The sequence below is a fragment of the Clostridium sp. MCC353 genome (genome assembly GCF_018785315.1).
Classification (GTDB): Bacteria; Bacillota; Clostridia; order Lachnospirales; family Lachnospiraceae; genus CHH4-2.
Window position 1 is genome coordinate 1 of the sequence record NZ_WQPN01000015.1, and the last position, 46,900, is coordinate 46,900.

The following is a 46,900-nucleotide window of genomic DNA, read 5'->3' on the forward strand; positions in this document are numbered from 1 at the left end:
GCCTTAGTTTCACTTACGGTTGGAAGCTGGTTTTCATCCCCGAAGGATTCCCCTTGGCCCGCCCCCATCCAAACATCCAGTCCGTCCCCTCGTCCCGCTTTCCTGCGTAACGTTCACTAACTAAATCCCAATTTTATTCCCCATTATATTCCCGGACCGCCTCAATCATTGCCGCCAGATTTTCCGCCGGAACCCCGGGCTGGATATTATGTATGGTGTTGAAGACGAAACCGCCGTTTTTGCCGAATATTTTACAGCATTCCAAAACCTCGTCGTGAACCTGCTGCGGGGTTCCGAAGGGAAGGGTTTTCTGGGTGTCTACGCCACCGCCCCAGAATGTGATGCGGTCCCCGAATTCCTTTTTCAACTGGTTCCGGTCCATGTTTTTGGCAGTCCATTGAACTGGGTTGATGATATCGAAACCAGCTTCAATCAGGTCTGGCAGGAGGCCGTAGATGCTGCCGCAGCTATGCTTAAATGTTTTCCAGGAGGTATGTTCGTGAATCCAGTTATTCACCGCTTTGTAGTAAGGGGCATACAGGCTGCGGAATACATCATTGGAACAGAAAGGCCCGTTCTGGGTTCCGAAGTCCGTACCGCAGATGTAAGCCACTTGGATGGTCTCTCCAAGGGTGTCGTGTATTTTTTTGAGATTTTCCAGGGCATAGTTCAATTGGTAGTCGAATATTTCGTGAAGAACATCCTGGCGGATGGCGGTGGAAATGTACCATTCCGTAATGTCGCGGATTCCCTTAGGAGCCTTTAACTGTGGGCCCGGGACGAGGGCGATGTCGCCGAAAGCGGTTCCGCCCAGATTTCCCATGATCACATCGGCAGAATGTTCTTTCTCTTTTCTCTGTGCAGCAAGCCAGTCTAAATCTTCCTGTGACACAGGGCCGAATTCTTCCAGATTTTCTGAAACTTCATATTCGTCTTCGTCAAACTCAGGAGTGCGTATAATGTTGTCGAAATAGTAGCCGCCGTTTGGCATATGGCCTGACGGCGGGTAGGATGGGTCGCCGCAGGCGTAGATAAAAGTATCTCCTTTTTCATTGGAAGATGTGATAAAGTCTTTGGCAACCAATACTTCCTGACCCCATGGGGTTTTCCACTCCTTAAACTGATCTGTCTGGCGGAAACCGTACATGGTTCCGGCACTCCATAGCGGAGAGGTCTGGATATTCATGGCCTCCTTTAAATCATCGTCTACCATACCCAGCATCTGAAGCGGTTCGATTATTTTGACTATGCGTTTTTTAAGTCCGTAGTATTCCCTCATTTTTTCTACAATTGAACAATGGATGCCGGTGGTGGGCATACCGCCGATATCCAGCAGAAGCGGTCCGTCTTGATGGTTTATTGCCAGTGATAATTTTTCTTTTCCGGTCATAAGATAATCTCCTTTCAAAAGCATGAAACGATTCATGGTATGGTTTCATCATAACATGCAATTTCTATTTTGACAAGAAAAAAAGGAAATAATTTACAGAATTCTATTGACATGTTCTCCACGATTTGTTAGTATGAAAATAACTTATAAAACGTTTCATGAAGAAAGGGGATGCGAAAAAATGGACAGTGGGGAACTTTTGAGAAAGGAACTGGAAGCTGCCACGCTTCCGGTGATGCCTGTAAACAAAGATTATAGAATCGGCATCATTGGCGCAGGGTTTATAGTAAGAAACTGCCATCTTGCTGCTTACCGCAAGGCGGGATTTAACCCATATGCCATCACTTCTTTAGATTTGGAGCAGAGTAAAGAGGTGGCGGCAGTACATAATTTGGAGAAGGTTTATGAAGACTGGCATCAATTGGTGGATGATCCGGAAGTCGATATTATAGATATTGCCGTACCGCCTCATGTGCAGCTTGAGATAGTCCGATATGTCTGTACCAAGCCGCATATTAAAGGCATTTTGTGCCAGAAGCCAATTGCCATGTCTGTGGATGAGGCGAAGGAAATTGTGGAATTGGGAGAGAAAGCGGGGATTCCTATCGCGGTAAACTCCAATATGCGTTATGACCAGTCCATGAGAGCGCTCAAATGCATTTTGGATAAGGGATTGATCGGAAAACCGGTGATTGCCACCATCGATATGAGGGCCATACCGGACTGGCAGGCATTTTTAAAGGCATATAATAAGCTGGAATTATACGCCATGGGCGTTCATCATATTGATATTTTCCGATATCTGTTCGGCGATCCGGAAAAGATTACAGCTTTATGCAGAACGGACCCGAGAACGAAATTTGAGCATACGGACGGAATCACCCAGTACACCTACCAGTATTCAGACGGCCTGATGGCTACAAGCCTTGACGATGTATGGGCATGGCCGGAAGAACCCTGTGAGAAGCATAATTATATTAACTGGAGGGTGGAAGGCACGGAAGGATTTGCAGAAGGGGACTTCGGCTGGCATAAACGGGAGCCCGAGTTTGCCGGAAGCTCTTTGAGGCTGGCCTGTAAATCATATCCCCACCAGTGGATTGAGCCTAAGTGGGAGACTATGTGGTTCCCGGATGCATTTGTGGGCACCATGGCAAATCTGTTGTGTGCGGTTGAAAATAAAACGGAGCCGGAAATCAGCGCAAGGGATAACGTGAAGACCCTGGCTTGTGTGGAAGCGTGTTACCGGTCAATTAAAGAAGAACGGACAGTAAAATTAGAAGAATTTTTATAGGAGGAATGAAGTATGATTTCAGTTGGGATTTTTACAGGCTATTATCCGTATTCGATGGAAGAGACCATTAAGAGGGCGAAAGATCACGGGATGAACTGCGTGCAGTTGGATCTTGAGTTTAAAGATATTGACTTGTCAAGAGGTAACATTACAAAAGAAAAGGCCAATTATGTGAGAGACGCGTTCCGGGATGCAAACCTTCCCATCGTTGCCATTTCCGCTTATACCAATCTGGTTCATCCGGATCCGGTTCAGAGAGAGGCGAACATCAATTATGTAAAAGAGATTCTGGCTCATGCCAGGGATTTCGGAACCCCTTATGTGGTGAGCGAAACGGGCACTTATAATGTGGAGAGCGACTGGCTTTATGATCCTAAGAACGCGACGGAAGAAGCATATCAGGAGTTTAAGAGCATAGCAATTGATCTGGCAAAATTCGCTTATGACCATGATGCGGTATTTTTAATTGAAAACTATGTGAACAACATCGTGGGGGCTGTGGAGCAGACCGCCAGGCTTTTAAGAGAAGTGAATCATCCGGGAATCGGCCTTTTAATGGATCCCACCAATTACTTTGGCGAGGACAACATCGATCATGTGGATGAAACCATTGAGAAGATATTCTATGTTCTGGATGATAAAATCCGCGTGGCCCATGCAAAGGATTGTAAGAGGGCGGTGGATACCGGCGAGAAATTCGGCGGCGGTTCGGCAGAACATAACAGCTTTCGCGGGGCAGGGGCGGTTGAACTTCCGGCGGCTGGCCTGGGTGTGCTGAATTATGAACTCTACCTGGAACGTCTGATGAAGAATCATCCCAACATTCCGATTATCATCGAACATTTGGATGAAGAGGATATTCCGAGAGCGAAAAAACATGTGGATAACGCGCTGAAACACGTGGGCGCATAAGGGAACTGAAAAGGCGTTTTGGCAGATCTGTTGGATTGATCAGATTTGCCAAAGCGCTTCTTTTTTTATTAAAATATGGCATACTGTATTTCTCAGATTTTCTTACCGGCAGTCCGCCGAAATTTCCCAAATGAATCTCAGTCAAAAATAAAAGTAAAATTTAGGAGGAAACTGTACGGATACTGGCAATACAATGAAAGAGATAAGCAACCGTGAGGTGAAATCCAGCGTATTTACGGCATTATTTGGCAACCCGAAAAATGCGGCCCAACTCTATCAGGCGCTGGAAGCGGGAGAGGAGGGGGGACCGGAATTTTATGTGTTTTATAATGGGGAAGCTTCTTATGAAGCGGAAAAGAACTGAGATTATCGGACGCTTACCTTGTAAATAAAGGGGAACCTATGTTAGAATGAAAGGTGAAGGTGATCAATATTAATTTATCGGCCAACCATCCGATATTGAAACATTGCCGGCCCATATATGAATATTCCTGTTTTATCCAGAAGAGCCGGGATTACATCAGGCAGAGGAAATTAATTGACCATTAAAATGACTAAAAATGCTTACAAAAAGGAGAAGATATGCCGCCAATCAGTGTATTAATTAAACCAGCGTCTGGAAACTGCAATCTCAGATGCGAGTATTGCTTTTATTATGACACCATGTCAAAAAGGGAACAGCCGTCTTATGGGATGATGTCTGAAGAGACGTTAGAGGCTGTGATGAAACAGGTTTTTGCCTATGCGGAAGAGGAATGCACCATTGCCTATCAGGGAGGGGAACCAACCCTGACCGGCCTGCCGTTTTTTGAAAAATCCATGGAGTTGCAGGAAAAATATAATACGAAAAAGATTAAAGTTTATAATGCCTTACAGACCAATGGATATCATACGGATAAAAAGTGGGCTGAATTTTTTGTGAAGAATCATTTTTTGGTGGGGGTTTCCCTGGACGGAGGGCCTAAAGTTCATGACTTATACCGTAAAAATGCCAAGGGTGAAGGAAGCTTCTATAAAATAATGGAAAACATTGACCTGTTTAAAAAGATGGGGGTGGAGTTCAATATCCTGTCTGTGGTCAATGGTAAGACTGCGCCGCAGATTGAAAAGACCTACGCATTTTATAAGAAGAACGGGCTGGATTACCTGCAGTTCATTGCCTGCCTGGATCCGCTGGGGGAGGAACCGGGGAAACGTGATTATTCACTGACGCCGGAAGTCTATGGGGAATTTTTAATTAAACTGTTCAATCTGTGGTTTGAAGATCTTCAGCAGGGGAAACAGCCATTTATCAGGCAGTTTGAAAATTACATAGCTATGCTGTTAGGCCAGATTCCGGAATCCTGCGATATGAGGGGGATTTGCGGGATGCAGTATGTGGTGGAGGCGGACGGCGCCGTTTATCCCTGTGATTTTTATGTATTAGACCAGTATAAACTGGGAAACTTTAATAGTGATACGGTGGAAATGGTGAATGAGATGAGGCAGAAGATCGGATTCATAGAGGAATCCAAGAACCACGCTGATAAATGCCGGGAATGCCGGTATTACCCGCTCTGCCGGGGCGGCTGCCGAAGGAACCGGCAGGCCGGATCACCGTATGAGCAGTATTTTTGTAAATCGTATGAGATGTTTTTCGAAGCGTGCCTTCCCAGAATGATGGAAATAGCCCAGGTTATTAAAAAACAGGGGTAAAGGCTGGGATTCGGCAAAAGATAAAATATTGGACGGGCAAAGATAAAACAAAGGATCAAACAAGGTCAATCAAGGATGAAAAATACAAGGTCAATCAAGCATGAAAAAAGGATCAAGCAAGGATGAAAAATATTTGACAAGTCAAACAATTCATGATAGACTTACAAAGTATGAGTTAACGCCGGAACCCGGTTTTTGGACGCTCCAACCTGAAGCTTAGTTCTCGGTCAGTTTATAAGAATAAGGAGGAAATCATCATGATTTCAAAGGAAAAGAAAGCTGCTATTATTGCAGAATATGGTAGAAAACCTGGAGATACAGGTTCACCGGAAGTTCAGATTGCTATTTTAACTGCCAGAATTGCTGAATTAACAGAGCATTTACAGCAGAACAAGAAGGATCATCACTCAAGAAGAGGTCTTCTGATGATGGTTGGTCAGAGAAGAGGTCTTCTTGACTATTTAAAGAAGACAGATCTTGAAGGATACCGTACTTTAATTGAAAAGTTAGGAATCAGAAAGTAAATTTGAACATTAGGGTGGAGAGATTATCTCCACCCTATTCTTGATTCTCAGGAGAGAGGATTCTGAGGGCAGGAAAGCCGTCTAATCGGCAATTCATGTGGAAGATTTGTCCCGAGACCGCTGAAAAGGGCATGAAGATTCGTGTGTTTTTCAGTAGTTTCGGCATCTTCCGCAGAAGAAAAATTCTATTTTAAAAGGAGATTAAGCGTATGTACAAGAGTTTTACTATGGAACTTGCCGGCAGAACATTGACTGTTGATATCGGCAGAGTTGCAAAACAGGCAAATGGTGCGGCATTTATGCACTATGGTGATACGGTGGTGCTTTCCACAGCAACCGCATCTGATAAACCGAGAGAGGGAATCGATTTCTTCCCGTTAAGCGTGGAATATGAAGAAAAATTATATGCTGTAGGAAAGATTCCCGGCGGATTCAATAAGAGAGAGGGAAAGGCGTCTGAGAACGCGATCCTTACTTCCCGTGTGATCGACCGTCCTATGCGTCCTCTGTTCCCAAAGGATTACCGCAACGATGTTACGCTGAACAACCTGGTTATGTCTGTAGATCAGGACTGCAGCCCGGAATTGACTGCAATGCTGGGATCTGCAATTGCAACCGCTATTTCTGATATTCCGTTTGACGGCCCTTGTGCGACAACACAGGTTGGTTTAGTGGACGGAGAATTTGTGATCAACCCAACTCAGGCTCAGAAACAGGTTTCCGACCTGGCGCTTACCGTTGCATCTACCAGAGATAAGGTGATTATGATCGAAGCGGGCGCAAATGAAGTGGCTGAACAGACCATGATCGATGCGATCTATAAAGCTCATGAAGTAAACCAGGAAGTGATCAGATTCATCGATACCATTGTGGCTGAATGCGGAAAAGAAAAGCATACCTATACAAGCTGCGCTGTTCCGGCAGAATTGTTCGATGCCATTAAAGAGATCGTAACTCCGGAAGAGATGGAAGTTGCGGTATTTACAGATGATAAACAGACGAGAGAAGAGAATATCCGCCAGATCACAGAAAAACTGGAAGAGGCATTTGCAGAGAATGAGGAATGGCTTGCAGTTTTGGGTGAAGCCGTGTACCAGTATCAGAAAAAGACTGTGCGCAAGATGATCTTAAAAGACCATAAGCGTCCTGACGGCCGTGGAATTACGGAAATCCGTCCGCTGGCTGCAGAAATCGATATGCTGCCCCGCGTTCATGGTTCAGGCATGTTCACACGTGGACAGACACAGATTTTAAATGTATGTACGCTGGCTCCCTTATCTGAGCGTCAGAAATTAGACGGTATTGATGATATGGAAACATCAAAGAGATATATGCATCATTATAACTTCCCGTCTTACTCTGTTGGTGAGACAAAACCGTCCAGAGGACCGGGACGCCGTGAAATCGGACATGGCGCATTGGCTGAGAGGGCATTGATTCCGGTGCTTCCTTCAGAAGAGGAATTCCCATATGCGATCCGTACCGTATCCGAAACCATGGAATCCAACGGTTCCACATCACAGGCCAGCATCTGTGCTTCCACTCTGTCACTTATGGCAGCGGGTGTTCCGATTAAATCGGCGGTTGCAGGTATTTCCTGCGGTCTGGTAACAGGAGATACGGATGACGATTATCTCGTTCTGACCGATATCCAGGGCCTGGAAGATTTCTTCGGCGATATGGACTTTAAGGTAGGCGGTACTCATAAAGGAATCACCGCAATCCAGATGGATATTAAGATCCATGGACTGACAAGACCGATTATTGAAGAAGCGATAGCGAAGACGCGTGAAGCAAGACTTTATATTCTGGATGAAATCATGGCTCCTGTTATTTCGGAACCGAGAAAAGAAGTTGGAAAATACGCGCCTAAGATTGAACAGATCAGCATTGAACCCAGCAAGATCGGCGATGTTGTGGGCAAGCAGGGCAGTGTGATCAACAAGATTATTGATGAAACAGGCGTTAAGATTGATATTTCCGAAGAAGGCAATGTAGCTGTTTGCGGTACGGATAAGGCTATGATTGAAAAAGCAATCAGCATTATTAAGAGCATTGTTACAGATATTGAGGCCGGACAGATCATGACGGGTAAAGTAGTCCGTATTATGAATTTCGGAGCGTTTGTTGAACTGGCTCCTAAGAAAGACGGTATGATCCATATTTCCAAACTCTCTGATAAGAGGGTGGCTAAAGTGGAGGATGTTGTTAATATCGGCGATGTAGTTACTGTGAAGGTGGTTGAAGTTGATAAGATGGGACGGATTAACCTGAGCATGAAGCCAGGCGATCTGAAACCCGCTTCTGAAAATAAGGAAGAAGCAGCAGAATAAATCTGTCTGAAACAGCAGAAAAAGTCATGGGAAATTAAGGAAAACTTCATTTGACCATGACTTTTTTTTGTAGTAAAGTTTTCATATAACTACGTTTAGGAGTTAGCTCCGGTATGGAGGAGTAGCATGATAGAAGTGACAGACATCTGGAAACGGTATAAACATAAAAGCGTATTGGAAGGAGTGTCTTTTTCTGCGGCTCCCGGTGAATGTGTGGGAATCGCAGGTGGAAACGGCTGTGGGAAAACGACGCTTTTTTCTGTTTTATCGGGAACCGTAAGAGCGGATAAAGGCAGCATGAAGTATCAGGGGCAGGAAATTCTCGGCAGCAGAAGGATTCTTTCCGACTGCATTGCCTATGTCCCACAGGAAAATCCATTGATGGAAGAGCTGTCGGCTAAGGATAACCTGAGATTATATTACCGCGGAGATAAGAAGAAGATGGAAGAGGATCTGGATCATGGAACCGCGGCAATGCTTGGAATCGGCGACTTTCTGGGAACGGATGTGGGCCGTTTATCGGGAGGCATGAAAAAGAGGCTCAGCATCGCCTGTGCCCTGTCCAATCACGCGCCTGTTCTGATAATGGATGAGCCGGGGGCTGCCCTGGATCTGATCTGTAAAGAAGAGATCAGGAATTATCTCGTTAAGTATATGGCGGCAGGCGGCACTGTGCTTCTGGCATCCCACGAGCTGGAGGAATTGTCATTGTGCAGCAAACTGTACGTTTTGAATCACGGTAAACTGGAACAGGCGCCCACGGGACTGAGCGCCGGAGAACTGGTGAGCCGGTTTGAAAAATAGTAACAGTTCAGAACGGCCCATCTTCGTGAATGATTTTCCCGCCGTCCTGAACTATTGCGAAAAAATAAATGATAAAGGGAGAATGAGCTATGAAATGTCCGAATTGTAACATGGAAAATGATGAAAATGCGAAATTTTGCACTTCCTGCGGTAACAGGCTGATTGAAACCCGGAGTCAGGCGGAAAACGCGTCTGAAAAGGATGGAACAGCAGATCAGGCCAAGAAGGATGAGAAAACTATAATGCCGGATTTGACTGAGAGAAAAATCGACTGGGACAGCCCGGATGACAAAGGGAAAGATCAGGAAGGGGCGGCGCAGCAAAACGGAGCCGTCGAAGATGTGGCACAGGCAGACATGGTTGAGGAAGAACCAGCCGTGAAAGATGTGGCACAGGCAGACACGGTTGAGGAAGAACCAGCCGTCAAAGATGTGGCACAGGCAGACGCGGTTGAGGAAGAGCCGGCCGTGAAAGATGTGGCACAGGCAGACGCGGTTGAGGAAGAACCAGCCGTGAAAGATGTGGCACAGGCAGACGCGGTTGTGCAAGAGCCGGCCAAGAAAGATGTGGCTCAAGAGGAAACGGCCCGTGAATCCGTGAACGAAGAAGCCGCTGTTGAAAATGCTGGCGGAATGAATTCACCATCTGCCGGAGGAATACAAACAAATACGCCGGAGGCCGCAGCGCCGGGAAATACAACTCCGGTAGTACAGGCTCCGGTGATTAACAGCCAGGCGGATGTAGTGAGCGTTCCCAAGAAGAAAAAAGGCAAGGGAATCATCATTGCGGCAGCTGCCGCGGTTGCAGTTGTGGGAATCGCAGCAGCAGTATTTTTCGGTATGCAGAAAGATCCTAAGGAAGAGGTATTTAATGCGTTCAAGAGTGTGAATTCGTCGGAGCAGGTGAAGCCTGTGGAAGAGATATTCGGATTCGGCGATATTTTTGCCAATGCCCAGACGGCCAGCACGGATTACGGGTTTGGCCTGACTTTGGAAAAGGATATGGGAGGACTGGGCCTCAGCAGTTTCGAAGGCGCCGGGTTCGATATTTTTGAAAAGAATGATTTGAAGAATAACATTGGTTCCCTGGATCTTGGAATCCTTTATAAAGGCATTGATATTACAACGCTGAAAATGTACTATGATGATACATATTTTAAAGCTTCTATACCGGATCTGTTTGACCAGGTATTTGTTTTGAACTATGCGGAGGATCTTGCCGGACAGATTGAAAATTCACCTTATTTGGGCCAGTATATTGATATGAGCGGTATTGATATGGATGCGTTCCAGAGCTACATGGAATACTGCCAGAGCCTTTACGCTCCAGGTTCCACAGGTCCCATCGATGTGCTGGGGCTGAAAGAGCGGTTTAATAAGGAAACAAAGTCTTTTGATAAATTAAAGGACAGCATCAAGGTATCAAAAATTTCTAAAAAGAAGAACTTTAAAGTAGACGGTTCGGATGTTTCCTGCCGGGGCTTTGGAATGGTTGTTTCTAAAGACAATCTGCTGGATTTTGTGGATGAAACATGTCAGTTCTTCCTGGAAGACGAGACTTTAAAACAGGAACTGATCGACTACTACAGCCAGATCATGAACATGTCAAATCAGATGATGAGCTCTTCCATCTATGGGGATCCTGAGGTATATGACGGAGAAACCATGGTCAATGAGATGTGGGATGAGATGAACCAGGGAATCGAAGAGGTAATTACTGCGCTCGACAGCGCTATGGATGACGAGATTGAAATCACGGTTTATCTGGATAAGAAGGGCAGGCTGATTTCCTTAGAGGCAGAAACCGGACTGACGAATGAAGATGATTCCACCGCACTGCTTGGCCTGAATCTGGAGTTTAACGGCGGATCATATCTGACACAGAATATGAATGCTGTGTTTACTGTGGAAGCAGACGGTGAAAAGGGAGAAATTACATTTGTAAAAGAAGGAAAGTATGATGATAAAACCCTTACCTGCGATGTGGATTTAGGGTTAGAATTTGATGATGAACTGGTGGAAATCGCTTACAGCGGAAGTTATGACAGAAAGAACGGTGATTACGATCTGATGCTGGCCGGAAGCGATGACGGAAGCGAGATATTTAAAGTTTCTGTTGCCGGTGTGATTGAGGATCTGGAAAAGGGCAAGGGCTTTAGGGCTGATGCGGATACCATCTCCATTTCTTCAGAAGGAATGAAAATGCTGGAGCTTTCCGGTTATTATTCGATTGCGCCGATGGATGGTGAGATCGAAGACCTGGAGGGGACAGAATTTGACGTGCTGGGCGCGACGGAAAATGAATGGGGTATGCTCATCATGTCTGCATACGGCAGAGTTATGGGGCTTCTCAGCAAGTTCGAGTAAGAACCGGTGTGGAAACGAGGATAAAGAATGAAGATGTTTTTGGTCTATTTACAGCTTGAATTGAAAAAAGCTTGCCGTAAATTGCCATATTTTGCAGGAGGAGCAGTTGTGCTGGCGGTTGTGCTTGGCGCAATTGCTTTTTCTGCCAGTAATATGATTTATGGCGGCAGCGCGGCCGGGCGGATTGAAATTGGGGTTGTATTGCCTGAAAAGGATGAACTGGCAGAAAAAGTCATGGGTATTCTGGGAGAGATGGAAAGCGTACAGAGCATCGGCGATCTGCGGTATGTGGATATGGAACAGGGCAGACAGGAGCTGGAACAGGGGATTTTGTCGGCTCTGATTGTGGTCCCGGACCATATGATAGAAGGGATCATCGACGGTACCAATACTCCGGCCACGATTATATTTCCCAAATCCACGGGGATAGAGGCGGCTGTGTTTAAGGAACTGGCGGACGCTGGGGCCGCTATTCTCGGAATTGCCCAGGCCGCCATTTACGCGGCGGATAACCTGTGTGTGAGGTATGGGTTGACTGACCGGATTTATCCGGTAAATGCGGACTTGAATAAGATGTTTTTGAATTACAGCCTGCCGCGGAACACCTATTTTAAGGATTATCAGGTATCGGCTGTGGGGGATATCCCGGTGCTGGAGTTTTATGGAATTTCTGCATTTATACTCTTCCTTCTGTTATGCGGGATTCCTGCATCTATGATCGTTAAGAAAAAGGACCGGATTCTCAGACAGAAGCTTGAAATCATGGGAATCGGCTGCTGGAAACAGACCTTGGGGAGCGTGTTGGCCGTATCCCTGCTGCTTATGGCGGCGGCATTTTTGGCGGCAGGAACTGCCTGGGCCCTTGGTTTTACGGACTGGAATCTCCAGCTTACCGGAGTGGTTCTGCTTGTCAGTGTCTCAGCGGCGTCCATGATTGTGTTTATCTATGAGCTGGGAGGAAGCCGGATGGCCGGAGTGATGGGGATTTTCCTCTGTTCTGTGGGAATGATGTTCCTTGCAGGGGGCATTGTGCCCGCTGTGTTCCTGCCGGAAGGATTGGCAAAGCTGGCGCCCTATATGCCGGCCGGCTGGATGATGGATGCGGTTAAACTGGTGATGGCGTCTGCGTTGTCCTGGCGGGCCGTGCTGCGTCTGATTCTGGCTGCCGCAGTGTTCTATGTGGCTGCTTCCCTGGCTCAGAAGCGGATTGGAGGGCGGCTATGAGAATATGGACATGGTTTTGCCTTTCCTGCAAAAGACAGTTGAAACGTCCGGGATATTTAATCCTGCTGCTGTTTCTCCCTCTGGTTTTATATGGGGCGGCGAAAATGGAAGCTGAAGGCGGGGAAGGCGTAAAGGTCGCTCTTTATGTGGAGGGCGGCGATCTGGCTGAACGGACCGCAGGTTCTTTGGTGGAAGGGGACAGTGTTTTTGATTTCTACCAATGTGATTCTTTGGAGGAACTGGAACGGGAAGTAGCGTCCAAACAGGCGGAATGCGGTTATATATTCTATGAAGACCTGGAAGAGTGTTTGAATGAAGAGAAATACAGGCGCAGCATCGGCTTGTGCACATCTCCGTCCACTGTGATTTCGCCTCTGGCTTCCGAAGTGGTGTTTGCGGCTTTAATGGAACAGTACGGACGGGTGATTCTGGAAAATTATGCGGTAAAAGAGCAGGCATTTGAACCGCTTGACGGGAAACAGGCATGGGAAGAACTGTCGGAGCTGTTTGACATGTACCGGACAAACCACAGCACGTTTGCATTCGCTTACGATACCATTGATGGGGGAGATATGCAGGATGTTACGGTAAAAACGGGATTTCCGGTGCGGGGAGTGGCGGCGGTCATGGTGTTTATCGCCGGTATTTTCGCGTCAGTTATGCTTTTGGAGGATGAGAAAAAAGGGCTTTATATCCCTGTGCCTTATTCTCAGAAATTGTGGTGCAAGGCGGCATCCGTATCGGCCTTGGTGGTTCTGGCGGCGGTTTCCGGCCTGGTTTCGTTAAAGGTGACTGGAAATATGGGGAATATTGGATACGAGCTGGCTTGTATGGCGGTTTATGTGGTCCTGGTTTCTGTGTTCGCGTTCCTTTTAAAAAGCGTGGTGGGAAATGGGGCGGTGATCTGTTGTCTGATCCCATTTTTTATCGTAGGGAGCTTGATCCTCTGTCCTGTGTTTCTGGACGTGGGACAGTGGCTGCCGGAGATTAAAGTAGTTCAAAGGCTGTTTTTGCCCTATTATTATTTAAAAATGTTTTAGCACTGTGTTAAAAACTTCTTTCCAACGGCTGTGATGCGGTGACAGATGGCTGGAAAGGATCAGGATGAAAAGGAGGTATTTATGGCAATTGGAAGAAGCAAGGTAGTGATTGTGGGAATCGGCTCCGTGGGGGCGGCCGTGGCGTTTAACCTGGTTATGGGGCAGATTTGTGACGACCTGGTATTGATTGACTTGAATGAGGAAAAGGCCTGGGCGGAAGCCACAGACCTGCAGCATTCCATGGGGTACAGCGGAAGCAAGATGCATGTGCAGGCGGGGACTTACGCGGAGTGCAGGGACGCGGATGTGGTGGTGATTGCGGCTGCGCTTCCCTATATCAAAGGGCAGACAAGGCTTGATATGCTTGGAAAGGCGGCCGGAATTATGAACGGGGTGATCCCGGCTGTGATGGGCAGCGGGTTTGACGGAAGTATTGTGGTGATTACAAATCCGGTGGATGTGATCAGTTGGTATGTGCAGAAACTTTCGGGTCTGCCGGAATCGCGGGTGATTGGAACGGGAACGGCGCTTGACTCCGCCCGTCTCCGTTATCATTTGGCGGATGTGATGCATGTGGATCCCCAGAGCGTTTATGCCCTCTGTATGGGGGAACATGGGGATTCACAGATGATCCCGTGGAGCCAGGTGACAGTGGGAGGAAAGAAGTTTTTAGAGATCCTGCAGGACAACCGGGACAGATTGAAGGAGTTCGACATCGGGAAGGTGAAAGAGAATACGGCGCAGATCGCGTACCGGATTGTGAATGCAAAGGGGGCGACTACCTTTGGAATCGCATCCATTACCGTACAGATTGTGAATGCGATTTTAAGGGATGAGAATAAAGTGATTCCCGTATCCGCCATGCTTCACGGGGAATATGGGGAAAATGGGATCTACGCCGGCGTGCCTGCTGTGATCAACAGCCAGGGCGTGAAGGAACTTGTGGAGTATCATTTGACGGATTCCGAGCTGGAGGAGCTGGCGCGTTCTTTTGAAGTGATTAAAGAGGCACAGGCGTCTTTATGAGAGGGAAATGGGGAGAAGGATGGAGTTTCGAAAATTAGAGTATTTTGAAGCGGTGGCCCGGACGGGGAGTTTTACCAAGGCAGCGGAAGAACTCTGCGTCGCCCAGCCCACGATCACAACCGCAGTCAAGCGGATGGAAGAGGAGCTGGGGGTGGCGCTTTTGGTCCGCGATAAAAGAAGCGTGATGCTGACCTGTGAAGGGAAGATATTTCTGGAAAAGGTGGTGGACATATTAGGGCGGATTGAGGATTCTGTGAAGGAGATGCAGGAAATGTCCGCAGCCAATGACTGGATCCTGAATATCGGCGTGACCCCGATCAACGGAGCATTTGTCACACCGGCCTTGTACCGGGACTTTATGGAGAGTTATCCCATGGCGCGGCTGCAGGTGATGGAGCTGGGGAGTTATGGGATCATGGAGGCGCTGGACGCGGACGAGATCGAACTGGGTTATATGGTTTTAAGAGAAGAAGGGGAAATCCTTAGAAATTATGAGACATTTATAATAAGGCAGGGGGAAATGAAGGTCTTGGTGCATAAGGATAACCCGCTCTCTGAATACAAAACTATTGCCATTGAAGACCTGGCAGGGGTGCCATTAATCTATCTTCCCACCCATTCCTATATCAGGCAGAAGATAGACGCGGAATTTGAACGGTGCGGCCTTGTGCCCAATATTCTGTCCACTCCGGAACAGATGGTCACGACTTATAATCTGGTGGCCAACAATGTGGGGGTGTCGTTTGCGCTGGGGGATGAGTTTGCGTCGCTGATCAGGAGTGAGGGGATGGAGGCGGTTCCGCTCAGCCGCCCGGTGAGGTATAAGGCTGGGTTTGTGTGGAAGAAAGGCCGGGTGCTGAGTAAAGCGGCTAAAAAATGTATTCATTTCATCCATGAATATTTTGAATCCGGCTGATACGTTATAAAGTGCAACTGTTCAGGACGGCTTATCTTCTTGACCGAAAAAGCTGGTCAAGAAGCATCGGATGTCCATCCGATGTGAAAATTGATAAAGAAAGCCGCTTACAAGCCAGCTTGACGCTGCTTTCTTTATCAATTTTCCCGCCGTCCTGAACTGTTGCAATAAATTAAAGCTATGGACTTATAAAAAACAAGTATTTCACAGTTATTTGCAGATATGATAGAGTTTTCTCAGGTGATACGCGTAGGAACTGTAAATAAAAGTAGGAGGGGTTTTTTATGAGTCCATTAACAATTACACTGATTATATTGTTGCTGACCATCGTTGCATTTATGTCGGGAAAGGTTCCTTTTTCCCTTATATCAACTTGTATTATTCTTGCATTGATTCAAACCGGGGTACTGTCCCCGTCTGAGGCATTTTCCGGATTTACCAATACCAATGTTGTGATGTTCTGCGCCATGTTTGTGGTGGGGGCAGCCATTACGAAGACATCCATATTGGACCGTGCCCAGGTGCTGGTGACCAGTTATAAAAGCAAGCCGAGAATGCTGATTCTCATGGCCAGCATTGTGGCTGCTATTCTGGCTATTGTTACCAGCGCTACGGCAACTGCGGCAATCATGCTGCCGCTTCTGATCGGAATCGGAAATGAAATCGGGACCAGCAGGAGCAAACTCTTGTTTCCGGCCATTGTGGCGGCAAATATCGCCACGGGCATGACATTTTTAGGACAGGGCGCCAGCAACATGACATGGAGTGACGTGATGCTGAAGGCTGGAGGAAGCACGCCGTTTAATATTTGGTCTTTTACCATTGCCCGTATCCCGATTCTGATCATATCTTTGATTTATGTGGCGGTGGCCGCAGGCAGGCTGCTTCCTGATATTGACAACTCTTCTTTTGACGACAATATTAAGAAAAAGGAAAAGGGGGCGCAGTTAAATCCTACGAAAGAAAAGGCGGCCATCCTCATCATCGCGGCAACCATAACAGCGATGATATTTGCGGATGTCATTGGAATTAAAATGTACATACTGGCGTGTATGGGCGCATGTCTTCTGGTCATTTTCGGAATATTAAATGAAAAAGAGGCGCTGGGATCCATTCATCTGCCCACCGTATTCCTTTTTGCCGGTGTGCTTCCTCTTTCTGATGCCATTAAGATCACAGGGGCCGGGGATGTGGTGGCTGAGAAAATGATCATGCTTTTAGGCAATACCACAAATCCCTATATTATAATGGCTGTTTTCTTTATTGTTCCCCTCATTTTGACCCAGGTGATGTCCAATATTGCGACAATTACCATATTCGTCCCCCTTGTGAGCGCGGCGTCGGTTAAGATCGGAGTGGATCCCAGAGCAGCGGTTATGGGAGTGCTCATTGCAGGCTGCGCGTCAATCCTGACGCCCATGGCCTGTCCGGCCCAGACTATTATTATGGGGCCGGGGGGCTATAAATTAAAGGATTATTTAAAATGCGGTCTGCCGCTGGTATTGATTATAACCGCATTTTCTATCGTCTGGCTGCCGTTTATATTTCCATTCTATTAAAAAGCAGGCAGCACAGAAAAAACAGGAAACAGGCAGTGCCAAGATTTGTGACGGAGCCACGAATTTGGATCACCTCTGAGAGTTTAAAATTCTCAGAGCGTGCCTGCACAATAAAAAGCTCCGGTATGGAGGCTTGTTATGGAACAGATAAGCAGAGAAGAAATGATACAGATGGCAAAGGAAACGAGAAAGAGGGTGACTTCCGCGGTGGTAACGCAGGAGGAACTGGACGAATATCCGGTTGAAATCCAGGTGATTAAAGTGCCTGTCAGGTCGGGTGAATCCACCGTGTATTTTTCCCAGGCCTGCGGACAAAATGACGGGGCGGCCCTGGTGATCAATCTGCATGGCGGCGGATTTATCAGGGAACGGACGGCCAGCGACGATTTGTACTGCAGAAAGCTGGTCCACGCTCTCGGATGCAAAACTTTGGATGTGGATTACCGTGTGGCGCCGGAATATCCGTTTCCTACGGCCTTGTATGAATGTTATGATGTGGTTCAGTGGGCATTTGCCCATGGGAAAGAGCTGGGGATCGATACCGGACGGATTATATTGACGGGCCACAGCGCAGGAGGCAATATGGCTGCGGGGATCTGTATGATTGCCCGGAAGGAGAACACCCATAAACCTCTGCTGGCGGTACTGGATTATCCGCCCATGGACCTGTTTACGGATCCTGAGGAAAAAGAGGTGCGGGGCGGAGGCGTCCCTGCTGAACGGGCCAGGCTCTATAACCTGTATTATTGTGAGAAAGAGGAGCAGTCCAACTATCTGGCGTCGCCTGTTTTCGCAGAGGAGGAGCAGTTAAAGGATTTTCCGAAAACGCTGGTGATTACGGCCGGGCTGGATGACCTCTGTAATGAGGCGGAAACATTTGCCCTGAAACTGGCCCAGGCGGGGAATGAAGTGACGCTGAAACGTTTTCCGGGAGCTTCCCACGGCTTTACCGTCTACCGTTTGGCGGAGCATGAAAAGGCAATGGAACTGATCCTGCGGTTTATAAAGGAGAATCTGAAATGAACAGAAATTACTATGAAGAAGCGCTTATCATGCATGAAAAGAACCGTGGAAAAATCAGTGTGGTGAGTAAGGTTCCGCTGGAGAACAGGGATGATTTGAGCATCGCCTATACGCCGGGAGTGGCGGAGCCCTGTAGGAAGATCGCGGAGAATAAAGAGGATGCATACCGCTATACAGCTAAGGGAAATCTGGTTGCTGTGGTTTCCGACGGTACGGCTGTGTTAGGACTGGGAAAGATCGGGCCGGAAGCGGCCATGCCGGTGATGGAAGGAAAAGCGGCCCTTTTTAAAATATTTGGGGATGTGGATGCATTTCCAATCTGTCTGGATACTGAGGATACGGAAGAGCTGATTAAAACCATAAAGTATCTGGCCCCTTCTTTTGGAGGCATTAATCTGGAAGATATCGCGTCACCGAAATGTTTTGAAATCGAAGAACGGCTGGAAAAAGAGCTGGATATCCCGGTTTTCCATGATGACCAGCACGGGACAGCCATTGTGGTGACAGCGGCTCTCATCAATGCCTTGAAAGTAGTGGGAAAAGAGATAGGTGAGATTAAAGTTGTGCTAAACGGTCCGGGAGCAGCGGGAACCGCGATCATTAAAATGCTTTTGGCGGCCGGAGTGAAGCATATAACGGCCTGTGATGAATACGGAATCCTTTACAGAGAACGAGAGCAGGGGATCAGGGATCATAAGAAGATGCTCTGTGAAATCACCAACCCGGAAGACAGGAAAGGGAGCCTGGCGGATGCGCTGGCTGGAGCCGACGTGTTTATCGGCGTATCGGTGCCGGGGGCGCTCACGGCGGAGATGGTAAAAACCATGAAAAGGGATCCTGTTGTATTTGCCATGGCGAATCCGGTGCCGGAGATTATGTATGAGGACGCCGTCAGAGCAGGTGTTAAAGTGATGGGAACCGGCCGGTCGGATTATCCCAACCAGATCAATAACGTGCTGGCTTTCCCGGGGATTTTCAGAGGAGCTCTGGATGCCGGGGCAAGGGATATCAATTATGAGATGAAGGTGGCGGCGGCTTATGGGATTGCGGAACTGGTTGGAGAACAGGATCTTTGCCCGGAATATATCATTCCTTCTGTTTTCGATAAGAGAGCAGCCGCCCATGTGGCAAAGCGCGTGGCGGAAGCTGCGGTCCGTTCCGGCGCGGTACGGCATAAGCCAGCTTGACGCAGCTTTTTTATCAATTTTCCCGCCGTTTGAACTGTTACGCAAATGCTGAAAAAAGAAAAAACAAGGTTGACAATTTTCCATAAAATGGGTAATCTTATAATATGTTCATAAAATTTTTATTTATTTTATGAAAAATTTATTAACCAGGAGGTACTATATGAGTACGGAAAAAGTTTATTCCTCACCCCAGGAACTGGAAGGACGGCTGCCTTTAAAGACTGCGATTCCTCTGGGACTTCAGCATGTACTTGCCATGTTCGCAGGAAACCTGACGCCGATTATTCTGATTGCAGGCGCATGCGGAATTACGGCAGGAAGTGAAATGCAGGTGGCTATTCTTCAGAACGCCATGCTGGTTGCCGGTCTTGTTACGCTGGTGCAGTTGTTTACCATCGGGCCGGTTGGTGCGCGCCTTCCGGTTGTTATGGGAACCAGTTCGGGCTTTATCGGTGTATGCAGCAGTGTGGCCGGTGTGATGGGAGGCGGTATCGTGGCCTACGGGGCGATCCTCGGCGCTTCGGTTGTCGGCGGCCTGTTTGAAGGCGTGCTGGGAATGTTCTTAAAACCGCTGAGAAAGTATTTTCCATCGGTTGTTACCGGTACGGTTGTTTTGTCCATCGGTCTTTCTTTAATCGGCGTGGGAATTAATTCCTTTGGCGGCGGCAGCGGCGTGAAGGATTTCGGATCTTTGGAGAATCTGCTTCTGGGTACCATTGTGCTGGTTATCATTGTGGTATTAAAGCATAAATGCAAGGGATTTTTGAGTTCTTCGGCTATTTTGACCGGCGTTATCATCGGATATGTTGTGGCGGCTGTTATGGGGCTCATCCTGCCTCACACCTTTGAATTTACGGATGCGGCAGCCGGAACTACGGTTGAGCTGACCAAATCATGGGTGCTCAACTGGGATAAAGTGGCGTCGGCTCCCTGGATATCCATTCCAAAACTCATGCCGGTTCCGCTGGTATTTGACGCTCGGGCGATTATTCCCATCGGCATCATGTTCATCGTAACTGCGGTGGAAACGGTGGGAGATCTTTCTGGTATCACAGAAGGCGGTATGGGAAGGGAAGCGACAGACAAGGAACTTTCCGGCGGCGTGATCTGTGACGGCCTGGGATCTTCTTTTGCGGCTATTTTCGGTGTGCTTCCCAACACTTCTTTCAGCCAGAACGTAGGGCTTGTGGGCATGACTAAGGTGGTAAATCTGTTTGCAATTTCTATCGGCGGCATTTTCCTGATCGCCTGCGGATTGTTCCCGAAACTGGCGGCTCTGGTTTCCATCATGCCTCAGAGCGTGCTGGGCGGCGCGGCAGTTATGATGTTTGCATCCATCGTTGTCAGCGGTATCCAGCTGATCACCAAGGATGAGATCAATTCCAGAACCATCACCATTGTTTCCGTTGCCATCGGACTTGGATATGGACTTGGAGCCAATTCGGCGGCCCTTCAAAACCTGCCTCAGGGAGTACAGCTGATCTTCGGCGGCTCCGGAATCGTGCCGGCAGCCATTGTCGCAATCGTGCTGAATGTGCTGCTTCCCAGGGAAGAGGGGAAATAATCTGTAAAATAGTACATAATTCATTGAAATTGAATATTTTGTTTTGTCCATCCTCCTGATATACTATGTAGTATCAAATGTATATTAGGAGGATATTTTATTATGTTGAAGCTGAGTATCTTGGATAAGGACAACGCTGTAAAATTTCAGGTTGAAGACAATGAACATATAATCGCCGTATATGAAGCCGAATATGAGAATGGTGATCATATTGTTCTGGAAACAGAGGATATCAATGCTTATTATGTGGTGAGAATTGATGATACCATGGATGAGGCATTTGTTTATGTAACAAAACCACAGGTGGATTATGTCATTCCGTTCGAGGAGAAGAGGGTTTCCTATAATCCGAAATCATTTACCGGGGATAAGCATTATCTGACCTTCAGACTGGCAAAGGAATTTGAAATCAAAGCATATAAAAACCTGGCTAAGAATGTGATGGACCAGCATGGTGATACCGGATGTTTCCCACACGCATATGCCAACGTGGAAACGAGAGGGGAAGCGGTGTTCGCAGCCCGCAATGCCATTGACGGCGTGCTGGCTAACGAATCCCATGGAAAATGGCCTTATGAATCCTGGGGAATTAATAAGCAGGATGATGCGGAGATTACGCTGGATTTTGGAAGAAAGGTGGATTTCGATAAGATTCTGCTCTATACAAGGGCTGATTTTCCTCATGACAACTGGTGGGTGAAGGCGACGCTGACATTTTCCGATGGAACGAGAGAAGTTGTGGAGATGGTAAAGAGCGTGAAGCCTCATGAATTCTGCATTGAGAAAAAGGGGATTGAGTGGATTAAGGTCAGTGAACTGATTAAAGCGGATGATCCGTCGCCATTTCCGGCGCTGAGCCAGATTGAGGTGTATGGAGTGGAAGGGTAGGTTTTATTGAGAAAGTAACGCCGGGAAGAAGGGGAACCCTGGACCGGCGGGAGGAGAAAAAAGAGAGAGGGGATTCGAGTTTCGCCCCTAAGAAGTACTACGGCCCGTAAGGGCGGAAAATGGCAGGGCGGCGCCCATTCACGATGAACTCTTGATGACTTCATCGTTCAGGGGCGCCTCAGACACTGATTCGGTATTCAGTGTCTGCCTGCCATTTTTCGCCCTTACGGGCCAAGTACTTCTAAGGGGCTGCAAACGATCCCCTCTCTCTTTTTTTCCTCCCGCCGGTCCAGGGTTCCCCTTCTTCCCGGCTGTGCATTGGCTGTTCTGGGGATATAAACCTACTATATTGCACTTTGGTTAGGAGGAGGAAGAGGTGAAACGGCGGTGGTGAAGGATGGTGGGTATAGAACCTTTGGGAGGTATGGACGGATGGGCGGAAGTGTTGGGGAAATATCTAAAATAGTGAGTTTTTTACACAAATATCAAAAATGGGTTACTGCAATCAAATATTGGTAATTTACTTGGTTATTGTGTAAAGGGTATAATTTTTATATCAACACGCGTGTTTATTTGGATAAATTTATTAGTGAAAGAAACTGTTTAATTGGAAGGAGGGGATATTTTCATTGAAAAAGACGAGAAATAAGAATCAGGGCGGCCGTCAGTTGTTCAATCTGGGAAATTATGCGGCTGCCATGAAAAGGGATTTTATCAAGAACCGGTATGTTTATATCATGCTGATTCCTGTTATTGCCTATTTTGTAGCATTTCATTATATTCCGATGTTTGGCACTCAGATCGCTTTTAAGGATTTCAGCATTGCCAAGGGGATTTCGGAAAGTCCTTGGGTGGGGCTGAAGCATTTTAAGGCCTATTTTAACAGTTATTATTTCGGACGGCTGATTAAAAATACCATACTTTTGAGCGCTTATAATATTTTGTTTGGATTTCCGGCGCCGATTCTGCTGGCTATTTTGATCAATGAAGTGCAGAATACGAGATTTAAAAGGGTGGTGCAGACCGTTACCTATCTTCCCCATTTTATATCCATTGTAATCGTATGTGCGCTTTTAAGGAATTTCTTCGCTATGGATGGGGTGATCAACCAGGTTTTGGGAACGCGTATTAACTTCTTTATGAGGGAAGATATGTTCCGGCCTCTGTATGTTGGTTCCGGAATCTGGCAGGAAGTGGGATGGGGGTCCATCGTATACCTGTCCGCCATTGTGGGCATTGACCATCAATTATATGAAGCGGCGGAGATCGACGGGGCGGGACGGTTTCAGAAGATTCTATACATAACTCTTCCCTGTATCGCGTCTACCATTACGGTCATGTTCATCATGAGAGTGGGTAAAATGATGACCCTTGGAGCGGACAAAGTCCTGCTCATGTACAACGAAAGCACGTATGCAACTTCTGATATTATTTCAACTTTTGTATATAGGAAGGGACTTTTGGAGCAGAGCTACAGCTATTCGGCTGCGGTGGATCTGGTGAACTCGGTAATCAACTGCGGGCTTTTAGTAGCGGCCAATAAGCTCTGCAAGAAGATCAGCGGCAGCGGATTATGGTAAGAGGTGAAAATAGATGAAAAAAAGGCTTGGCTTATTTGAAATTGTTAACGGCATTATCCTTAGTTTATTGATGATTGTCTGTTTGTATCCTTTCCTTTATGTTATTTTCGCATCGTTCAGCGATCCGTGGGAACTGGTGAAGCATAAAGGGCTGCTGGTGGCTCCCCTGGGATTTTCATTGGAGGGGTATAAGGCGGTGTTTTCAAACAGATCCATTTTAACGGGATATATTACATCGGTGGTGAATCTGGTGGCGGGAACTTCCCTGAACCTGATTTTGACGCTGCTGGCCGCTTATGCGGTTTCCCGTAAAGATTTTCTATTAAAAAGACCCATTGTAATTCTGATTGTGTTTACAATGTTTTTTAACAGCGGCATTATTCCCAGGTTCTTGGTGGTGAAATCCATGGGGCTTTATGACAGCAGGCTTTCTATGATTCTGCCCACGGCTATCAATGTGTTTAACCTGGTTATCATGAGAACTGCCATAGAGAATCTGCCGGACAGCCTGGAGGAAGCGGCGGTTTTAGAGGGGGCAAATGACTTCGATATTCTGTTTAAGATCGTGGCCCCTCTGATAAAATCCACAATCGCGGTTTTAGTGCTCTATTACGGCGTGGCCCACTGGAACCAGTGGTATCAGGCTTTGATGTATATCCAGACCAGGGAAAAATATCCTCTTCAGCTGGTGCTGAGGGAAATTCTTATAGGTAATTCAACGGAAAGCATGGCTGCGGGCGGAGTGGATTCGTCGGGAACCAGCGCAGTTATCGGTGAAGTGATTAAATATGCAACGATTGTAGTGTCAACAGTTCCGATTCTCAGCATTTACCCGCTGCTTCAAAAGCATTTTGTGAAGGGCGTTATGGTTGGTGCTGTGAAAGGTTAAAGATTGCTTGGAGGGCAAATTTATGAGGAAAAACGGTTTAATAAAAAGAAGCGTCAGCATGGCCATGGCAGCGGCAGTGCTGGTAAGTGCGGCAGGGTGTTCCGGGCCGTCATCTTCCGCAGAGAGCGGAAAGTCCGGCAGCCAGGAAAGTTCATCCGAAGGTGGCAGCGCAGCAGCAGGCAGTGCGGCCGGCACAGAGGCGAGCGGAGCGCCTTCCCTTACATACTGGGTGAAAATGGATTCATCTAAAATCGCTCCAACCACATCCAATTACGGCACCATCCTGTGCTATCAGGAAATGATGAAAAATACGGGCGTCAATGTGGAATTCATTCATCCGCCGGTAGGCCAGGAGACGGATTCTTTCAGCCTGATGATCTCAGGAGGGGAGTATCCGGACATGATTCACTATGACTGGGGAAATGCGGTTTCCGGCGGACCGGATAAGGCCATTGAAGACGGGGTGATTTTGGAACTGACTGATCTGATTGAACAGAACTGCCCGAATCTGAAGGCATTTTTGGAAGAGTATCCGGAGATCAAAGCGGCCATGACCACAGACAGCGGAAAGATCTACTGTTTCCCCAATGTCTATCCTTATTTTCAGGAAGATCCGGCCATCATGTGCAACCGGGGAATTCAAATAAGAAAAGACTGGCTGGACGAACTGGGGCTGGAAGCGCCTGAAACGGTGGAAGAGTGGCATACGGTTCTGACTGCATTTAAGAATAAGGGGACCACGGAATCCGGTTCTGAGATCGTACCTATGATTTCCAGGAAAATATCTGAGAAAACCAGTTTGGTGAGATCATTTGCCAATGCGTGGAACGGGATGGATTATGATTTTTACCTGGACAACGGAGTTGTGAAATTCGGACCCATTGAACCGGATTTTAAAGAATTTCTGACAACCATGAACCAGTGGTATACAGAAGGATTGATCGCGCCGGAGTTTTCCACCTACAGCGGAAAAGAGCATGACGCCCTGATTACCACCGGACAGGCGGGAGCCTGGCTGTCGGGCCTTGGAGCAGGAATGGGAGTTTATATCACTGCTTTGGGCGGAGACGACACCGTGATCGACGGAATCAAGTTCCCTGTGACAGAGAAAGGGGATACGCCGAAATATACGGGCGCCGATAATTATCCTTTCATCGGTCTTGGTATCGCCATTACCACCAAGTGTGAAGATGTGGAAGCGGCGTGTAAATGGCTGGACTACCACTACAGCGAAGAAGGAAGCATGCTTTTGAACTGGGGAATCGAAGGGGTCAGCTATGAACTGGACGACAAAGGGGAGCCTCAGTTTACCGATCTGGTTATGAAGAACCCGGAAGGCCTTTCCGTAGACGTGGCGTTGGGAAAATACGCCATGGTATCCCAGTTAGAGGCATTTGCAAAGGACGACAGGGTGGAGGCCATCCGCATGTGGAATTATCCGTCCCAGGAAGAAGCGTCTAAAATATGGAACGCTACGGATTTCAGCTACCGTTATCCGCCGACCGTCAGCCTGACGCCGGAAGAGGGAGCTGAACTGGCTGCCATATTGAGCGATATCACCACCTATCGGGATGAAAATGTTGTCAGATTTATTTTAGGGTCTGAATCAATAGATAATTACGACAAATTCGTAGAAACAATTAAGAGTATGAACATTGACCGGGCGATTCAGATTAAGCAGGATGCCTATGACAGGCTGGAGGCGAGGATGAAAAACGCCCAATAAATAAACGGGGGGTTGTTTGATGAAGCGGTATTCCAGCAGGCTGATATTTATAATTTCTCATTTTACCATATTAATTCTGGCAGTCATGGTATTTGTCGGTATTTCATACAGGATCAGGAATTACGTGACCAATGAGATGGCGGATAAGCAGGCTCTCGTGATGAAACAGGCGATGAACGCCACGGACCAGGAGATTGAAAAGGTGATAAAGAAAGCCATCGATATCTCCAGGGATGAATACGTTCAGTGGTTTTATTATATCGAGGAGCCGTTTACGCCGGATGAATTGTTTTATTCGGTGAAGCTGGTGGACCGTCTCCGGAGATTTTACAGCAATGATCCGCTGATTGAAGATTATTATGTGTATTTTGGAAAAAGCGGGCGTATCGCCAATGCAAACAGCTTCTATAAAAAACAGCAGTTTTATGATCTGGTCTGGTCATATAAAGACATGACGAGAGAGCAGTGGGAAGAGCGGGTTCTCAATGAGACGGAAAGCGGAGTATTTATAGGCGGACAGGTCATGAAGCAGGACAGCACGGAAAAGGAACTGTTAACTTATATTTACCAGATGCAGAAGGCCGGTAACTATGGCCTGGGCCAGGTTGTGCTGCTTCTGGATGCGGAACAGATCATCAGCCAGCTGAAGGTGGGAATCCGCCATGGAGCCGTGAAGATCACGGATTCTGAGGGCAGGCAGCTTTTGTACTGCCAGACGGAGGACGTGATCGATGCGGAGCTTCCGGCTTATGACCGGGAAGGGTGGAAAATCATCAACTCCAAGGGAGAGAAACTTTTAGTCAACAGTGTGTATTCGGAGAAGACGGGATGGATCTATACCTCCTACCTTCCTATGAAATATGTGACTGAGAATGCGGACTGGATCAACCGGCTGATTGTGACCGGAGTTCTGCTTCTGATGATCCTCGGAACGCCTCTCTGCTACTACTGGGCCAGAAAAAGCTATATGCCCATACAGAAAATGCTGCGCATTTTTTCGGAATCCGGCTATCGGCGGGAGGAAAAGGGAAAAAGCGATATGGACTATCTGGAACAGTCCCTCTGCCTGGTGCTGGAAAAGCATAAGGATCTGGAAATGGTCTACCAGAAGGCTTTGGATGACTACAACTGCCTGGAAGAAAACCTGCAGAATAAAAGCGTGTGGAAATCTTACCGGCAGGGCTCTGTTAAGTTTTCGGCCCAGGAAAAGCATAAATTGATAAATCTGATAAAGACCAGGGATAAGCAGGGATGGAACCGGGTTCTGAATGAGATTTATACAAAAAATGATTGTGAAAACCTGTCGCTGGCCGAGGTTCACCGCCTGTTTCTGTTCGTGGTGGATATGGTTTTAATCACTATGGATGACGATGGAGTTGATATCAGCCGGAGTTTTGAAGGCCAGGCAGGCCTGATCGACCACCTTTTGGATTCATCCGGCTGGGAAGAGCTGATAAACGCCATGGATAAGATATTTGAACATATCGGCTATCTGCTCAATGAAAACAAACTGGATACCAAAGAGCGGGTGGCGGAGAAGGCCATTGACTATATGAAGGCAAATTACAGTGACAATAATTTTGGTCTTGGCGTCATGGCGGATGCCCTGGGAATCTCCCAGGAACACCTTTCAAGGGTGATTAAAGGGGTGACGGGCAAGACCTATATGGAAATATTAAACGGCATCCGGATTGAGCAGGCCAAGATTTATTTGAGAACCACGGATATGAAACTGGATGAAATCGCGGAAAAAGTGGGCTGGGGAAACGCCAGGAACTTTATCCGGATATTCAAACAGCATGAAGGAATTACGCCGGGGAAATACAGATAGACCGGCGGAAAGAGAGGGAAAATGAAAGCATTAGCGAGATATGGAAAAGAATTCGGGGGTTACCGCATGATCGACATTCCGGTGCCGGAGTGCGGACCTGAGGACATTTTAATAGAGATAAAGGCGGCGGCCATCTGCGGAGCGGACATGAAGCACTTTAAGGTGGAAAACGGTTCCGATGAATTTAACTCCGTCAGAGGCCACGAGTTCGCCGGGGAAATTGTGAAAGTGGGAGAAAAGGTAACGGACTGGAAGGTGGGGCAGCGGGTAGTATCCGACAATAGCGGACATGTGTGCGGAACCTGTCCGGCCTGTGAGATGGGAGATTTCCTCTGCTGTCCGGAAAAGGTGAATCTGGGACTGGACAATAACCGGTGGGGCGGCGGCTTTTCCAAGTACTGCCTGGTGCCGGGGGAGATATTGAGAATCCACAAACACGCCATTTGGGAAATTCCTGACAGCGTGTCTTATGAAGAGGCTGCGGTTTTAGACCCCATCTGTAATTCCTATAAGGCCATGGCGCAGCAGTCCCATTTTCTTCCGGGACAGGACGTGGTTGTGTTCGGCACCGGTCCATTAGGTCTGTTTGCCGTGCAGATCGCCAGAATTATGGGAGCCGTTAACATCGTGATGGTGGGTTTGGAAGAGGATACCAAAGTCCGCTTTGCCGTCGCCAAAGAGCTGGGAGCCACCCATGTGGTAAACGCCAGCAGGGAAGACGTGGTAAAACGCTGTGTCGAAATCTGCGGCAAGGACAATCTGGGCCTTGTAATCGAGTGTTCCGGGGCCAATATCGCGTTAAAGCAGGCCATTGAAATGCTGCGGCCCAACGGGGAAGTGGTCAGAGTTGGAATGGGATTTAAGCCATTGGAGTTTTCCATTAACGATATCACAGCCTGGAACAAGAGCATCATCGGCCATATGGCCTATGATTCCGTTTCCTGGAGAAATGCCATCCGGCTTTTGGAAAAGGGAGAGATAAAAGTGAAACCCATGATCACCCACCGGATCGGTCTGTCCCAGTGGGAAGAGGGATTCCAGGCTATGGCGGATAAAGAGGCCATCAAGGTTATCATGACCTATGATTTTGACGACTAAAGGAGGGGCGGACATGAAAAATACGGAAGCAATCCTGGTTACTCCGGGTAAAATGGAGATTTTGGAGGCCCCAATGCCCGTTCCCGGTAAAAATGAGGTTTTATTAAAGGTGGAATACGTGGGAATTTGCGGTTCCGATGTCCACGGGTTTGAGCACGGCCCATTTATTCCCCCAAAAGATCCGTCCCAGAAGATCGGGCTGGGACATGAATGCGCAGGCATCGTTACCGCGGTGGGCGAAAACGTGACCAAATTCAAGGAAGGAGACCGGGTTACCATTGAACCTGGGGTTCCCTGTGGTAAATGCAGATACTGCAAAGAGGGAAAATACAATATCTGCCCGGATGTGGATTTCATGGCAACACAGCCCAACTACCGGGGCGCTTTAACCGATTATCTGGTCCATCCTGAAGATATGACTTACCTTCTTCCTGAAAATATGGACACCATGGAAGGGGCTTTGATCGAGCCGGCCGCCGTGGGCATACACGCCGCGGCGGAGGCTGGAATCAAGCCTGGGGATAAAGTTGTGATCCTGGGTTCCGGCTGTATCGGCCTCATGACGCTGCAGGCCTGCAGGGCCATGGGAGCGTCTGAGATCGTGGTGGTGGACGTGATAGAAAAAAGGCTTAACATGGCTGGAAAACTGGGGGCCATGGCGCTGATCGACGCTAAAAAGGAAGATTCCGAAACCCGGGTGAAGGAGATTTTAGGCCCCTGGGGAGCCGATGTGGTATTCGAAACCGCAGGATCGGCTAAGACGGCGTCTCAGGCGGTGAATATGGTCATGAGAGGCGGAAAGATCATGATCGTGGGTACCATATCGGGAGATACGCCCATTAATTTCTTAAAGATCAACCGGGAAGTGAAGATACAGACCGTTTTCCGCTACGCCAATAATTATCCCATGACCATTGACGCTGTGGCCTCGGGAAAGATCGACGTGAAGTCCATGGTTACGGATATCTACGACTATGAAGACGTCCAGAGGGCGTTTGAAGAATCTCTGAGCAGAAAAGCCGAGATCGTAAAGGGCGTTATAAAAATGAAGTGATAAAAATGCAGTGATAAAAATGCAGGGATAAAAATTAAAAAATAGGGAGAAAAAATATGCTCGCAAATATAAAGTACTGGGAAGAAATGGCCCAGAAAGGACAGTATGCCATTCCTCATTTTAACGTGTGGAATGCGGAAATGTTAATGGGAGTGATCGACGCTGCGGAGGAACTGAGGGCTCCAATCATCATTTCCTTCGGCACCGGGTTTGTGGGAAATACTTCGTTTGAAGATTTCAGCCACATGATGGTTTCCATGGCAAAAAAGGCCACGGTTCCGGTGATCACCCACTGGGATCATGGAAGAAGCATGGAGATCGTGTTAAATGCTTACAACCACGGCATGAATTCCGTGATGAGAGACGCTTCTGCCTTTGATTTTGAAGAGAACATCCGGCTTACCAAAGAGGTGGTCGACTATTTCCATCCATTGGGAATCCCGGTTGAGGCAGAATTAGGCCATGTGGGCAATGAAACCGTTTATGAAGAAGCTCTGGCAAACTATAAGTATACGGACCCCAGCCAGGCGGCGGAGTTTGTGGAGAGAACCGGATGTGATTCCCTGGCTGTGGCTATCGGAAACCAGCATGGGGTGTACACATCGGAACCGAAATTAAACTTTGAAGTGGTGGAAAAGGTGAGAGATGCGGTGAGCATCCCCCTGGTACTTCACGGCGCATCGGGAATCGGGGATGAGGACATCAAAACCGCCATTTCCCTTGGAATTACAAAAATCAACATACATACGGAACTCTGTCTGGCGGCCATGGACGCGGTCCGGGAACATGCAGACGATTCCTTCCTGGAACTGGAGCGGTACGTAAGACAGGCGGTTAAAAAACGGGTGGAAGAAAAAATCATACTTTTTGGAACGGACGGAAGGGTGAAATAATGTATGATGTTTTGATTATCGGCGCAGCAATTGTAGATCTTTTGCTGCGCCCAGTGGGCAGAGAAGTATTTGATGTGGACTCCTATCCGGTGGACGGCATGCCTATGACCATCGGGGGAGATGCGGCCAATGAAGCCACGATTATCACCAGGCTGGGACACAAGGTCTGTCTGATGGGCTGTGTGGGGGAGGACCCCATAGGAAGTTATATTTTAGAACACTGCCAGGCGGACGGAATTGACACTTCCTATATAAAAAGGCGGACGGATGTGGCCACCTCCATCAACGTGGGCCTGGTGGCGGCGGATGGGGAGAGGACCTTTATTACCAACCGCCAGGGAAGTCTTTGGAAGTTTTCTTATGAGGATCTGGATCTGTCTGTGTTTAAACAGGCCAGGGTCCTGTCTTTTGCCAGTATATTTAACAACCCTCTGTTTGACGGGAAAACCCTGGTTAAGCTGTTTTCCAGGGCTAAAGAGGAGGGCATGGTCATTTTTGCCGACATGGTAAAACCGAGGCTGAAGGAGAATCTGGAAGATATCAGGGAGGCCCTTTCCTATGTGGACTATTTCTTTCCCAATCTCTCAGAGGCGGCCCACATGACGGGAAAGGAAGACCCGGAGGAGATTGCCGGCGTGTTTCTGGAGTGCGGTGTGAAACATGTGGTGATAAAAACAGGAAAAGAAGGCTGTCTCATCAAAAACAGCCGGGAGACATTACATATTCCGGCCTATGCCGGAGCGGCCTGCATTGATACTACCGGAGCGGGAGACAACTTTGCGTCTGGTTTTATCAGTGCATTTTTAAATGGATGGAGTTTAAGAGACTGCGGGCAATACGCCAATGCGGTGGCTTCCGTGTCGGTGGAACACATGGGCGCCACGGGCGGAGTGAAGGACCGGAGTACGGCGGATAAGCGGTACGGTGAATATCTGAAACAGGTGAGGGGAGAAAAAGAATGAAGAAATTGAAATTAGGAAAATCGGGAATGGAAATAACTAGAATGGGCCTGGGCACCTGGGCCATTGGCGGCGGTCCGGCCTGGGGCGGGGATAAGGAGTTAGACCAGTGCATCCGCACCATTGCAAGCTGTCCCCAGCTTGGCATCAATCTGATCGATACGGCTCCGGGCTATAATTTTGGGCAGAGCGAAAAGATTCTGGGACAGGCATTAAAACAGATGAACCGGGAAGAGGTTCATATTATCACCAAATGCGGGATCGTGTGGACCCGTCAGGGCAGTCTGTTTAACAAGGTGGGAGATGTGCAGCTCTATAAGAATCTGAGCGGAGAATCCATCCGGGAGGAAATCGATTTAAGCCTTAAACGGCTGGGGACAGATTATGTGGATGTATATATGACCCACTGGCAGTCGGTGGAGCCATTTTTTACTCCTGTTTCAGAGACCATGGAAGTGTTAAACCAGTTGAAGGAAGAGGGGAAGATCAGGGCGATAGGCGCCGCCAATGTGACCCCGGACCATATCAAAGAGTATTTGAAATACGGGGATCTGGACATTGTGCAGGCCAAATACAGTGTTTTGGACCGCCAGGTGGAAGAGGAACTGCTCCCTGTCTGCCGGGAGAACGGAATTGTCCTCCAGGCCTATTCCCCTCTTGAGCAGGGCCTTTTAAGCGGCACCTATACGAAGGAATCCAAACCTCAGGGCGCCCAGTGCAATAAAAAATGGTTCCAGCCGGGAAATATGGAGCGGGTGATCGATATGCTGGAGCAGTGGAAGCCTCTTTGTGAAAAATACCAATGCACCATCCCCAGTCTGGCCTTAGCCTGGGTGCTGGCCCAGGGTGATTTTATCACCATTCTCAGCGGGGCCTGCGAAGAACGTGAGATAAGAGAGAACGTAAAGGCGGCCGGACTGGAGCTGGAAAAAGAAGATATTCTCCTGATGAGGGAAATGGCAGAGGCGCTGGAGCGGTAATAAAAGGGGAGCTGCATCTGTTATCTGCAGCTCCCCTTTTTCTCTTTTTATGATAGGAAGGAAAGACCGTTATGCAAGGGAGATGGGGCCGCCCCTCAGTTTTCCTGCGATGCTGATTCTCTTGATTGCCACCATGTAAGCGGCCATTCTCAGGGAAACCTGTTTTTCAACGCTCAGTTGGTATACTTCATTAAAGGCGTTCAGCATGATCTTTTTCAAGTGGCTGTTGACTTCATCCAGCTCCCAGGTCAGGTTCTGGATGTTCTGCACCCATTCGAAATAGGATACCACCACGCCGCCTGCGTTGGATAAAATGTCGGGGCAGACGATCACTCCTTTTTCAGCCAGGATTTTATCCGCTTCCACAGAAGTGGGGCCGTTGGCCGCTTCCACGATGATCCGGGCTTTGATGTCTCCTGCATTTTCAGCAGTGATCTGGTTTTCTAAGGCGGCCGGGATCAGTACATCGCAGCCGCAGGACAGCAGTTCGGCATTGGAGATATGGGTGACGCCCGGGTCCAGGTACTGGTCCAGAGTGTGGTTCTTATCGGACAGGAATTCCAGGATATTTTCCACAGGAAGGCCATGTTCGCAGTAAACTCCGCCGGTGTAGTCGCTAAGGGCCACAACTTTCTGACCGTTGGCAGCGAAGATTCTGGCAGCAGTACCGCCTACATTTCCGGAACCCTGGATGGCGATTCTGGCGTTTTTATCGTCCATGCCGCAGGCTTTCATGCACTCATAGGCAATGATGGTGGTTCCCCGTCCTGTGGCTTCCACCCGGCCTACGGAGCCGCCGATTTCAATGGGTTTACCCGTTACGATGCCGGGAACGCAGTGGCCTTTGAACATGCTGTAGGTGTCCATGATCCAGGCCATCACCTCGCCGTTGGTGTTCACATCCGGAGCGGGAATATCCTGGTCCGGTCCGATGAGAGGCAGGATTCTGGTGGTGTAGCGTCTGGTGAGGCGGATCAGTTCGTCTCTGGAAAGCTGTTTGGGATCGACTTTGATTCCTCCTTTTGCGCCGCCGTAGGGAATATTCACAACCGCGCATTTAAAGGACATCCAGGCGGCCAGGGCTTTGACTTCGTCGATATTCACGTCCTGGTGGAAGCGGATTCCTCCCTTGTAGGGGCCCCGGGCGCTGGAATGCTGCACCCGGTATCCTTCGAAGATTTTTATAGTATTATCATCCATCCGGACGGGGATGGAAACTTTTAATTCCCGCTCCGGATAGCACATGGTTGCATAGTCGTTATAGGATAATCCCAGAAGGGAAGCTGCCTCTGAAAGAACGGACAGCATGTTGTCATATGGATTATAAGCCTGATTGCTCATGATAATTCTCCTCTCTTTGATATACGTTAAAATATTTCACAGCCCAGTTCGTCCAATTTCGTTTGAAGCCATGGCTTGGATAAGCCTTTGCCGCTGGCGATATCCGCTTTCTGTCCGTCTTCCATGACGGAAACTTTAGAAGCTTTTTCAATCAGTTCCGCCGCTTCTTCCGGTTTGATCACTAAAAGGCCGTCTCCGTCGCCCACTAAGATATCTCCGGGACAGATGACCTGGCCGCAGACCGATACGGGTACATTGATTTCACCGGGGCCGTTTTTGTAAGGGCCGTTGGGGGTGACGCCTTTGGCGTATACGGAAAAATCGGTAAATTCCGCGATTTCATCCTTATCCCTGATACAGCCGTCCACAACAAATCCTTTGATTCCGGCGGCCATTGCCGTGCGGCTCATGATTTCCCCGCAGAGGGAACGGTGCATGCTGCCTCCGGCGGCGATTACGAGAACATCTCCGGGCTGGGCCATTTCCAGGGCCTTGTGGAACATCAGGTTGTCCCCTTCCGGACAACGCACCGTGAATGCGGTGCCCAGCAGAGGAACCCGGTTCATAGGAAGAAGAGTGCTGTCGCAGGCTGCGATACGGTTCATGCAGTCATCGATATTAGCGACGGGAAGTCCCTTGAATCCTTCGATCAGGGAAGGGGAGGGGCGGTTGATTTTTGTATAGATTCGGCATCCGATATTTGACATGGTAAACATCCTTTCTTTTCGTTGTGAATGAAACGGTTACAGTTTTTCCAGGGCGGTTTTGATTCTTGCAGCCGCTTCCATCAGGTCTTCCATGGAGTTGGCGAAAGAGAACCGCATGCACTGGGAACCGCCTAAACCGTAGGCGTCTCCGGGAACTCCGACAACGCGGGCCTCTTCCAAAAGGTAGTCGCAGATTTCATAAGAGGTTTTTCCTGGTATGTTGAATTTTGCCCAGGCGTAAAACGCGCCTTCCGGATATTTGCAGGTCACATGGGGGATCTGGTTTAAAGCGCCGATGAAGGCCTTCCGCCTTTCGTCGTAGCAGCGGCGCATCTCTTCCATTTCCTCATGGCAGTCTAAGGCCGCAACCCCGCCGTCCTGTATAAAGCCGCTGGTGCAGGTCATCATGTGCTGCCATAAGCTGACCATCCGCTTCATGATCTGGTCGGACGCACAGGCGTATCCCAGCCTCCAGCCGGTCATGGCTGCGCATTTGGAGAAGCCGTTTATGGTGATTACGCGTTCTGCGATTTCAGGGTAGCTGGCCGGGCTGATGTGTTGGTTTCCGTCAAAAATGATCTTTTCATAGACTTCGTCGGAAAGAAGCACCACATCGGGATGGGCTGTAAGGTATTTCACCAGTTCTATGGCTTCGTCTTCATGAAGAATCCGGCCTGTGGGGTTGCATGGGTAGTTGATGATGATCATCTTTGTCTTTTCAGTTGTGGCCGCTTCCAAAAGGGCGGCGTTTAGATGGTAATCATCCTCATAGGAAAGGCCGATGGAAACAGGGGTGCCGCCGGAGGCCTGTACGATGGGGGCGTAGGAAACCCAGCAGGGTTCCGGGCAGAGCACCTGGTCTCCGGGGTTTAAAAGAGCCCTCACCGCATTGTAGATGGCCATCTTTCCGCCGGGGGTGATTAAGATGTTTCCGGGCGTGCAGGAAATGTGGTTTTCATTCTGAAGTTTTAAAGCCACTTTTTTGCACAGTTCCGGGATCCCTTTTCCCAGGGTGTAATGGGTGTTTCCCTTTACAGTCATGCCTTCATAGGCCGCGTCGCAGATCTTTTTGGGAGTGGGGAAATCCGGGTCCCCTCCGCCGAGGCCGATGACGTCAATGCCGTCCATTTTCATCAGTTTGGCTTTTTCAATATATTTGATGGACTCTGAGGGCTTTAAGTTTTCGACGGCCTCATTAAATGTTATACTCATGATTTTTCCTCCTTTGGTTGGTTTCGTATCTCATGTCTGCATTGTAGCATGGAAAGGAATTGAGGAAAAATGAATAATATCATTGTAATTTATTAACAAAATTTATATTAGGTGGTGGAATTGTATGAACTATATGGAGATCGAAACATTTTTAATGATCGTTGAGACGAAGAGCATTACGAAAACCGGCGAACAGTTATTTCTTTCCCAGCCCACGGTCAGCCATCGGTTAAAAATGCTGGAAGAGGAGCTGAATATGCAGCTTGTAACCAGGAAAAAAGGCCATAAGTCCATTGAACTGACTGCCCAGGGAGAAGAATTCATTCCCATTGCGGAAAAATGGATCAGCCTGTGGAAGGAAACCCAGATGCTCTGCATGGGGAAAGAGAAAACATTTTTAACGGTGGGCGCCATTGACACTCTGAGCACAACCGTATTTACGCCGCTGTACCGGAAACTGATCGAAAGCGATCCGTCCATAAGCATCCGCATAAAAACACACCAGTCCTATGAGCTGTACGGGCTTTTGGAAAAGCATGAAATAGATGTGGGATTTGTATATCACAATCTATACTGTAAAAACATCATTACCACGCCTGTGATGGTGGAGAACATGTATTTGGTGCAGTCGCCGGGCAGGCAGATAAGAAAAGAATCCATCCACACCGATGAACTGGATCCGTCCGGGGAACTGTTCTTTAATTGGGAGACCAACTACCATATCTGGCATGAGCAGTGGATTAACCGGAAAAATGTGCCCCGGATCCAGGTGGACAGCTATGGACTGGTAAAAAATCTGATGGCCAATCAAAATTTGTGGATGATAGCGCCTGAAACCGTAGTTTTGTGCCTGGCCCGGGAACTCCCCATCTATATCAGCAGGATTGCCAATGAGGTGAGCCCCCCGCAGAGGATTACCTATAAGATCCGGCATAAGAATGCAAATGCCTCCGTCAGAAAGGCATCCGGCATTCTGGACGACCTGATGAAGCCTTATCTGGACCGGGAAAAATTAGATCCCAGGCGTTTGATGGAGAGCCGGAAGGAATGTGAAATTAATAGAAATCGTTAATAATTAATAGTAACAGAATCAATTATTATTGCCGGAGCAGGCTGTGATATAGTTAATGCAAAGTTTGAAAGGATGGTGAACATATGGCCCCGCGGTTTTTACTCAACGGAGATTCGGCAGTTTCCGTGGAACTGGGAACGGAAATCAATATAGAAACCAGCAAAAAGGTCAGGGCTTTGATGGCGGCGCTGGAAACCTGCAAAACGGACGCAATCGTGGAGACAGTGCCCGCATATGCGTCCCTGATGATCCATTACCGGCCGGAACTCATGAATATTTATCAATTGAAAGAGCTGGTGAGCCGGTGCCTGGACAGCGGTGAGAAAAAAGAACAGGACAAGGCTGTGATAACGGAAATCCCCGTGCTATACGGAGGGGATACGGGGATGGATTTGGAGGAATGTGCCAGGATGGAAGGGATCAGCGTCCCGGAGCTGATCTCCATCCATTCCGGTTTTGACTATTATGTTTATATGCTGGGATTCGCTCCCGGCCACCCGTATTGCGCCAGAATGGAACGTCCTTTCTCCTTCAAAAGAAGGACGGAACCCAGAATTAAAGTGGGGGCGGGATCGGTGGTGGTATCTGGGGAATTATCCAATATACTGCCATTTGACCAGCCCTGCGGCTGGAATGTGATCGGAAATACCCCTGTAAAACTCTGTGATTATTCAAAGCCGGAACCATTTCTTCTGGAAGCGGGCCGCTGGATCCGGTTTATTCCGGTAAGCGAACCGGAGTATAAGGAAATTCTGAGAGAAGCAGAACTGGGGAATTATAAGTGCAGGGAACTTGAAAAGGTGGTGGAACATTGAGCATTTACATAGAAGAAGCCGGAATACTCACTACGATTCAGGACGGGGGACGGCTGGGGTATCAGAAATACGGGGTATCGCCGGCCGGCCCAATGGATCCAAGATCCTTTTACCTGGCCAATCTGCTGGCCGGGAACAAAAAGGAAGAGGGAGCGCTGGAGCTGACATATGCGGGGGTGAAAATGAGATTTGGACAGGCCAATGTGATCGCCGTAACCGGCGGGGATCTTTGTCCGCAGATAGACGGCCGTCCGGTTCCCATGTATCAGGCCGTGACAGTCCGAAAGGGAGAAACCCTGGCTTTTACGGGCTGTAAAAACGGATGCAGGTCTTATGTGGCATTTGCAGGAGGGCTGAAAATCCCCTTGTTTCTGGGAAGCAAATCCACACTGATAAGAAATGGAATCGGCGGTGCAGATGGGCGGAAATTACAAAAAGGGGATTGTCTGGAATTTGAAAATCCCAGGGAAACACTTCCCGATATGGAAAAACGGAAACTGCCCGGAGAAATATTTCCGTCGAAAACAGTCTTTTTGCGTGTGGTAAAGGGCCCACAGGACGATTTTTTTACAGAGGCGGGGCTGAAACAGTTCTTTTGGCATGGCGGCACCATTACCAGCCAGTTTGACCGCATGGGATGCCGTTTGGAGTGTGAGAAGGCAATTGAACATAAAAAGGACGGTAATATCATATCGGACGGTATTGCATTTGGTTCCATACAGGTTCCCACCAATGGCCATCCCATCATCATGATGGCGGACAGGCAGAGCACGGGAGGATACGCCAAGATTGCCACTGTGATAACGCCGGATCTTACGCTGCTTTCCCAATGCGTTCCCGGGGATAAACTGATGTTTGTGGAAGTGGGTATTGATACGGCACAGCTTGCGGCCATAAGGCAGATTAACTATTTGAATGAACTGGAACAGAGATTTTACACAGGCATATAAGGAGGATTGGGATGTTCAGAATAGACTTAAACAGTGATTTGGGGGAAAGCTTCGGCGCTTACCGGATGGAGGGGGATGAGGAGATCATCAAATACGTAACCAGCGTCAATGTGGCATGCGGATGGCATGCCGGCGACCCCATGGTCATGGACCGCACCGTTAAACTGGCTAAAAAATATGGCGCCGGTATCGGAGCCCATCCCGGATATCCGGATTTGATGGGATTTGGAAGAAGAAAAATGATACTCAGCCCGATGGAAATTAAAAATTATATGAAGTACCAGATCGGGGCCCTGGATGCGTTTGTGCGGAGCGAAGGGCTGAAGATGCAGCATGTGGCTCCCCACGGAGCCCTGGGAAATGCCTGCCAATACGACAGGGAGATATCCAGGGCCATCTGCGAGGCGGTCTGTGAAGTGGATAAGGAGCTGATGATCTATTATTGTGCGGGCGCGGTTCTGGGACAAGAAGCCCGGCGGATGGGGCTTCAAACCGCCTCGGAAATATTTGCCGACCGGGCCTATGAAGAGGATCTTTCTTTGGTTCCCCGTTCCAGGCCGGGATCCATGATTACGGACGAAGAAGAGGCCGTTTTAAGAAGCATCCGCATGATAAAAGAAGGAAAGGTAACAACCATTGGAGGAAAGGATGTGGATATAAAGGGGGATACGCTTTGTGTACATGGGGACGGGCCCAAGGCAATGGAATTTGTCAAAAAAATATGCCGGGCGCTGGCCGGGGAAGGCATTGAACTGAAAAACATTAAACAATGACGGCTTTCACTGCCGCAGGAAAGAGAGGAAGAATATGAACATTGTTGTATTAGACGGATATACCTTAAATCCGGGAGATATCACTTGGGAAGGAATGGAGCGCCTGGGGAACCTGACCGTATATGACAGAACGCCTGCCGGGCTCATTGAAGAGCGGGTGAAGGGCGCTGAAGCGGTGTATACCAATAAAACGCCGATTACCAGGGAGACTTTGGAACACTGTCCTGATTTGAAATTTATCGGTGTTCTGGCCACTGGTTATAATGTTGTGGATACGGCCGCGGCTGCGGAGAAAATGATACCGGTCTGCAATATTCCTACATATGGAACGGCTGCGGTGGCCCAGTTCGCCATGGGGCTTCTGCTGGAAATCTGCCATCATATCGGAGCCCACAGCCATGCAGTACATCAGGGGGAATGGGAAAACAATGCGGACTGGTGTTTTTGGAACTATCCCCTGATTGAGCTTGCCGGAAAGACCGCAGGAATCATCGGTTTTGGAAAAATAGGACAGGCCTTCGGGCGGATTGCCCAGGCTATGGGAATGAAAATTTTAGCATATGATGCGGTTGAAGGCAGCATACCGGAAGATTTGAATGCGGATTATGTCAGCTTAGGGGAGCTGCTGGCCCGTTCGGATGTCATCTCCCTTCACTGCCCCCTTTTCCCATCCACGGAAGGAATCATTAATAAGGACACCATATATGAAATGAAGGACGGGGTCATTCTTTTGAACACCTCCAGAGGGCCGCTGATCAAGGAGCAGGATCTTGCCGACGCCTTAAACAGCGGCAAGGTGGCGGCCGCAGGCCTGGATGTGGTTTCCACAGAGCCGGTAAAAGGGGATAATCCGCTGCTTACGGCGAAAAACTGCATCATAACGCCCCATATTGCCTGGGCGCCTAAAGAATCCAGGCAGAGGCTGATGGATATTGCGGTGGAGAATCTGGCTGGCTTTTTAAAAGGAAGCCCTGTTAACGTGGTTAATAAATGACAAAAACGGATGAAAGAAAGGAAAATCATATGATCTTATCTACTGTTACGGACGAAGTTTTGCCGGACCGGTCTGCCGGCGCGTTTCCGAGAATTTTTGAAACTGCGGGAAAAGAAGGTGTGACTAATTTTGAGATACGGATGGTGGAGGCCAAGCGGTTCCCACTGTCGGAAGCCCAGGCCTGGAACCGGATGAAGTACTTCGCGGGTCAATACGGCATCACCTTTTCCGCCGTATCGCCGGGACTCTATAAACCGGGGCTTTATAATGACTTGATGCCTCTGCACAGAGATTATCTGCTGTCCATGAGCATGGATTTGGCCGATCGAATCGGTGTAAAAACCATTATCGTATTTGGAGTGGAACGGGATCCCCGGGACCGGGAGGATGATTTTTACCGGGTGGCCGGCCTGATGAGGGAAACCGCAGAGAAAGCGGCCGCCAACGGATTCACGGTTCAGTTGGAAAACCTGCCTGGGACATGGGCCGATACCAGCGATAACTGTTTGAGGCTGCTTCAGGAGGTGGATCATCCTGCTTTTGGATGTATCTGGGATACCGGGAATTTTTATGAAGCGGAACAGACCCATTTCAGGGCCGGATATGAAAAACTGAAGCCCTATATCAGAAATGTGCATTTAAAGGATGGGCGCATCATCGGCGGCCGGATGCACTGGCAGCACCTGGGGACAGGGGTGACTGATATTAAAGGACAGATCGAAGCCCTGAAAACCGACGGATATGCGGGAACCCTCACATTGGAAGCCAAATGTGAACCCCATCTGGATGAGGATTTTACAAAATCCATACAGTATTTGAAATCGGTTTTAGAATAGAATTGTTATATGGATGAAAAAGGTACGCCGTATTCTGCTTGTCACGGCGTACCTTTTTATAGATTGTACAGTTGAAAATGATGCAGCTGTAACGTATTATTTCCCCATAGGCGCCACCGGCTTTGGCCTTGCCGGATCAAACACTTTTTCCACATCGATCAAGTCGCTGAGTTTAGGATTGCTGGGGTTTGTCTCCGGAAGGTCATAGTACATCCGGTAGCCGTCCACGTTCCGACGTCCCTGGCGCAGATGGTCTTCTCCAAACTGAATCCAGTACTGATGGGAATCCACATTGCAGAAGTAGCGGAATCCTGCTGATTTCAGATATTCAAACCGGGAGTTATCATTGGTATATGGGTGCCAGTCGCCGATATCGCTTCCGAACGGAAACAAGATGATATCCGTGGGTCCGATCAGGCTCTCCACTTCGGCTTTCCATTTATCCGTATCTTTCTTAAAATCTTCATAGCTGATGGCGCCCATGTTCCGGTGACCCCAGCTGTGGGAAGCCAGCTCCCATCCGTTGTCGCGAAGGCACTGGGCGACCTTGGCCGCTTCTTCCCGGTCCTGTTCGTAGGTGGGATTTTCGCTGTAGGAAGCCGCGGTGCGGTATCCCAGAATGCCGTTATATCCCGTGAAGGCGATGATGGCCCTGGCGCCCTTATAGGAAAAATCAGGGTGTTCCTGAATGAAATCTTCCAAAAGAGGAACCAGGTCATAAGATCCTGTGGATACGGTTCCGTCCGCCATCTTCATCTCGCAGGCCGGCTTTCCGTCCTCCCCGATGACCATTCTGGATGCGAAGCCGTCGCCTTCCATGTATTCGTAGTAACAGACATCATCCTGGGACATGACGAAGGGCTGTTTTCCTTCCGGCAGCAGGATGTCCTTTTTGACAAAACGGGGAACCCCGTCTTCTCCAATGACTTCTTCTGCGATGTCATGGATGCGGACCAGAACGAAACCGCGGTCATACATGGATTGAATGATCTTCAGAAATTCGTCTTTTGTGGTCATCATCTGGTTATAACCCTTTTCCATGGAATCCCCGTCAAATGCCTTGCTGGTATCCATGATCAGGGTATGGAAGAAAATGTGGGTGATTTTGGAATTATCCACTTTTACCAGCGTCTTTTTGGCTTCTTCGTACCGGGATATGGCCTCTGCCGCCTGAGGGTCCAAAGCAAATGCGCTGTCCTGTAAAAGGGAGACAGCTCCGTCATAGTCGTATCCCATGGCCAGTAAATCAGCCTGTTCGATCAGAAGTTCCAGCTCGGAATTTCCGATATCGATGGGTTCTTCGGAAGAAGCCGGAACCTGGTCTGATGTTTGAACCGGAACTGCCGGTTCGGATGCTGTTTTTGTTTTGCTGCTGCCAAAGAACTGTTTTTTTATCATAAGACCGCCGGTAACAAGAACGACCAGCAGCGCCATAACTGTTAAAATAATCGGCATATAATTGATGAATTTCCGCCTTCCTCTTCTCAGGCGGCGTCTTCTGTAGTCCATTTTTCCCATATGTATAAAGCCCCTTACTATCTCTTATTTTAGAGTGTGTTTAAATGTGCCTATATAGTATATCATAAAAAATTTAAATTTCCCATACATTAGTAATAGAATTTAGAATAGAGGGATGCTATGAAACGAATCGCAGCTATTTGGTGTACGTGTCTGCTGATCCTGGCTTATCCGCTTCAGGTGATCCATGCAGAAGAGCCGAGTCTGGTGGTGAGCGGCAATGTAATCTATAATCAGAACGAAAATACGCAGGAAACGGCCTCTGGACCGGAAACCCAGGCCCCATCGGCTCTTTTGATGGAAGCCTCCACCGGCCAGGTCATTTATGAGAAAAATGCGGATGAACAGAGGAGCCCTGCCAGCATTACAAAGATCATGACATTGATCCTGATCTTTGATGCCATTGATTCGGGGAAAATTAAAATGACGGATGAAGTGGTCACCAGCGCCCACGCCAAGTCCATGGGCGGATCACAGGTATTTTTGGAAGAAGGAGAGGTACAGACAGTAGAAACGCTGATAAAATGTATTGTGGTGGCATCGGGAAATGACGCTTCTGTGGCAATGGCGGAATACATAGCGGGGGATGAAGGCACCTTTGTCCAGATGATGAATGAACGGGCAAAGGGATTGGGCATGAACAACACCCATTTTGAAGACTGCTGCGGCCTTACGGATTCACCGACCCATCTGACAACGGCCAGAGATATCGCCATCATGTCCAGGGAGCTGATCAACAAATATCCCCAGATACATAATTATTCCACCATATGGATGGAGAATATCACCCATGTGACAAAGCAGGGAACCAAGGAATTCGGCCTTTCCAATACCAATAAACTTTTGAAAATGGCCACCAACTTCACCACCACAGGCTTAAAAACCGGTTCCACATCCCTGGCTAAATACTGCCTGTCCGCCACCGCGGAAAAGGACGGCGTGCGCCTGATCGCGACGATTATGGCTGCCCCGGACTTCAAGGCCAGATTTGCGGACGCCCAGACCCTGTTAAATTACGGATATGCCAACTGCAAGTTATATGAAGACAAAGAAATGCTCCCGCTGCCGGAAATGATGGTGAAAAACGGGGTGGAGGAAACAGTCCCTCTGAAATATGGCGGCACATTTTCTTACTTGAGCCTGAAAGGGGAAGATTTTAATAATATCGAGCGGGAACTGGTTCTGAGCGAACTGTTGGAAGCTCCTGTAGATCCGGGGCAGGTGGCCGGGGCGCTGAGATACAGCCTGAACGGCAAAGCGCTGGGCGAGGTGCCGGTTTTGACGGACGGTACGGTGGAGGAAGCCGGATTCAGGGATTATTTTGGGAAACTGTTTGAGAGCTGGATGATGGAGACGGCTTCTGATTGAGAATATGATGAAAATCAGTAGTCATGATTACATCGGGATGTTATACTGTTAATGGAAAAATGTTATGGATTCCGGTATTGAATTGAAATGAACAGAAATTTTGTGGCTGGAGCGGGGCATTTTACTAACATGGACGGGAACGGTGTATATCATGGCTATGAGAGGCAGACATAAGAACTGGGGATATATGGTAATTCCTCTGATATTATGCTTGTGTTTTATTACAAGCAGCGTTATATTTCTTCTGCATATGATTAAAAAGAACGAAAAAGAAAATTTGGAGTATCTGTATAATGCGGCCGGTCAGAACCGGACTACGATCTGGAAACAGATTCAGGGAGATTATGAGACGCTGGCGGCGCTGGCCGTCAGTTTGGGTGATTCCGGGGTGACGGACGCAGAACGGATTCTTCATATCTTGAAGAAGATAAATAAAGACAATTCCTTCATTCAGATGGGGTTTGCGGATACGGAAGGCAATCTGACTTTGGTGGATATGGAAGGGGAAGTGTTTCATGCTGATTTAAGGGGGAAAGAATTCTTTGAAAACGCGTTAAACGGGGCCCCTTCCATATCAGAGGCCATCGACGGCCAGGTCGGATCCGATAATTATGTAAACTATTATGGCATCCAGATGAGAAATCTGGAGGAAGAAATTATAGGCGTGCTCATAGCGGTTCATGATTCCTCGATCTACCGCAGGATTATCGACGCTCCGCTGCTCAATAATCAGGGATATTCCTGCATTTTAAATGAAGAGGGGGATATTGTCCTGTGTCCAGAATTTTTAATATCGGGAGTAGGAGAAGGCGAAAACCTGAAAGACATCCTGAGACAGATTTCGGAAGAGTTCAGTGAAAGTGTCGCTTCTATTATATTGTCAGGCGGAACAGGAGAGTTCTTTTTTAATGACCGTGCAGGTAAAAAACAGGCGGTTCTGACGCCGTTAATAGACGGACAGTGGTATTTGCTTTCTGCTGTCCCTGTAAACGCCCTCAGGGCCAGATATGTGGAAACAGCCGTCGGCATGATTGTGATTATTTCGGCTGCCTGCTGTCTGTTTGTGCTGTTCGGGCTGCAGCAGAGATATATGATGGTGAAAAACCAGAAGGTGCTGTTGAATCTGGCTTATGACGACCAGCTTACGGGACTGCGCAACTTCGATGGTTTTAAGCTGGATGCGGCGGCTGTCCTTAAAAAATACGATGTGTCGGATCTGCTCATCTGGTATGCGGATCTGAAACGGTTTAAATTCATCAACGACATGCTGGGATATGAGGAAGGCGACCGGATTCTGAAGAGAATCGCTCATTATTTCAGCTCTGTTCAAAGTGAATGTTTTATTACGGGACGGATATCTGCGGATAATTTTGTGGGAATCTGCCGTGATAAAGGCGATCATTATATTGAGCGGGGGATGGGGCTGATCCTGGAATATCTGAAACAGGGCGGTGATGAGGGACAGCCTTTTATTGAGGCTTCGGTAGGGATTTACCGGTTGAAAGCAGGAGATGAAAAGGTTTCCATCGATGTATTGACCAATTATGCGAATATGGCCAAAAAAGAGGCGAAAAAATTGGCCGGTTCCAACTGCTTCTATTATAACGAAGAGGTCCGGAAAAGAGCGCTGGAGGACAGCGCATTGGAGGCGGAAGGAAAAAATGCTTTGCAGACCGGAGAATTTAAGGTTTACATGCAGCCTAAAATTAATATTCAAAATGGGAACCGTTTGGCCGGAGCGGAGGCCCTTGTCAGATGGCAGAACGCCAGAAGGGGCATGATACCGCCTGACCGGTTCATTTCTCTTTTTGAAAAAAGTGAAATGATCATACACCTGGACCGGTATATGTTCGAACAGACGTGTAAATGGCTGAAACGCTATCTGGATCAGGGAGGAAGCCGCATCAATATCGCGGTAAATGTCTCTAAAGTGGGGCTGCTTCAGGCAGATTTCATTGAATACTATTCCAATATTAAGAATAAATACGGCATACCGGACGGCTGCATGGAGCTGGAATTTACGGAAAGCGTCTTGTCCACGGATACGGACGTATTTGAAAATGTGGTTCTGAATCTCCAAAAGAACGGTTTCATCTGTTCCCTGGATGATTTCGGATCAGGATACAGTTCCCTCAACTTATTGAAAAACCTGCCGATCAACGTATTAAAACTTGACATCATGTTTTTCCGCCAGACGAAAGACATCCACAGGGAAAGGGTGGTAATATCCAATTTCATCCACATGGCCCGGGAACTGGGAATAAAAACAATCGCAGAAGGCGTGGAGCAGACGGACAGTGTGGAGTTTTTAAGAGAAGCCGGATGCGACATAATCCAGGGATATGTTTTTGCAAAACCTATGCCGGTAGAGGAGTTTGAACGGCTGGCCTGGAAAATGGAGGGGAAGGCCTTTGAGGTGGAGGGGGAAATTGGGATTTAATTGAGGAAGTTACGCAGGAAAGCGGGACGAGGGGGCGGGCTGGATGTTTGGATGGGGGCGGGCCAAGGGGAATCCTTCGGGGATGAAAACCAGCTTCCAACCGTAAGTGAAACTAAGGC

The 46,900-nt window shown here is 48.2% G+C and carries 39 protein-coding genes; 34 read left to right on the plus strand and 5 right to left on the minus strand.

Annotated elements, in window-relative coordinates; all coding sequences use genetic code 11:
• Positions 1-133 precede the first annotated feature (133 nt).
• Complete coding sequence (locus GPL15_RS03645) at positions 134-1,390, minus strand: uroporphyrinogen decarboxylase family protein (RefSeq protein WP_215696114.1); 1,257 nt, start codon at positions 1,388-1,390, stop codon at positions 134-136.
• 181 nt (positions 1,391-1,571) lie between these two features.
• Here GPL15_RS03645 and GPL15_RS03650 point away from each other — a divergent pair, with 181 nt between their 5' ends.
• The 26 genes from GPL15_RS03650 to GPL15_RS03775 all read left to right on the plus strand — a co-directional run bounded on the left by GPL15_RS03650 (position 1,572) and on the right by GPL15_RS03775 (position 32,755).
• Positions 1,572-2,684, plus strand: a complete 1,113-nt coding sequence (locus GPL15_RS03650; RefSeq protein ID WP_215696116.1) for a Gfo/Idh/MocA family oxidoreductase — start codon at positions 1,572-1,574, stop codon at positions 2,682-2,684.
• A gap of 12 nt (positions 2,685-2,696) precedes the next feature.
• The gene (locus tag GPL15_RS03655) at positions 2,697-3,596 is read left to right on the plus strand and encodes a sugar phosphate isomerase/epimerase (protein ID WP_215696118.1); all 900 of its coding nucleotides are present in this window, start codon (positions 2,697-2,699) and stop codon (positions 3,594-3,596) included.
• Between the two features lie 193 nt (positions 3,597-3,789).
• On the plus strand, positions 3,790-3,960 hold the full coding sequence (locus tag GPL15_RS03660) for a hypothetical protein (protein WP_215696119.1): 171 nt from the start codon (positions 3,790-3,792) through the stop codon (positions 3,958-3,960).
• Between the two features lie 218 nt (positions 3,961-4,178).
• Positions 4,179-5,291: an anaerobic sulfatase maturase gene (locus tag GPL15_RS03665; protein WP_215696120.1), complete on the plus strand. Its 1,113-nt coding sequence runs from the start codon at positions 4,179-4,181 to the stop codon at positions 5,289-5,291.
• 257 nt (positions 5,292-5,548) lie between these two features.
• Positions 5,549-5,815 (plus strand): 30S ribosomal protein S15, encoded by a 267-nt coding sequence (gene rpsO, locus GPL15_RS03670; protein WP_215696121.1) that lies wholly within the window; start codon positions 5,549-5,551, stop codon positions 5,813-5,815.
• Positions 5,816-6,024: 209 nt separating this feature from the next.
• Entirely contained in the window at positions 6,025-8,148 is a 2,124-nt protein-coding gene (locus GPL15_RS03675) for a polyribonucleotide nucleotidyltransferase (protein ID WP_215696137.1), read from the plus strand.
• A 126-nt stretch (positions 8,149-8,274) separates the two neighbouring features.
• The gene (locus GPL15_RS03680) at positions 8,275-8,952 is read left to right on the plus strand and encodes an ABC transporter ATP-binding protein (protein ID WP_215696139.1); all 678 of its coding nucleotides are present in this window, start codon (positions 8,275-8,277) and stop codon (positions 8,950-8,952) included.
• Between the two features lie 89 nt (positions 8,953-9,041).
• Positions 9,042-11,318 carry a zinc ribbon domain-containing protein gene (locus tag GPL15_RS03685; protein ID WP_215696143.1) on the plus strand — a complete coding sequence of 759 codons (2,277 nt, stop codon included), beginning with the start codon at positions 9,042-9,044 and terminating at the stop codon, positions 11,316-11,318.
• A gap of 27 nt (positions 11,319-11,345) precedes the next feature.
• On the plus strand, positions 11,346-12,542 hold the full coding sequence (locus tag GPL15_RS03690; protein WP_215696145.1) for an ABC transporter permease: 1,197 nt from the start codon (positions 11,346-11,348) through the stop codon (positions 12,540-12,542).
• Positions 12,539-13,582 (plus strand): ABC transporter permease, encoded by a 1,044-nt coding sequence (locus GPL15_RS03695; protein ID WP_215696147.1) that lies wholly within the window; start codon positions 12,539-12,541, stop codon positions 13,580-13,582. The genes GPL15_RS03690 and GPL15_RS03695 overlap by 4 nt, the downstream gene beginning before the upstream one ends.
• Positions 13,583-13,663: 81 nt before the next feature.
• On the plus strand, positions 13,664-14,608 hold the full coding sequence (locus GPL15_RS03700; protein ID WP_215696149.1) for an L-lactate dehydrogenase: 945 nt from the start codon (positions 13,664-13,666) through the stop codon (positions 14,606-14,608).
• A gap of 7 nt (positions 14,609-14,615) precedes the next feature.
• A complete protein-coding gene (locus GPL15_RS03705; RefSeq protein ID WP_215696151.1) occupies positions 14,616-15,524 on the plus strand; it encodes a LysR family transcriptional regulator in 909 nt (302 codons plus the stop codon).
• A 284-nt stretch (positions 15,525-15,808) separates the two neighbouring features.
• On the plus strand, positions 15,809-17,083 hold the full coding sequence (locus GPL15_RS03710) for an SLC13 family permease (RefSeq protein WP_215696153.1): 1,275 nt from the start codon (positions 15,809-15,811) through the stop codon (positions 17,081-17,083).
• A gap of 138 nt (positions 17,084-17,221) precedes the next feature.
• Positions 17,222-18,106: an alpha/beta hydrolase gene (locus GPL15_RS03715; RefSeq protein WP_215696155.1), complete on the plus strand. Its 885-nt coding sequence runs from the start codon at positions 17,222-17,224 to the stop codon at positions 18,104-18,106.
• Positions 18,103-19,293, plus strand: coding sequence for a malic enzyme-like NAD(P)-binding protein (locus GPL15_RS03720; RefSeq protein WP_215696157.1), 1,191 nt, complete (start codon positions 18,103-18,105; stop codon positions 19,291-19,293). The genes GPL15_RS03715 and GPL15_RS03720 overlap by 4 nt, the downstream gene beginning before the upstream one ends.
• Before the next feature lie 160 nt (positions 19,294-19,453).
• Positions 19,454-20,857, plus strand: a complete 1,404-nt coding sequence (locus GPL15_RS03725; protein ID WP_215696159.1) for a nucleobase:cation symporter-2 family protein — start codon at positions 19,454-19,456, stop codon at positions 20,855-20,857.
• A 102-nt stretch (positions 20,858-20,959) separates the two neighbouring features.
• Positions 20,960-21,745, plus strand: coding sequence for a carbohydrate-binding protein (locus GPL15_RS03730; protein ID WP_252198076.1), 786 nt, complete (start codon positions 20,960-20,962; stop codon positions 21,743-21,745).
• A gap of 629 nt (positions 21,746-22,374) precedes the next feature.
• The gene (locus GPL15_RS03735) at positions 22,375-23,325 is read left to right on the plus strand and encodes an ABC transporter permease subunit (protein ID WP_252198077.1); all 951 of its coding nucleotides are present in this window, start codon (positions 22,375-22,377) and stop codon (positions 23,323-23,325) included.
• Positions 23,326-23,338: 13 nt separating this feature from the next.
• Complete coding sequence (locus tag GPL15_RS03740) at positions 23,339-24,214, plus strand: carbohydrate ABC transporter permease (RefSeq protein ID WP_215696161.1); 876 nt, start codon at positions 23,339-23,341, stop codon at positions 24,212-24,214.
• Positions 24,215-24,236: 22 nt separating this feature from the next.
• The gene (locus GPL15_RS03745) at positions 24,237-25,940 is read left to right on the plus strand and encodes an extracellular solute-binding protein (RefSeq protein ID WP_215696163.1); all 1,704 of its coding nucleotides are present in this window, start codon (positions 24,237-24,239) and stop codon (positions 25,938-25,940) included.
• Positions 25,941-25,959: 19 nt separating this feature from the next.
• Entirely contained in the window at positions 25,960-27,771 is a 1,812-nt protein-coding gene (locus tag GPL15_RS03750; RefSeq protein WP_215696165.1) for a helix-turn-helix domain-containing protein, read from the plus strand.
• A 21-nt stretch (positions 27,772-27,792) separates the two neighbouring features.
• The gene (locus tag GPL15_RS03755) at positions 27,793-28,869 is read left to right on the plus strand and encodes a zinc-binding dehydrogenase (protein ID WP_215696167.1); all 1,077 of its coding nucleotides are present in this window, start codon (positions 27,793-27,795) and stop codon (positions 28,867-28,869) included.
• 13 nt (positions 28,870-28,882) lie between these two features.
• Positions 28,883-29,923, plus strand: a complete 1,041-nt coding sequence (locus GPL15_RS03760; RefSeq protein WP_215696169.1) for an NAD(P)-dependent alcohol dehydrogenase — start codon at positions 28,883-28,885, stop codon at positions 29,921-29,923.
• Between the two features lie 56 nt (positions 29,924-29,979).
• Entirely contained in the window at positions 29,980-30,816 is an 837-nt protein-coding gene (locus tag GPL15_RS03765; RefSeq protein ID WP_215696171.1) for a ketose-bisphosphate aldolase, read from the plus strand.
• Positions 30,816-31,778 (plus strand): carbohydrate kinase family protein, encoded by a 963-nt coding sequence (locus GPL15_RS03770; RefSeq protein WP_215696173.1) that lies wholly within the window; start codon positions 30,816-30,818, stop codon positions 31,776-31,778. Before GPL15_RS03765 ends, GPL15_RS03770 begins: the two co-directional genes overlap by 1 nt.
• Entirely contained in the window at positions 31,775-32,755 is a 981-nt protein-coding gene (locus tag GPL15_RS03775; RefSeq protein ID WP_215696175.1) for an aldo/keto reductase, read from the plus strand. Before GPL15_RS03770 ends, GPL15_RS03775 begins: the two co-directional genes overlap by 4 nt.
• A 69-nt stretch (positions 32,756-32,824) precedes the next feature.
• Here GPL15_RS03775 and GPL15_RS03780 read toward each other — a convergent pair whose 3' ends face one another.
• From GPL15_RS03780 to GPL15_RS03790, 3 genes are read right to left on the minus strand one after another with little or no spacing between them, the layout of a single operon-like run.
• Positions 32,825-34,096 (minus strand): Glu/Leu/Phe/Val dehydrogenase, encoded by a 1,272-nt coding sequence (locus GPL15_RS03780; protein WP_215696177.1) that lies wholly within the window; start codon positions 34,094-34,096, stop codon positions 32,825-32,827.
• Between the two features lie 26 nt (positions 34,097-34,122).
• Complete coding sequence (locus tag GPL15_RS03785) at positions 34,123-34,803, minus strand: RraA family protein (RefSeq protein WP_215696179.1); 681 nt, start codon at positions 34,801-34,803, stop codon at positions 34,123-34,125.
• 36 nt (positions 34,804-34,839) lie between these two features.
• Complete coding sequence (locus GPL15_RS03790) at positions 34,840-36,015, minus strand: pyridoxal phosphate-dependent aminotransferase (RefSeq protein ID WP_215696181.1); 1,176 nt, start codon at positions 36,013-36,015, stop codon at positions 34,840-34,842.
• A gap of 124 nt (positions 36,016-36,139) precedes the next feature.
• Between GPL15_RS03790 and GPL15_RS03795 the strand changes: the two genes are divergently transcribed.
• The 6 genes from GPL15_RS03795 (at position 36,140) to GPL15_RS03820 (ending at position 41,455) form a co-directional block, all read left to right on the plus strand.
• A complete protein-coding gene (locus GPL15_RS03795) occupies positions 36,140-37,087 on the plus strand; it encodes a LysR family transcriptional regulator (protein WP_215696183.1) in 948 nt (315 codons plus the stop codon).
• Between the two features lie 83 nt (positions 37,088-37,170).
• Entirely contained in the window at positions 37,171-37,902 is a 732-nt protein-coding gene (gene pxpB, locus GPL15_RS03800; protein WP_215696185.1) for a 5-oxoprolinase subunit PxpB, read from the plus strand.
• Entirely contained in the window at positions 37,899-38,852 is a 954-nt protein-coding gene (locus tag GPL15_RS03805) for a biotin-dependent carboxyltransferase family protein (RefSeq protein ID WP_215696187.1), read from the plus strand. The genes pxpB and GPL15_RS03805 overlap by 4 nt, the downstream gene beginning before the upstream one ends.
• Positions 38,853-38,863: 11 nt before the next feature.
• A complete protein-coding gene (locus tag GPL15_RS03810) occupies positions 38,864-39,625 on the plus strand; it encodes a 5-oxoprolinase subunit PxpA (protein ID WP_215696189.1) in 762 nt (253 codons plus the stop codon).
• 34 nt (positions 39,626-39,659) lie between these two features.
• The gene (locus tag GPL15_RS03815; RefSeq protein WP_215696191.1) at positions 39,660-40,619 is read left to right on the plus strand and encodes a D-2-hydroxyacid dehydrogenase; all 960 of its coding nucleotides are present in this window, start codon (positions 39,660-39,662) and stop codon (positions 40,617-40,619) included.
• A gap of 29 nt (positions 40,620-40,648) precedes the next feature.
• Positions 40,649-41,455: a sugar phosphate isomerase/epimerase family protein gene (locus GPL15_RS03820; protein ID WP_215696193.1), complete on the plus strand. Its 807-nt coding sequence runs from the start codon at positions 40,649-40,651 to the stop codon at positions 41,453-41,455.
• Between the two features lie 96 nt (positions 41,456-41,551).
• Here GPL15_RS03820 and GPL15_RS03825 read toward each other — a convergent pair whose 3' ends face one another.
• The gene (locus GPL15_RS03825; RefSeq protein ID WP_215696195.1) at positions 41,552-42,973 is read right to left on the minus strand and encodes a polysaccharide deacetylase family protein; all 1,422 of its coding nucleotides are present in this window, start codon (positions 42,971-42,973) and stop codon (positions 41,552-41,554) included.
• Positions 42,974-43,093: 120 nt separating this feature from the next.
• On the opposite strand from GPL15_RS03825, the gene GPL15_RS03830 reads away from it, so the two are divergent.
• A complete protein-coding gene (locus GPL15_RS03830) occupies positions 43,094-44,341 on the plus strand; it encodes a D-alanyl-D-alanine carboxypeptidase family protein (protein WP_215696197.1) in 1,248 nt (415 codons plus the stop codon).
• Between the two features lie 151 nt (positions 44,342-44,492).
• Positions 44,493-46,781: a GGDEF domain-containing protein gene (locus tag GPL15_RS03835; RefSeq protein ID WP_346344890.1), complete on the plus strand. Its 2,289-nt coding sequence runs from the start codon at positions 44,493-44,495 to the stop codon at positions 46,779-46,781.
• The last annotated feature ends 119 nt before the right edge of the window (positions 46,782-46,900 follow it).

Coding starts and splice junctions, on each gene's coding strand:
- rpsO (WP_215696121.1), top strand. CDS start 5,549: ATGATTTCAAAGGAAAAGAAAGCTGCTATTATTGCAGAATATGGTAGA.
- GPL15_RS03760 (WP_215696169.1), top strand. CDS start 28,883: ATGAAAAATACGGAAGCAATCCTGGTTACTCCGGGTAAAATGGAGATT.
- GPL15_RS03710 (WP_215696153.1), top strand. CDS start 15,809: ATGAGTCCATTAACAATTACACTGATTATATTGTTGCTGACCATCGTT.
- GPL15_RS03750 (WP_215696165.1), top strand. CDS start 25,960: ATGAAGCGGTATTCCAGCAGGCTGATATTTATAATTTCTCATTTTACC.
- GPL15_RS03685 (WP_215696143.1), top strand. CDS start 9,042: ATGAAATGTCCGAATTGTAACATGGAAAATGATGAAAATGCGAAATTT.
- GPL15_RS03825 (WP_215696195.1), bottom strand. CDS start 42,973: ATGGGAAAAATGGACTACAGAAGACGCCGCCTGAGAAGAGGAAGGCGG.
- GPL15_RS03725 (WP_215696159.1), top strand. CDS start 19,454: ATGAGTACGGAAAAAGTTTATTCCTCACCCCAGGAACTGGAAGGACGG.
- GPL15_RS03680 (WP_215696139.1), top strand. CDS start 8,275: ATGATAGAAGTGACAGACATCTGGAAACGGTATAAACATAAAAGCGTA.
- GPL15_RS03695 (WP_215696147.1), top strand. CDS start 12,539: ATGAGAATATGGACATGGTTTTGCCTTTCCTGCAAAAGACAGTTGAAA.
- GPL15_RS03790 (WP_215696181.1), bottom strand. CDS start 36,015: ATGAGTATAACATTTAATGAGGCCGTCGAAAACTTAAAGCCCTCAGAG.
- GPL15_RS03660 (WP_215696119.1), top strand. CDS start 3,790: ATGAAAGAGATAAGCAACCGTGAGGTGAAATCCAGCGTATTTACGGCA.
- GPL15_RS03765 (WP_215696171.1), top strand. CDS start 29,980: ATGCTCGCAAATATAAAGTACTGGGAAGAAATGGCCCAGAAAGGACAG.
- GPL15_RS03730 (WP_252198076.1), top strand. CDS start 20,960: ATGTTGAAGCTGAGTATCTTGGATAAGGACAACGCTGTAAAATTTCAG.
- GPL15_RS03770 (WP_215696173.1), top strand. CDS start 30,816: ATGTATGATGTTTTGATTATCGGCGCAGCAATTGTAGATCTTTTGCTG.
- GPL15_RS03835 (WP_346344890.1), top strand. CDS start 44,493: ATGGCTATGAGAGGCAGACATAAGAACTGGGGATATATGGTAATTCCT.
- GPL15_RS03780 (WP_215696177.1), bottom strand. CDS start 34,096: ATGAGCAATCAGGCTTATAATCCATATGACAACATGCTGTCCGTTCTT.
- GPL15_RS03690 (WP_215696145.1), top strand. CDS start 11,346: ATGAAGATGTTTTTGGTCTATTTACAGCTTGAATTGAAAAAAGCTTGC.
- GPL15_RS03815 (WP_215696191.1), top strand. CDS start 39,660: ATGAACATTGTTGTATTAGACGGATATACCTTAAATCCGGGAGATATC.
- GPL15_RS03650 (WP_215696116.1), top strand. CDS start 1,572: ATGGACAGTGGGGAACTTTTGAGAAAGGAACTGGAAGCTGCCACGCTT.
- GPL15_RS03715 (WP_215696155.1), top strand. CDS start 17,222: ATGGAACAGATAAGCAGAGAAGAAATGATACAGATGGCAAAGGAAACG.
- GPL15_RS03810 (WP_215696189.1), top strand. CDS start 38,864: ATGTTCAGAATAGACTTAAACAGTGATTTGGGGGAAAGCTTCGGCGCT.
- GPL15_RS03705 (WP_215696151.1), top strand. CDS start 14,616: ATGGGGAGAAGGATGGAGTTTCGAAAATTAGAGTATTTTGAAGCGGTG.
- GPL15_RS03740 (WP_215696161.1), top strand. CDS start 23,339: ATGAAAAAAAGGCTTGGCTTATTTGAAATTGTTAACGGCATTATCCTT.
- GPL15_RS03775 (WP_215696175.1), top strand. CDS start 31,775: ATGAAGAAATTGAAATTAGGAAAATCGGGAATGGAAATAACTAGAATG.
- GPL15_RS03795 (WP_215696183.1), top strand. CDS start 36,140: ATGAACTATATGGAGATCGAAACATTTTTAATGATCGTTGAGACGAAG.
- GPL15_RS03820 (WP_215696193.1), top strand. CDS start 40,649: ATGATCTTATCTACTGTTACGGACGAAGTTTTGCCGGACCGGTCTGCC.
- GPL15_RS03755 (WP_215696167.1), top strand. CDS start 27,793: ATGAAAGCATTAGCGAGATATGGAAAAGAATTCGGGGGTTACCGCATG.
- GPL15_RS03665 (WP_215696120.1), top strand. CDS start 4,179: ATGCCGCCAATCAGTGTATTAATTAAACCAGCGTCTGGAAACTGCAAT.
- GPL15_RS03655 (WP_215696118.1), top strand. CDS start 2,697: ATGATTTCAGTTGGGATTTTTACAGGCTATTATCCGTATTCGATGGAA.
- GPL15_RS03675 (WP_215696137.1), top strand. CDS start 6,025: ATGTACAAGAGTTTTACTATGGAACTTGCCGGCAGAACATTGACTGTT.
- GPL15_RS03720 (WP_215696157.1), top strand. CDS start 18,103: ATGAACAGAAATTACTATGAAGAAGCGCTTATCATGCATGAAAAGAAC.
- pxpB (WP_215696185.1), top strand. CDS start 37,171: ATGGCCCCGCGGTTTTTACTCAACGGAGATTCGGCAGTTTCCGTGGAA.
- GPL15_RS03645 (WP_215696114.1), bottom strand. CDS start 1,390: ATGACCGGAAAAGAAAAATTATCACTGGCAATAAACCATCAAGACGGA.
- GPL15_RS03700 (WP_215696149.1), top strand. CDS start 13,664: ATGGCAATTGGAAGAAGCAAGGTAGTGATTGTGGGAATCGGCTCCGTG.
- GPL15_RS03785 (WP_215696179.1), bottom strand. CDS start 34,803: ATGTCAAATATCGGATGCCGAATCTATACAAAAATCAACCGCCCCTCC.
- GPL15_RS03830 (WP_215696197.1), top strand. CDS start 43,094: ATGAAACGAATCGCAGCTATTTGGTGTACGTGTCTGCTGATCCTGGCT.
- GPL15_RS03745 (WP_215696163.1), top strand. CDS start 24,237: ATGAGGAAAAACGGTTTAATAAAAAGAAGCGTCAGCATGGCCATGGCA.